This window comes from Nocardia neocaledoniensis (assembly GCF_003182135.1).
GTDB classification, from domain to species: domain Bacteria; phylum Actinomycetota; class Actinomycetes; order Mycobacteriales; family Mycobacteriaceae; genus Nocardia; species Nocardia neocaledoniensis.
The window spans coordinates 283,228-340,898 of the sequence record NZ_QGTL01000002.1 but is presented as its reverse complement, the minus strand read 5'-3'; the positions used below and the strand labels follow the sequence as shown (position 1 = coordinate 340,898).

The 57,671-nt window shown below is 70.3% G+C and carries 48 protein-coding genes (2 of these 48 only partly in view); 25 read left to right on the top strand and 23 right to left on the bottom strand.

The annotated features are described in order from the left end of the window. The 3 genes in view from DFR69_RS05855 to DFR69_RS05845 are tightly spaced (at most 28 nt apart) and all read left to right on the top strand, a layout consistent with a single transcriptional unit that may run on beyond the window. Positions 1-656 carry the 3' portion of a GAP family protein gene (locus tag DFR69_RS05855; RefSeq protein ID WP_110036405.1) on the top strand. It extends 4 nt beyond the left edge of the window, so only the last 656 of its 660 coding nucleotides appear in the window; its start codon lies off the left edge, out of view; its stop codon occupies positions 654-656. Between the two features lie 13 nt (positions 657-669). Further along, entirely contained in the window at positions 670-2,349 is a 1,680-nt protein-coding gene (locus DFR69_RS05850; protein ID WP_110036404.1) for a SulP family inorganic anion transporter, read from the top strand. Between the two features lie 28 nt (positions 2,350-2,377). Beyond that, positions 2,378-3,001, top strand: coding sequence for a DUF4203 domain-containing protein (locus DFR69_RS05845; RefSeq protein WP_110036403.1), 624 nt, complete (start codon positions 2,378-2,380; stop codon positions 2,999-3,001). On the opposite strand, the gene DFR69_RS05840 is transcribed toward DFR69_RS05845, so the two are convergent. Next, positions 3,002-3,616: a TetR/AcrR family transcriptional regulator gene (locus DFR69_RS05840; protein WP_110036402.1), complete on the bottom strand. Its 615-nt coding sequence runs from the start codon at positions 3,614-3,616 to the stop codon at positions 3,002-3,004. Positions 3,617-3,732: 116 nt separating this feature from the next. Here DFR69_RS05840 and DFR69_RS05835 point away from each other — a divergent pair, with 116 nt between their 5' ends. The 6 genes from DFR69_RS05835 (at position 3,733) to DFR69_RS05810 (ending at position 11,146) form a co-directional block, all read left to right on the top strand. Next, the gene (locus DFR69_RS05835) at positions 3,733-5,106 is read left to right on the top strand and encodes a flavin-containing monooxygenase (RefSeq protein ID WP_110036401.1); all 1,374 of its coding nucleotides are present in this window, start codon (positions 3,733-3,735) and stop codon (positions 5,104-5,106) included. After that, positions 5,103-6,245 (top strand): serine hydrolase domain-containing protein, encoded by a 1,143-nt coding sequence (locus DFR69_RS05830; RefSeq protein ID WP_110036400.1) that lies wholly within the window; start codon positions 5,103-5,105, stop codon positions 6,243-6,245. The genes DFR69_RS05835 and DFR69_RS05830 overlap by 4 nt, the downstream gene beginning before the upstream one ends. A 2-nt stretch (positions 6,246-6,247) precedes the next feature. Continuing rightward, on the top strand, positions 6,248-7,288 hold the full coding sequence (locus DFR69_RS05825; protein WP_110036399.1) for an alcohol dehydrogenase catalytic domain-containing protein: 1,041 nt from the start codon (positions 6,248-6,250) through the stop codon (positions 7,286-7,288). Between the two features lie 11 nt (positions 7,289-7,299). Beyond that, positions 7,300-8,943, top strand: coding sequence for a steroid-24-oyl-CoA synthetase (gene casG / locus DFR69_RS05820; protein ID WP_110036841.1), 1,644 nt, complete (start codon positions 7,300-7,302; stop codon positions 8,941-8,943). Between the two features lie 14 nt (positions 8,944-8,957). After that, positions 8,958-10,697, top strand: a complete 1,740-nt coding sequence (locus DFR69_RS05815) for an N-acyl-D-amino-acid deacylase family protein (RefSeq protein ID WP_110036398.1) — start codon at positions 8,958-8,960, stop codon at positions 10,695-10,697. Between the two features lie 107 nt (positions 10,698-10,804). Continuing rightward, on the top strand, positions 10,805-11,146 hold the full coding sequence (locus tag DFR69_RS05810; protein WP_110036397.1) for a hypothetical protein: 342 nt from the start codon (positions 10,805-10,807) through the stop codon (positions 11,144-11,146). Here DFR69_RS05810 and DFR69_RS05805 read toward each other — a convergent pair. From DFR69_RS05805 to DFR69_RS05780, 7 genes are read right to left on the bottom strand one after another with little or no spacing between them, the layout of a single operon-like run. Then, positions 11,143-12,315 (bottom strand): NADH:flavin oxidoreductase, encoded by a 1,173-nt coding sequence (locus tag DFR69_RS05805; RefSeq protein WP_110036396.1) that lies wholly within the window; start codon positions 12,313-12,315, stop codon positions 11,143-11,145. The genes DFR69_RS05810 and DFR69_RS05805 overlap by 4 nt on opposite strands. A 57-nt stretch (positions 12,316-12,372) precedes the next feature. Beyond that, positions 12,373-13,080, bottom strand: coding sequence for a cutinase family protein (locus DFR69_RS05800; RefSeq protein WP_167456165.1), 708 nt, complete (start codon positions 13,078-13,080; stop codon positions 12,373-12,375). Between the two features lie 37 nt (positions 13,081-13,117). Then, positions 13,118-13,873, bottom strand: a complete 756-nt coding sequence (narI, locus tag DFR69_RS05795) for a respiratory nitrate reductase subunit gamma (protein ID WP_110036395.1) — start codon at positions 13,871-13,873, stop codon at positions 13,118-13,120. After that, a complete protein-coding gene (narJ, locus tag DFR69_RS05790; protein WP_110036394.1) occupies positions 13,870-14,550 on the bottom strand; it encodes a nitrate reductase molybdenum cofactor assembly chaperone in 681 nt (226 codons plus the stop codon). The genes narI and narJ overlap by 4 nt, the downstream gene beginning before the upstream one ends. After that, positions 14,547-14,687, bottom strand: coding sequence for a hypothetical protein (locus DFR69_RS34345; protein WP_167456164.1), 141 nt, complete (start codon positions 14,685-14,687; stop codon positions 14,547-14,549). Before DFR69_RS34345 ends, narJ begins: the two co-directional genes overlap by 4 nt. Beyond that, on the bottom strand, positions 14,684-16,342 hold the full coding sequence (narH, locus tag DFR69_RS05785) for a nitrate reductase subunit beta (protein WP_110036393.1): 1,659 nt from the start codon (positions 16,340-16,342) through the stop codon (positions 14,684-14,686). Before narH ends, DFR69_RS34345 begins: the two co-directional genes overlap by 4 nt. Positions 16,343-16,352: 10 nt before the next feature. Continuing rightward, positions 16,353-20,063, bottom strand: coding sequence for a nitrate reductase subunit alpha (locus DFR69_RS05780; protein WP_110036392.1), 3,711 nt, complete (start codon positions 20,061-20,063; stop codon positions 16,353-16,355). Positions 20,064-20,554: 491 nt separating this feature from the next. On the opposite strand from DFR69_RS05780, the gene DFR69_RS05775 reads away from it, so the two are divergent. Then, entirely contained in the window at positions 20,555-21,361 is an 807-nt protein-coding gene (locus tag DFR69_RS05775) for a helix-turn-helix transcriptional regulator (RefSeq protein ID WP_244198107.1), read from the top strand. Here the strand turns inward: DFR69_RS05775 and DFR69_RS05770 are convergent. Then, positions 21,358-22,191: an alpha/beta fold hydrolase gene (locus DFR69_RS05770; RefSeq protein WP_244198106.1), complete on the bottom strand. Its 834-nt coding sequence runs from the start codon at positions 22,189-22,191 to the stop codon at positions 21,358-21,360. The genes DFR69_RS05775 and DFR69_RS05770 overlap by 4 nt on opposite strands. Before the next feature lie 190 nt (positions 22,192-22,381). On the opposite strand from DFR69_RS05770, the gene DFR69_RS05765 reads away from it, so the two are divergent. Then, positions 22,382-23,278 (top strand): hypothetical protein, encoded by an 897-nt coding sequence (locus DFR69_RS05765; protein ID WP_110036391.1) that lies wholly within the window; start codon positions 22,382-22,384, stop codon positions 23,276-23,278. Positions 23,279-23,394: 116 nt separating this feature from the next. Next, positions 23,395-24,939, top strand: coding sequence for an alanine/glycine:cation symporter family protein (locus DFR69_RS05760; RefSeq protein ID WP_110036390.1), 1,545 nt, complete (start codon positions 23,395-23,397; stop codon positions 24,937-24,939). A 69-nt stretch (positions 24,940-25,008) separates the two neighbouring features. Here DFR69_RS05760 and mtnC read toward each other — a convergent pair whose 3' ends face one another. From mtnC to DFR69_RS05740, 4 genes are all read right to left on the bottom strand, one after another. Continuing rightward, positions 25,009-25,695 carry an acireductone synthase gene (mtnC, locus tag DFR69_RS05755; protein ID WP_110036389.1) on the bottom strand — a complete coding sequence of 229 codons (687 nt, stop codon included), beginning with the start codon at positions 25,693-25,695 and terminating at the stop codon, positions 25,009-25,011. Continuing rightward, on the bottom strand, positions 25,692-26,267 hold the full coding sequence (locus tag DFR69_RS05750) for a 1,2-dihydroxy-3-keto-5-methylthiopentene dioxygenase (RefSeq protein ID WP_110036388.1): 576 nt from the start codon (positions 26,265-26,267) through the stop codon (positions 25,692-25,694). The genes mtnC and DFR69_RS05750 overlap by 4 nt, the downstream gene beginning before the upstream one ends. A 3-nt stretch (positions 26,268-26,270) precedes the next feature. Then, a complete protein-coding gene (mtnA, locus tag DFR69_RS05745; RefSeq protein WP_110036387.1) occupies positions 26,271-28,061 on the bottom strand; it encodes an S-methyl-5-thioribose-1-phosphate isomerase in 1,791 nt (596 codons plus the stop codon). Between the two features lie 156 nt (positions 28,062-28,217). Beyond that, on the bottom strand, positions 28,218-30,572 hold the full coding sequence (locus DFR69_RS05740) for an arylsulfatase (RefSeq protein ID WP_110036386.1): 2,355 nt from the start codon (positions 30,570-30,572) through the stop codon (positions 28,218-28,220). 269 nt (positions 30,573-30,841) lie between these two features. Between DFR69_RS05740 and DFR69_RS05735 the strand changes: the two genes are divergently transcribed. The 4 genes from DFR69_RS05735 to DFR69_RS05720 are packed head-to-tail and all read left to right on the top strand — an operon-like array spanning position 30,842 to position 36,175. Further along, a complete protein-coding gene (locus DFR69_RS05735) occupies positions 30,842-32,419 on the top strand; it encodes an ABC transporter substrate-binding protein (protein WP_110036385.1) in 1,578 nt (525 codons plus the stop codon). Beyond that, the gene (locus DFR69_RS05730) at positions 32,416-33,375 is read left to right on the top strand and encodes an ABC transporter permease (protein ID WP_110036384.1); all 960 of its coding nucleotides are present in this window, start codon (positions 32,416-32,418) and stop codon (positions 33,373-33,375) included. Before DFR69_RS05735 ends, DFR69_RS05730 begins: the two co-directional genes overlap by 4 nt. After that, the gene (locus DFR69_RS05725; protein WP_110036383.1) at positions 33,372-34,220 is read left to right on the top strand and encodes an ABC transporter permease; all 849 of its coding nucleotides are present in this window, start codon (positions 33,372-33,374) and stop codon (positions 34,218-34,220) included. The genes DFR69_RS05730 and DFR69_RS05725 overlap by 4 nt, the downstream gene beginning before the upstream one ends. After that, a complete protein-coding gene (locus DFR69_RS05720) occupies positions 34,217-36,175 on the top strand; it encodes a dipeptide ABC transporter ATP-binding protein (RefSeq protein WP_110036382.1) in 1,959 nt (652 codons plus the stop codon). Before DFR69_RS05725 ends, DFR69_RS05720 begins: the two co-directional genes overlap by 4 nt. Before the next feature lie 50 nt (positions 36,176-36,225). Here the strand turns inward: DFR69_RS05720 and DFR69_RS34340 are convergent, their stop codons facing one another. From DFR69_RS34340 to DFR69_RS05695, 6 genes are all read right to left on the bottom strand, one after another. Further along, complete coding sequence (locus DFR69_RS34340; protein WP_167456163.1) at positions 36,226-36,384, bottom strand: hypothetical protein; 159 nt, start codon at positions 36,382-36,384, stop codon at positions 36,226-36,228. A 198-nt stretch (positions 36,385-36,582) separates the two neighbouring features. After that, complete coding sequence (locus DFR69_RS05715) at positions 36,583-37,332, bottom strand: ESX secretion-associated protein EspG (protein ID WP_110036381.1); 750 nt, start codon at positions 37,330-37,332, stop codon at positions 36,583-36,585. After that, positions 37,319-38,653 carry a hypothetical protein gene (locus DFR69_RS05710; protein ID WP_110036380.1) on the bottom strand — a complete coding sequence of 445 codons (1,335 nt, stop codon included), beginning with the start codon at positions 38,651-38,653 and terminating at the stop codon, positions 37,319-37,321. Before DFR69_RS05710 ends, DFR69_RS05715 begins: the two co-directional genes overlap by 14 nt. Further along, positions 38,653-39,033, bottom strand: a complete 381-nt coding sequence (locus DFR69_RS05705; protein ID WP_110036379.1) for a hypothetical protein — start codon at positions 39,031-39,033, stop codon at positions 38,653-38,655. The genes DFR69_RS05710 and DFR69_RS05705 overlap by 1 nt, the downstream gene beginning before the upstream one ends. Further along, positions 39,033-39,563 carry a DUF3558 domain-containing protein gene (locus DFR69_RS05700; RefSeq protein ID WP_244198105.1) on the bottom strand — a complete coding sequence of 177 codons (531 nt, stop codon included), beginning with the start codon at positions 39,561-39,563 and terminating at the stop codon, positions 39,033-39,035. Before DFR69_RS05700 ends, DFR69_RS05705 begins: the two co-directional genes overlap by 1 nt. Before the next feature lie 182 nt (positions 39,564-39,745). Next, a complete protein-coding gene (locus DFR69_RS05695) occupies positions 39,746-41,479 on the bottom strand; it encodes an NTP transferase domain-containing protein (protein WP_110036378.1) in 1,734 nt (577 codons plus the stop codon). 124 nt (positions 41,480-41,603) lie between these two features. Here DFR69_RS05695 and DFR69_RS05690 point away from each other — a divergent pair, with 124 nt between their 5' ends. Further along, entirely contained in the window at positions 41,604-42,410 is an 807-nt protein-coding gene (locus tag DFR69_RS05690; RefSeq protein WP_167456162.1) for a hypothetical protein, read from the top strand. Positions 42,411-42,467: 57 nt separating this feature from the next. Here DFR69_RS05690 and DFR69_RS05685 read toward each other — a convergent pair whose 3' ends face one another. Both DFR69_RS05685 and DFR69_RS05680 read right to left on the bottom strand, forming a co-directional pair. After that, a complete protein-coding gene (locus tag DFR69_RS05685) occupies positions 42,468-42,770 on the bottom strand; it encodes an MGMT family protein (RefSeq protein WP_110036376.1) in 303 nt (100 codons plus the stop codon). A gap of 2 nt (positions 42,771-42,772) precedes the next feature. Further along, complete coding sequence (locus DFR69_RS05680; RefSeq protein ID WP_110036375.1) at positions 42,773-43,564, bottom strand: alpha/beta fold hydrolase; 792 nt, start codon at positions 43,562-43,564, stop codon at positions 42,773-42,775. Between the two features lie 114 nt (positions 43,565-43,678). Here DFR69_RS05680 and DFR69_RS35070 point away from each other — a divergent pair, with 114 nt between their 5' ends. From DFR69_RS35070 to nudC, 4 genes are all read left to right on the top strand, one after another. Then, on the top strand, positions 43,679-47,677 hold the full coding sequence (locus tag DFR69_RS35070; RefSeq protein ID WP_244198156.1) for a PD-(D/E)XK nuclease family protein: 3,999 nt from the start codon (positions 43,679-43,681) through the stop codon (positions 47,675-47,677). Further along, positions 47,674-51,336 (top strand): ATP-dependent helicase, encoded by a 3,663-nt coding sequence (locus tag DFR69_RS05665; protein ID WP_110036374.1) that lies wholly within the window; start codon positions 47,674-47,676, stop codon positions 51,334-51,336. The genes DFR69_RS35070 and DFR69_RS05665 overlap by 4 nt, the downstream gene beginning before the upstream one ends. 83 nt (positions 51,337-51,419) lie before the next feature. Further along, positions 51,420-52,475 (top strand): potassium channel family protein, encoded by a 1,056-nt coding sequence (locus DFR69_RS05660; protein ID WP_110036373.1) that lies wholly within the window; start codon positions 51,420-51,422, stop codon positions 52,473-52,475. Between the two features lie 41 nt (positions 52,476-52,516). Further along, complete coding sequence (gene nudC / locus DFR69_RS05655; RefSeq protein ID WP_110036372.1) at positions 52,517-53,407, top strand: NAD(+) diphosphatase; 891 nt, start codon at positions 52,517-52,519, stop codon at positions 53,405-53,407. 9 nt (positions 53,408-53,416) lie between these two features. Here the strand turns inward: nudC and DFR69_RS05650 are convergent, their stop codons facing one another. Continuing rightward, positions 53,417-53,647 carry a mycoredoxin gene (locus DFR69_RS05650; RefSeq protein ID WP_110036371.1) on the bottom strand — a complete coding sequence of 77 codons (231 nt, stop codon included), beginning with the start codon at positions 53,645-53,647 and terminating at the stop codon, positions 53,417-53,419. 100 nt (positions 53,648-53,747) lie between these two features. Between DFR69_RS05650 and DFR69_RS05645 the strand changes: the two genes are divergently transcribed. The 3 genes from DFR69_RS05645 (at position 53,748) to DFR69_RS05640 (ending at position 56,771) form a co-directional block, all read left to right on the top strand. After that, positions 53,748-55,904, top strand: coding sequence for an ATP-dependent DNA helicase UvrD2 (locus DFR69_RS05645; protein ID WP_110036370.1), 2,157 nt, complete (start codon positions 53,748-53,750; stop codon positions 55,902-55,904). Between the two features lie 109 nt (positions 55,905-56,013). Further along, on the top strand, positions 56,014-56,340 hold the full coding sequence (locus tag DFR69_RS33855; protein WP_146229203.1) for a hypothetical protein: 327 nt from the start codon (positions 56,014-56,016) through the stop codon (positions 56,338-56,340). A gap of 176 nt (positions 56,341-56,516) precedes the next feature. Beyond that, complete coding sequence (locus tag DFR69_RS05640; RefSeq protein WP_186817473.1) at positions 56,517-56,771, top strand: WhiB family transcriptional regulator; 255 nt, start codon at positions 56,517-56,519, stop codon at positions 56,769-56,771. Between the two features lie 34 nt (positions 56,772-56,805). Here DFR69_RS05640 and DFR69_RS05635 read toward each other — a convergent pair whose 3' ends face one another. Then, entirely contained in the window at positions 56,806-57,414 is a 609-nt protein-coding gene (locus DFR69_RS05635) for a helix-turn-helix domain-containing protein (RefSeq protein ID WP_208643914.1), read from the bottom strand. Positions 57,415-57,604: 190 nt separating this feature from the next. Here DFR69_RS05635 and DFR69_RS05630 point away from each other — a divergent pair, with 190 nt between their 5' ends. Next, positions 57,605-57,671 carry the start of an aryl-sulfate sulfotransferase gene (locus tag DFR69_RS05630; protein ID WP_110036368.1) on the top strand. 1,037 nt of this gene lie beyond the right edge of the window, so the window shows 67 of its 1,104 coding nt (coding positions 1-67); the start codon lies at positions 57,605-57,607; its stop codon lies beyond the right edge, outside the window.

Genomic DNA, 57,671 nt, shown 5'->3' with positions numbered 1-57,671 from the left:
GCTCGGTACTCGGGGATCTGCTTCCGCTCGCGGTCGGTATCGCGCTGTCACCGATTCCGATCGTCGCGGCGATTCTGATGATCCTGTCGCGGAACGCGGGCGGGGCGGCGAAGGGCTTCGCGGCGGGGTGGGTCCTCGGCATCCTGGTGGTCGTCGCGGTCGTCACGCTGGTCTCCGGCTCGTTGAGCGACGGGACCGAGCAGGAGCCCGGCGCGGCGGTCTCCTGGATCAAGATCGTGCTCGGCGCGGGTTTGATCGTGCTGGCGGTGCGGCAGTGGCAGGCGCGCGCCGACACCGCGGTGCCCGCCTGGATGCAGGCCATCGATTCGATGACCACGGCGAAGGCGACCGGGCTCGGCGCGCTGCTGTCCGGGGTGAATCCGAAGAATCTGCTGCTCGGCTTGTCGGCGGGCCTCGTGATCGGCGGCGCGGGTCTCGGCACCGGCGCCACGATCACCGCGATCGTGGTCTTCACGGTTCTCGCCTCGTCCACCGTGCTCGCGGTCGTGCTCGGCTACCTCGTCGCCGCGGACCGGCTGCGGCCCACCCTGAACTCGCTGCGGGAATGGCTGCAGGCCAACAACCACGCGGTGATGGCGATCGTGCTGGTCGTGATGGGCGCGGTGGTGCTGGGCAAGGGGATCGGCGGACTGTAGGAGGTGCGAGTCGATGGCGGTCCCGATCTTCGAATCCCTGCGCGGCTACCAGCGCGGGTGGATCCGGCCGGATGTGCTGGCGGGCCTGACGGTCTGGGCGGTACTGGTCCCGGAGGGGCTGGCCTATGCCTCGATCGCCGGGGTGCCGCCGGTGGTCGGCCTCTACGCGGCGGTGCCCTCGCTCGTGCTCTACGCGCTGGCGGGCAGCTCGCGGCATCTCATCGTGGCGCCGATGTCGGCCACCGCGGCGCTGTCGGCAGCCATCATCACGCCCCTGGCCGGGGCCGACAGCGGCCGCTACCTAGCGCTGTCGACCGCGTTGGCCATCGCCACCGGCCTGGTCGGTCTGCTGGCCGGGCTGATCCGGCTCGGCTTCATCGCCGCGTTCATCTCCGAACCGGTGCTGAAGGGCTTCATCGTCGGCCTCGCGCTCACCATCGTCATCGGCCAGGTGCCCAAGCTGCTCGGCGTCGACAAACACGAGGGGAACTTCTTCGAGCAGGCGTGGGGTGTGCTCGGCGAGCTGGGTGAGACACACTGGCGCACACTGCTGATCGGCCTGGCGAGCCTGGCCGTGGTGCTCGGCGTGCGGCGCTGGCTGCCGCTGGTGCCCGGTTCCCTGCTCGCGGTGCTGCTCGGCATCCTGGCCGTGTCGCTCTTCGGCCTCGACGACAAGGGCGTCGCCATCGTCGGCCACATCGACGCCGGGCTGCCCGCCCTCGGCCCGCCGTCGGGCGTCGGCTTCCACGACTACCTCGACCTGCTCGGCCCGGCCTGCGGCGTGCTGCTGATCGGCTTCGCCGAAGGTCTCGGCGCCGCGAAAACCTATGCGGCCAAAGCCGGTTACCCCATCGACGCCAACCGGGAGCTGTTCGGGCTCGGTGCCGCCAATCTGGGGTCGGGGCTGAGTTCGGGGATGGTCGTCAACGGCAGCCTCTCCAAGACCGCGGTCAACGGCGGGGCGGGCGCGAAGACACAGCTCAGCGGACTGGTGGTGGCCGCCCTCACGCTGCTCACCCTGCTGTTCCTGACCGGCCTGTTCGAGAAGCTGCCGGAGGCGACGCTGGCCGCGGTGGTGATCGCGGCGGTGATCGAACTCGTCGACGTCTCGGCCCTGCGCCGCCTGTACCGCGTCTGGACCCAGCTGCTCGGCAGCATCTACGGCCGCGCCGCCCGCGCGGACTTCCTCGGCGCGATGGCGGCGCTGCTCGGTGTGCTGCTGTTCGACACCCTGCCCGGCCTGCTCATCGGCATCGGCGTGGCGATCCTGCTGCTGGTCTACCGCGCCTCCCAACCGCATGTCGCGGCGCTGGCCAAGAGTGGATCGCTGTGGGTCGACCAGGTCCGCCATCCCGACGTGGCCGCACGGCCCGATCTGCTGGTGGTGCGCGTGGAGTCCGGGCTGTTCTTCGCCAACGCCGACTACGTGCGGGAGCGGATCGAGGCGCTGTGCACCGACCAGACCCGGGTCGTCGTCCTCGATGCCGAGACCTCACCGACCCTCGACGTCACCGCCGCCACCGCGCTGCTCGCGCTGCGCAAGGACCTGGCCCAGCGCCGCGTCGACTTCCGGATCGCCCGCACGGTGGCGCAATTCGGGGACGAGCTCGGGTCCGCCGTCCACGGTGACACCCCGATCGGCGTCTACCCGACCGTGGCCGCCGCCACCGCCGATCTGCCCGACCAACCGTGATCGCGTTCGACTCTGGAAAGGAGTGCCCATGAACGGCATCGTCGTCGCGGTGGTCGGCGTCCTGCTCTGCTTCTACGGCATCCGCTCGGTGCACCTGGGGATCATGGCGATCGGCTTCGGCCTCGGCTGGCTGATCGCCGACCTGTTCAACGCCTCGTTCTGGTGGCTGCTGCTGGCCGGCCTGATCGGGGCGCTCTCGGCGTGGGTGGTGACCTCGCTGGTCTTCCGCTTCGCGTCGTATTTCATCGGCGGTCTCACCGGTGCGATGATCGGCACCAAACTGGCGATGGTGCTGCAGCCGGGGGACAAGAACATCGCGCTGAGCATGATCGTGGCGCTCGCCGTGTGCGTGGCGGGCGCGTTCCTGGCGCAGAAGTTTCGGGCCCGCGCCCTGCTGTGGCTCACCTCGATCGGCGGCGCGAGCATGGTGCTCAGCGGACTCGGCCGGATGAGCGATTCGCTGGCCTTCCTGCGCGATCCGGAACCGGGCTGGCAACAGGTGACCTCGACGCTGGCCTGGATCGGCCTGTCGGTGCTCGGCTGGATCACCCAGCGGCACCTGTTCGCCGAGAAGCTCGGCATCGAACGCCTCGTCGTCGACGACGACAAGGTCGACCAGCGCAAACGCAACGGCGGCTGGCCGACCCGCTGATCAGGGGGCCTGCAGCGCGGGAAACCACACGTCGGTCAGGACCGCCGCGGCCTGCTCGGCGGTGACGTCGATCGTGCCCTGCATGGCCCACCGGGTGAAGAACCGCTCGAGCTGGGCGACGAGCAGTTCGATGCGCAGCCTCGCCTCGTCGCGGCGGGCCTCGGGCCAGCGCGCGAGGTAGGCGGGCATGCTGTCGGCCAGGGTCATGATGCCCTCGCGCGCGACCGCGCGGAACTCCGGCTCCACCGCGGTCGCCTCGTCCCAGGCGGGCAGCATGTCCTTGTTGGTGAAGAACCAGTCGATCGCGCGAGACATCCACTCCGCGAACGCTTCCCGGGAACCGGTGGTGAGCACCCGGTCGAGGTCGGCGTAGAACTCCCGCACGCTGATGAGCGTGCCCTCGTTGGCGATCGCCCGCAGCACCTCGCCCTTGCTGGGGAAGTGCAGATAGAAGGTGGCGCGGCTGCAGCCGACGGCGGCGGCGATGTCGTCCACGCGGACATCGGAGTAGCCCTGCGTCTCGAACAGGGTGCGCGCGGTCTCGACGATCCTGGCCTTGGTGAGGCGTTTCTGTTCCTCGCGCAACGATCCGCGGCGGGCGGGTTCGGACGTCATGAGCCCATCCTAGACGATTCGCTCATTCACTAGACATGGTGTCCAGCGAAAGGCTATTCTGTGGGCCACGTCACTCGGCGGGGTCATCGAGGACCCGGGCCGTTCAGGAGTTGTGCATGGAAACACGAGAGCTACCCAAGGTGTGCGTCATCGGCGCGGGACCTTCGGGTATCACCGTCGCCAAAAGGCTTGCCGAGAACGGGATTCCGTTCGACTGTTACGAGGCCTCCGACGAGGTCGGCGGCAACTGGTACTTCAAGAACCCCAACGGGATGTCGGCCTGCTATCAGAGCCTGCACATCGACACCTCGAAGTACCGCCTGCAGTTCGAGGACTACCCGGCGCCCGCGGAGTGGCCGGACTTCCCGCATCACTCCCAGCTGCTGCAGTACTTCAAGGACTACGTCGACCATTTCGGCCTGCGCGACCGGATCCGGTTCAACAGTCTGGTCACGGCGGCCGAACGTGACGACGCCGGGCTGTGGCGGGTGACGACCGCCGCGGGCGACACCGAGACCTACGACGCGCTGATCGTCTGCAACGGCCATCACTGGAACCCCCGATTCCCCGACTACCCGGGCGAATTCGACGGCGTGCTCATGCACAGCCACGCCTACAACGATCCGTTCGACCCGATCGACATGCGCGGCAAGCGCATCGTGGTGGTCGGCATGGGCAACTCCGGGCTCGACATCGCCTCGGAACTCTCGCAGCGGTTCATCGCCGCGAAGCTGTTCGTCTCGGCCCGGCGCGGCGTGTGGGTGCTGCCCAAATACGTCAACGGTCAGGTGGGCGACCGCAGTTCGATGCCGAAGTGGATGCCCGCCAAGCTCGGCCTCAAGCTCAAGCAACGCTTCGTCCGCAAGAACCGCGGCGAGATGCAGAACTACGGCCTGCCCGCGCCCGATCACGAGCCTTTCGAGGCGCATCCCTCGGCCAGCGAGGAATTCCTGCACCGCGCAGGCTGCGGTGACGTGGAGTGCAAGCCCGCGATCACCCGGTTGGGCGGCGACACCGTGCATTTCGCGGACGGCAGCAGCGAGCAGGTCGACGTGATCGTGTGCGCCACCGGCTACCACATCAGCTTCCCGTTCTTCACCGACCCGGACCTGGCGCCGGGCGCCGACAACCGGTTCCCGCTGTTCCAGCTGATGCACAAACCGGGTGTGGACAATCTGTTCTATCTCGGCCTGGCCCAGCCGATGCCGACGCTGGTCAATTTCGCCGAGCAGCAGAGCAAGCTGGTCGCCGCCTACCTGACCGGCCGCTACCATCTGCCGCCGCGCGCCGAGATCGAGCAGGCGCTCGCCGCGCACGAAGCCAAACGCGCGGGGCGCTACTACGATTCGCCCCGGCACACCATCCAGGCCGAATTCGAACCGTACGTGCGGGCCATGACGAAGGAGCTCGCGCGCGGCGCGAAACGCGCGGCCGCCGCGGGCAATGCCCTGCCGGTGCCCGCCCGCGCGACGGCTGGGGTGTCACGATGAGCATCTCCGAGGGTTTCTGCCACGACGATTTCGCGGCCGTGCGCGCCGCGTTCGACGACCACCTCGGCTCCGGTGCCGAACTCGGTGCGGCGCTGTGTGTCACGGTCGACGGCGAACCGGTGCTGGACCTGTGGGGCGGCTACGCCGATCCCGCGCGCGAGACCCCCTGGCGCGCGGACACTCTGGTCAACGTCTTCTCGGTGACCAAGACGATGACGGCGCTGTGCGCGCTGCTGCTGGTCGATCGCGGCGACCTCGACGTCGACCAGCGGGTGGCGCACTACTGGCCCGAATTCGCGGCCAACGGCAAGGACGCCATCGAGGTCAGGCACCTGCTGTCGCACACCTCCGGCGTCTCGGGCTGGGAGAAGCCGATCGAGCTCGCCGACATCTACGACACCGAGGCCGCGGCGGCCCGGCTGGCGACGCAGGCGCCGTGGTGGGAACCGGGCACCGGCTCGGGCTATCACGCCATCAACTACGGCCATCTCATCGGTGAGCTGGTGCGCCGCGTCGACGGCCGCTCCCTCGGCCGCTTCTTCGCCGACGAGCTGGCCGCTCCGCTGGGCGCCGATTTCCACATCGGCACCGGCCCCGAGCACGCCGAGCGCATCGCCACCCTCGTCGCGCCGGAACTCCCCGAATTCGACCTGTCCACACTGGATCAGGACAGCGTGCTGATCAAGACGCTCACCAGTCCCTGGCTGGATGTGGCCGAAACCGCCACGCCCGCTTGGCGCGCGGCGGAGATCGGCGGCACCAACGGGCACGGCAACGCCCGCTCCGTCGCCCGCGTGCAGTCGCTGATCGCCAACGGCGGCACGCTCGACGGCCGGAAGTTCCTCTCGCCGAGCACGATCGAGCTGATCTTCCGCGAGCAGGCCGACGGCATCGACAAGGCCCTGCTCACCCCGCTGCGTTTCGGCATCGGCTACGGGCTGCCCCGGCCGCAGACCTTTCCGCACATCCCCGACGGACACGTCTGCTGGTGGGCAGGCTACGGCGGATCGATGGTGGTCAACGACCTGGATCGCCGAGTCACCTTCGCCTACACCATGAATCGCATGGCGACCGGCCTGATCGGCTCCGATCGCTGCGACAGCTACCTGAAGGCCACCTTCGACGCGGTGCGCCGATGAGCATGCGCGCGATGCAGCTGACCGCACCCGGCACCCTGGAACTGCGGACGGTCCCGATCCCGGAGCTCGGGCCCGACGATCTGCTGCTGCGGGTCGGCGCGGCGGGCATCTGCCACTCCGATTCGTTCGTCCTCGGCCTGCCGTATCCGATGGGGGACCGTCCGCTCACTCTCGGGCACGAGATCGCAGGCACCATCGAGACCGTCGGCACGGCGGTGGCCGACCGGGTGGTCGGCGAGCGCGGCATCGTCTACCTGTGCTGGTCGTGCGGGGTGTGCCGGGAATGCCTCGGCGGCAACGAGAACGTCTGCCTGGCGGCGGGCCGCACCGCCATGCCGCCCTGTCCCGGCCTGGGTCCCGACGGCGGCATGGCCGAATACGTGCGCATTCCCGCCCGCTCGTTCGTGCCCATCGGCGATCTCGACTTCGCCGCGGCCGCGCCGCTGGCCGACGCGGCGCTCACCCCGATGCACGCGATCCGCGGCGCCATGGACCAGCTCCGGCCCGGCGGCACCGCCGTGGCCATCGGCATCGGCGGGCTCGGGCACGTCGCCGTTCAGCTGCTGAAGGCGCTCACCGAGGCCACGGTGCTCGCCGTCGACGTGGACCCGGACAAGCTCGCCCTGGCCACGGCCTGCGGCGCCGACCACACGCTGCTCGCGGGGGAGGGCGCCGCCGCCGCGATCCTGGACCGCACCGACGGTCGCGGCGCCGAGGCCGTCTTCGACTTCGTCGGCTCCGACGCGACCGCGAGACTCGCCGTCGAGACCGTCGCCCCCAACGGCGCCTACCGCATGGTCGGGCTCGCGGGCGGCGTACCCGGCATCGACTCCGGCCCGGCGGGCGGGCCGGGACTGCCGTGGGGCGCCACCGTGCGCAAGTCCTACGGCGGCACCAGAACCGACCTCATCGACGTGGTGGCGCTGGCCGCCACGGGTGCCGTGCGCGCCGAGATCGAACGCTTCGACCTCGCCGACGCCCGCACCGCCTTCGACCGACTCGACTCCGGCACGATCCGTGGCCGCGCCGTCCTCATCCCCTGATGGAGCAGAACATGACCGACCCGCAGGAATTCGTCGCCCAGGTCGCCGCCGGGCTCACCGCGCCCGGCGCGCCGTTCGAACTGACCGTCGAACCCGTTCTCGGCGTGCCGATTCCGGTGCTGGCCCGCAGGCAGCGCAGTCTGCGTGAACTGCTCGAGCACTCGCTGGGCTGGGGCGAGCGCGACTACCTGGTGACCGAGGACCGGCGCATCTCCTTCGCCGAGCACGCCGCGGCCGCGGGCGCGCTGGCCACCGCGCTGGCCGAGCGCTACGGCGTCGGCAAGGGTGACCGCGTCGGCATCTTCGCCGCCAACGGCCCCGACTGGGTGATCACCTTCTGGGCCGCGCAGTGCCTCGGCGCGATCCCGGTGGGCTACAACGCCTGGTGGGCGCCCCCGGAGATCGCCTACGGCCTCGACCACACCACCCCCACCGTCGTCGTGGCCGACGCGAAGCGGGCCGCCGTGCTGGCCGAAGCGGGCACCCAGACCCCGGTGCTGACCATGGACACCGACCTGCCCGCGCTGATCGCCGAACACGGCGGCGGCGCGATTCCGAACACCTCGGTGGCCGAGGACGACCCGGCCGTGATCCTCTACACCAGCGGCACCAGCGGCAGGCCCAAGGGCGTGGTGCACTCCCAGCGGAACATGGTGGCGATCAGCGACTATCACCGCTTCACCGACGCCATGCTGGCCGCGTTCACAGGCCAGGCGCCCAGCGACGCGCCCAGCGATCGCCGGTATCTGGTCACCGCGCCGCTGTTCCACATCGCCAGCCTGCACAACCTCGTCATCCCGCGGCTGCGCACCGGCGCGGCCGCGGTCTTCCCACACGGGGCGTTCGAGGTGGGCCGGGTGCTCGACCTCGTGGAACGCGAGCGGGTCACCAACTGGGCCGCCGTGCCGACCATGGCCACCCGTCTGCTGGAACACGATGTCGCCCAGCACGATCTGTCCTCGCTGTCCGCGCTCTCGCTCAACTCCGCGCCCACCTCGCCGGCCCTGCTGGCCGCGCTGCGCGCGAAGATGCCGTCGGCGCAGCTGTCGCTGACCACCAGCTACGGACTCACCGAGAGCGGCACGGCGGCCACCGTCGCCACTCCGCTCGACCTCGCCGTCGACGACGCGTCGGTGGGCAGGCCGATCTTCGGCGTCGAGGTCCAGATCCGCGACGCCGACGGCAATCCGGTCGCCGACGGCGAGGAAGGCGAGATCTGTATCCGCAGCGCGTACGTGATGCTGGGCTACTGGAACGACGAGACCGCCACCAAGGCCGCCATCGACGACGAACGCTGGTTGCGCTCCGGCGATTTCGGCACCCTGCGCGACGGGCGACTCACGGTGTCGGGCAGGCGCACCGACCTGATCCTGCGCGGCGGCGAGAACGTCTATCCCACCGAGATCGAGAACGTGCTCAGCGAGCATCCCGCCGTCAGCGAGTGTGCCGTGTTCGGCGTCGCCCATCCCGACCTCGGCCAGGAAGTGGCGGCCGTCGTCGTCGCCGAACCCGGCGCGGTCGAGGCCGAGGAACTGCGCGCCTACCTCGCCGAGCGGCTCGCCTACTTCAAGGTGCCCGCCCGCTGGCGGATCACTTCGGACATGCTGCCGCGCAACGCGACAGGTAAAGTCACGCGACGCGAGCTCGCGCTGTAAAAGGGGTCACGACAATGTTCGACAGCATCATCAAAGGCGGCCGGTGGTTCGACGGCACCGGCGCCCCGTCCGCGATTCGCCACCTCGGCATCAAGGATGGCAAGATCGCCGCGATCTCCGAGACCCCACTCGATGAAACCGGTTGCGGCCGTGTGGTCGACGCCGAGGGCAAATGGGTCCTGCCCGGCATGATCGACATCCACACCCACTACGACGTGGAGGTGCTGCTCGACCCCGCCCTGTCGGAATCGGTGCGCCACGGCGTCACCACCGTGTTCGTCGGCTCGTGCTCGCTGTCGACGGTGCACGTCGACGGCGAGACCGCGGGTGACCTGTTCGGCCGCGTCGAGGCCATTCCGCGCGAATACGTGGTGAGCGGGGTCGACACGAAGAAGACCTGGTCCGGCGCCGCCGAATACGCCGACGCGCTCGCGGAACTGCCGCTCGGCCCCAACATCGCCGGCTTCATCGGTCATTCGGATATCAGGGCCGCTGTCATGGGCCTGGACCGCGCCACGCGCAACGAGGTGACTCCCACCGCCGCGGAGCTGGCCGAGATGGAACGCATGCTCACCGAGGCGCTCGACGCGGGCTTCGTCGGGATGTCCTCGCAGCAGCTGATGTTCGACAAGCTCGACGGCGAGGTCTGCCGCTCCCGCACCCTGCCCTCCACCTACGCCAAGCGCAAGGAACGCGGCCGCCTCAACGGCATTCTGCGCGCTCGCGGTCGCGCGCTGCAGGGCGGACCCGACATCGGCAGCCCCACCAGCCTGGTGTCGATGGCGCTGTCGAGCACCGGCGTGTTCCGCAAGCCGCTCAAGGTGAGCCTGCTGTCGGCGGCCGACGTCAAGGCGGTGCCAGGCGCGGCCAAGATGTTCCCGGCGGTCGGCCGGATCATGAACGCCCTGCGCGGCGACTTCCGCTGGCAGCACCTGCCCGTGCCGTTCGAGGTGTACTCCGACGGCATCGCGCTGCCGGTGTTCGAGGAATTCGGTTCCGGCGCAGCGGCTCTGCATCTGTCGAACCAGATCGAGGAGCAGCGGCACCTGCTGCAGGACGAGGAGTACCGGCGCTCCTTCCGCAAGGACTACGACAGCAAGTTCGGTCCGCGCGCCTGGCACCGTGACTTCTTCGACGCCGACATCGTCGCCTGCCCCGACGAATCGGTGCTCGGCAAGACCTTCGGTCAGGTCGGCCTCGACCGCGGCGGCCTGCACCCGGTGGACGCCTTCCTCGACCTGGTGGTCGAGCACGGCGACAAGCTGCGCTGGCGCACGACCATCTCCAATCACCGCCCCGATGTCGCCGATGTCCTCACCGCCGACCCGTCGGTCCAGCTCGGCTTCTCCGACGCGGGTGCGCACCTGCGCAACATGGCCTTCTACAACTTCGGCCTGCGGCTGCTGCGCCGGGTGCACGAGGCCCAGCGCACCGAGCGGCCGTTCATGACGGTCGAACACGCGGTGCACCGGGTCACCGGCGAGCTCGCCGACTGGTACGGGCTCGACGCGGGTCATCTGCGGGTCGGCGACCGCGCCGACGCCGTGGTGATCGACCCGGCCCACCTGGACGACTCGCTCGACGCCTACGCCGAAGCCCCGATCGAGGTGTTCGGCAATCTCTCGCGCATGGTCAACCGCAACGACGACACGGTGACGGCCGTGTTCGTCAACGGCCGCTACGTCTTCGGCGCCGGCCAGGCCGATCCCGCGCTCGGCACCGAACGGGTCGGCACCTTCCTGCGCGCGAGCTAGACCGGGGTCGCCGCTGATCGCCTGGCTGTCATCTGCGACAGTCAGGCGACCGGTCGTGTTCGGCGCAAGCCGACCCGCATGCCCGCACGTCAGCGAGAGGATTCGCCATGTCGGACCCGAAACGGATCACCTGGGGCAAGCCGCGCAGGCCCAGCGACGCCGACCGTGACGCCCTGCGCGCCGACCTGCTCGCCAAGGCCCGCGCGGTGCGCGCCGACGGCTGGGCCGCGCACCGCGAGGCGTGGTCGGAAGGGCAGGTCGCGGTCGTCGCCTACCTGCTCGACGACGTCGACGTGCTCACCGAACTCGGCGAGAACGCGGGCACGGTGTTGAGCCGCTACGCCGCCGACCTGTACGGCTTCGTCGGCGGCCGCAAGGACAACGAGAAGGGCCTGCCCGACACGCAGGCCTGGTTCGCCGGCGTCCGCAAGGAACTCGGCGTGGCCTAGACCGGCGTGGTGGGGCGCAGCACGCACTCGGTGCGGGTGTAGATGGTGGGCATGCATTCGTTGCAGTGCGTACACAGCGAGGGGGTCGCCGCGCCGGGCGCCCAGCGCCGGATCAGGTCGGGCTCGCGCAGCAGCGCGCGGCCCATGGCGACAAAATCGAATCCGTCGTCGATCGCCTGCTGCGCGGTGGTGAGGTCGGTGATGCCGCCGAGCAGGATCAGCGGCAGCGTCAGCTCCTGCCGGAACCGGCGCGCCTTGTCGGCGAGATAGGCGGGGCGGTAAGGGTATTCGCGCAGGAAGCCCTTGCCGACCAGCCGGAATCCCCAGCGCGCGGGCAGAGGCAGCACCTTCGCGAAGTTCTTGCGCGGTGCGTCACCGCGGAAGATCGCCATCGGGTTCAGCAACGAACTGCCCGCGGTGAGTTCGAGCGCGTCGAGCGCGCCGTCGTCCTGCAACCACTGCGCCACCTGCAGCGACTCCTCGATCGAGAAGCCGCCGCGCACACCGTCTTCCATCGTGAGCTTGGCGGTCACCGCCATCGAGTCGCCGACCGCGTCGCGCACGGCCTTGACGACCTCCCTGGCCAGGCGGGCGCGATTCACCAGCGAGCCGCCGTACTCGTCCTTGCGCCGGTTCAGCATCGGGCTCAGGAACGCGCTCGCCAGATAGTTGTGGCCCAGATGCACCTCGACCGCGTCGAATCCGGCGGTCCGCGCCAGCCGGGCCGCGCCCGCGTGCGCCGCGACCACCTCGGCGATGCCGAGCGCGTCGGGCACCTTCGTGAAGCGCATGCCGAGCGGGTTGAACATCCGGCTCGGCGCCAGCGCCGGCGCCTGATTGGACTTCGCGTTGGCGACCGGACCCGCGTGCCCCAACTGCGCGCTGATCGCGGCGCCCTCCCCGTGCACGGCCTCGGTCAGCCGCCGCAGGCCGGGCAGCGCCTCCTCGCGCATCCAGATCTGATGCCGGTCGGTGCGCCCGCCCGGCGCGACCGCGCAGTAGGCGACGGTGGTCATGCCCACCCCGCCCGCCGCGACCTCCCGGTGGAACTCCACCAGATCGTCGGTCACCAGGGCGTCCGGTGTGCGTCCCTCGAAGGTGGCGGCCTTGATCACCCGGTTGCGCAGGGTGAGGGGGCCGAGCCGGGCGGGTGCGAGCACGTCACTCATGCCGGAAAGTGAAACACGTTACAGTTCGTGAAAGCAATGGGTCTTCCCACCGAGCGGTCACATGCGCGCGAGCGCGTAATCCGCCGCCTGCAGCGTCATCCCGTTCGCCGCGTACAGCACGTGCAGCCCGTTCGGCGGGCCCGCCGGGGAGCCGTCGCAGATGGTGTCGCCCGCGACGCACAGCTCCAGGGTCTTGTCGACGTAGGCCGGACCGACGCGGACCGGCGGCGCGCCGACATCGGCCATCCACCGATCCGAGGGGCCACCGAACAGCACGACGGCCGCCACGTGCTCGGCGATCTCGGGCGCCAGCGGGGTCGGCAGGTACTTCGCGTCGGCCTCGGTGACACCGTCCGGGGTGTCGGCGATGGTGGCGAACCCGGCGAGGGCGGCGCCCTGGGAGTAGCCGCCGAGCACGATCTTCGTGTTCGGGCACGCCGCGACGACAGCGGCCAGGCGCCGGTGCGCGTCGCGGATGCCGTCGAGCACGGTGCCGGCGAAGACCCGGGTGTCGGTGAAGTCGCTGCTGGCCGGGTAGTCGACCGGGTGCGCCGCGACACTGCGGCCCCCGGCCTTGGCGCGCAGCGCCTCGGTCAGCGACTGGCCGGTGAAGCCGAGGCCGGGCGGCTCGGCGGTGCCGCGGGCGAAGACGACCTCGATATCGGAACAGGGCGCCGCGGTGGCGGTCTGCTGCGGCAGACCCCACGGGGCGATCGTGGCCACGGCCGCCGCCGCGAGCACGTGGACGAATGTGCGACAGGTCATAGTGCGAAAGCCTATAACGGGAGGTCAGGCGGTCCCGTCACCAGCGGTCGGGGGTGACCGGCGCGTCCCAGGCCTTGGCGAAGCGGGTCTTGTCCTTGATGTCGACCTCCTTGCGCCGGTACACGATGTACGGCCTGGTCAGATAGCCGATCGGCGCGCTGAACATGTGCACCAGGCGGGTGTAGGGCCAGGCCGCCACCAGCGCGAGCACCACCAGGCCGTGCAGCTGGAAGGTCCACGGCACGCCGACCATCAGCCCGGGTTCCGGGTCGATGGTGAACAGGCTGCGGAACCACGGGGAGACCGTCGTGCGGTAGTTGTAGGTGCCCCACAGCAGGTTGGCGCCCCAGGTGTTGAGCAGGCCGGTGACCAGGGCCAGCGTCAGCAACGTATACATCAGCACGTCGTTGCGGCTGGTGGCCTTGCGCACCGCGGGCACCACGAGCCGCCGGTAGCACAGGATGCCCACCCCGGCCACGACCATCAGACCCGCGACCGACCCCGCGCCGACCGCGACCAGGTGATAGGTGTGCTCGGAGATGCCGACCGCGCTGGTCCACGACTCGGGAATCAGCAGGCCCATCACGTGCCCGCCGAACACCCCGAGCATCCCGAAGTGGAACAGCGGACTGCCCAGCTGCAGCAGCTTGGACTCGTAGATCTGCGAGGACCTGGTGGTCCACCCGAACTGGTCGAACCGGTAGCGCCACACGTGGCCGAGCACGAAGGAGGTCGCGGCGATGTAGGGCAGGATCAGCCAGAGGCCCTCGGGGAGGGGGATGGTGGCGTTCATCGTCGACCTTCCGTGGCGTCGAACAGGGCGGGGTCCATGGCGAAGGGCTCGAGCCCGACTTCTTCCTCGGGCGGGCCCTGCGCGGCGAGCTCGGCGATGCGGCGCCGGTCGGCGGTGGTCACCGGCGGCAGCGTGGTCAGCACCGCGGCCAGCACGCCGCTGTAGGGAGAGTCGTTGTCGCCCAGCGACAGTCGCAGCAGTTCCAGGACAGGAACGTGCTCGCCGAGCAGTCGCTCCCCGCCGACCGGGTCGACGGTGGCGGCGAATTCGAGCAGCACCGGCAGGTGGTCGGGCAGTTCCTCGTCGCCCAGTTCCACGCCCGCCTGGCGGTAGGCGTGCTTGAACCGCAGCAGCGCCATCCCGCGCTTGCGGGTGTCACCGTAGGCGTAGAAGGTCAGGTGCAGGCTGGCGCGGCGGCGCATGTCGAAAGTCTCGACATAGCGCTGGGCGACCTCGATCGAGGAGGTGTCGCGCAGGTAGGCGAGCACGGCGTCGAAGTGTGCGCGCACGTCCTCGGGCAGTTGCCGTGCGGCGGCGGTCATCCGGTCGAGCAGCGCCAGCGTGGATTCGCCGGGGTAGTCCAGCAGCAGCGCCGCCAGCCGCCATACGACCCGGCGGTCGTGTTCGGCCATGGCCAGCACGGGTTGGGGACGTTTGCGGATCGAGAGCAGGCTCATCGGTGTTCCCCTCGCGCGCGGACATCCGGTTCCTCGTCGCGGGTGCGCCGGTAGGCCGCGAGGAGCGCGTCGACCGCGCGGCGTTCAGAGCGGTCGTGGTGGCAGGCCGCCGGGCCGATCGGCGGGGTCGCGGTCACGGCGCGATCCCGCTGACGGTGGCGTCGGTGGCGGCGGCGCCGTTGCCGTTGCCGTTGTGGCCGTTGCCGTTTCCGCTCGGCACCAGCCCGTTGGTGGACCGCCCGTCCCAGTTGAGCAGGTTGATCCGGCCCGACTTCTCCTCCGGCGCGGCCTGATTGGTGTCGGCCAGCGAGAACTTCTCCACCACCTGGTCGAAGGCGGTCATGCCGGGGCCGCCGTCGGTGTCGAGCGAGCAACCGGTGGCCAGCGAATCCAGCTCGTGCGCACGGGAAGTCGCGCCGGACGGGATCACGTAGCGATGCTCGTACTTGGCGATGGCGAGCAGCCGGTACATGGCCTCGATCTCCTCGGGCTCGAGCCCGATCGAGGGCGCGATGCCGGGCTCGGGTTCCTCGCCGAGGTTGACCGAGCGCATGAACGCCCGCATCCCGGCCAGGCGCTGCAGCGAGGCGCGCACCGGCCCGATCTCCCCGGCGGTGAACAGCTCAGCCAGGTACTCGATCGGAATGCGCAGCGCGTCGATGGCGCCGAACAGGTTGCCCGCGTCCTCACCGTCGTGGCCGGTCTCGCTGAGCACGTCCACCACCGGCGACAGCGGCGGCACGTACCAGACCATCGGCATGGTGCGGTATTCCGGATGCAGCGGCAGCGCCAGCTGGTAGTCCACGATCAGCTTGTACACCGGCGAATCCTGCGCGGCCTGAATCCATTCCGGTGAGATGCCGGCCTTCTCTGCCTCGGCGATCACCCGCGGGTCGTGCGGGTTCAGGAACACGCCGAGCTGCGAGGGGTAGAGGTCCTTGTCGTCGGTCACCGAGGCCGCCTCGAGCACCGCGTCGGCGTCGTAGAGCATCACGCCGATGTAGCGCAGCCGCCCCACACAGGTCTCCGAGCACACCGTCGGGATGCCGACCTCCACGCGCGGGTAGCAGAAGGTGCACTTCTCCGCCTTGCCCGTCTTGTGGTTGAAGTAGATCTTCTTGTACGGGCAGCCGGTGATGCACTGCCGCCAGCCGCGGCACTTGTCCTGGTCGACCAGGACGATGCCGTCCTCCTCGCGCTTGTAGATCGCGCCCGAGGGGCACGACGCGGCGCACGACGGGTTCAGGCAGTGCTCGCAGATGCGCGGCAGGTAGAACATGAAGGTCTCTTCGAACTCCAGTTTCACCTTGTCCTCGAGCTTGCCGAGCAAGGGGTCCTTGCCGACCGCTTCGGGACCGGAGCCCAGGTCGTCGTCCCAGTTGGCGCCCCAGGTGACCTTGGTGTCCTCGCCGGTGATCAGCGATTTCGGCCGCGCGACCGGGGTGGTGTCGGTGGGCGGGGAGGCCAGCAGGTTGTCGTAGTCGTAGCTCCACGGCTCGTAGTAGTCCTCGACCGTGGGCAGGTCCGGGTTGGCGAAGATGTTCATCAGGCGCTTGAACCGCGAGCCCGACTTCAGCGACAGCTTGCCGCGCTTGTTCAGCGTCCAGCCGCCCTTCCACTTCTCCTGATCCTGGTACTGACGCGGATAACCCTGTCCGGGGCGGGTTTCCACATTGTTGAACCAGACGTACTCGGTGCCGCCGCGGTTGGTCCAGGCCTGCTTGCAGGTCACCGAGCAGGTGTGACAGCCGATGCACTTGTCCAGGTTCATGACCATGGCGAGCTGAGCCATTACGCGCATGTCAGTACTCCACGTTCTGGTTGCGGCGGCGAATCGTCGTGACTTCGTCACGCTGGTTTCCGGTGGGGCCGTGGTAGTTCAGGGCGAAGGACTGCTGGGCGTAGCCGCCGATCAGGTGCGACGGTTTGATCAGCACCCGGGTCAGCGCGTTGTGAATGCCGCCGCGTTTGCCCTTGGATTCCTTGGTCGTGGTCTCGGTGCCCTCGATGCGCGGCACGTCCACGGCGCGGTCCTGCGCGTGGTACATGAAGACGGTGCCCTCGGGCATGCGGTGCGACACGATGGCGCGGGCCACGACGATGCCGTTGCGGTTGACCGCTTCGATCCAATCGTTGTCGGCGACACCGATCTTGGCCGCGTCGCGGTCCGACATCCAGATCGTCTGCCCGCCGCGCGAGAGCGTCAGCATGTGCAGGTTGTCCTGGTAGGCGGAGTGGATCGACCACTTCGAGTGCGGGGTCAGGTACCGCACGGTGACGCCGCTACCGCTGACGTTGCCGATGCTGGGCTCGGCGAACAGCGCGGTCATGTCCAGCGGCGGCCGGAAGATCGGCAGCTGCTCGCCGAGTTCGATCATCCAGTCGTGGTCGAGGTAGAAGTGCTGGCGCCCGGTGAGGGTGTGCCATGGCTTGAGCCGCTCGACATTGATGGTGAACGGCGAGTACCGGCGCCCACCGCTCTCACTGCCCGACCACTCCGGTGAGGTGATCACCGGCACCGGCCTGGCCTGGGTGTCGGCGAAGGAGATCCGTTTGCCCTCGGCCTCTTTGGCGAGATCGGCCAGTTCGGTGCCGGTGCGCCGCTCCAGCGCCTCGAAGCCCTCGACCGCGAGACGGCCGTTGGTGGTGCCCGAGAGCGCGAGGATGGCCTCGGCGGCGTGGGTGTCCTTGGCCAGCGACGGCCGTCCCGCCGCGATCCCGGAGACGATGGTGCCGTTCTGTCCGGCCAGGTATTCGACCTCGGCGTCGGGGTGGGTGGTGATGCCCTTGGTGGTCACGCCGAGCGTGTCGACCAGCGGGCCCAGCGCGGCGAGCTTCTCCGCGATCTTGGTGTAGTCGCGTTCGATCTCGACGATCTTGGGCATGGTCTTGCCCGGGATCGGCTCGCACTCACCGGCTTTCCAATCCAGCACCTTGCCGCCCGCCTGCGCCAGCGCGTCGGGGGAGTCGTGCTGCAACGGCACCGCGACGATGTCCTTGCGGGTGCCGAGGTGCTTCTCGGCCAGCCAGGAGAACCCGCGGGCGATCCGGTGGAACGCCTCGAAGTCGGTCTTGGCCTCCCACGGCGGGGAGATGGCCGGGGAGAAGGCGTGCACGAACGGGTGCATGTCGGTGGAGGACAGGTCGTGCTTCTCGTACCAGGTGGCCGCGGGCAGCACGATGTCGGCGAACAGGGTGGTGCTGGTCATGCGGAAGTCCAGCGCCAGCAGCAGATCCAGCTTGCCCTCGGCGCCCTCCTCGCGCCATTCCAGCTCCTGCGGGCGCACACCGGTCGCGTCGGTGGTCTGCAGGTTGGAGCCGCAGCCGAGCAGGTGCTTCTGGAAGTACTCGTTGCCCTTGCCCGAGGAACCGAGCAGATTCGCCCGCCACACGGTGAGCACGCGCGGGAAGTTCTCCGGCGCGTCGGGGTCCTCGCAGGCGAAGCGCATCTCGCCCGACTTCAGCTGCGAGACCACGTGTTCGGCGGCGGTCACGCCCGCCGCCGCGGCCTCGTCACTGAGGTCGAGCGGGTTGCGGTTGAACGTCGGGTAGCTCGGCATCCAGCCCAGCCTGCTGGCCAAGGCGATGTTGTCGGCGGCGGTACGGCCGGCGAACTTACCCTTGCCCAGCGGGGAGGCGAAGGCGTCGGAGGTGAACGGGTCGTAGCGCCACTGGTCGTTGGTGAGGTACCAGAAGACCGTCCCCTGCATCTGCCGCGGCGGGCGCTGCCAGTCCGACGCCGAGGCCAGCGTGGCCCAGCCGGTGACGGGACGGCACTTCTCCTGGCCGACGTAGTGGGCCCAGCCGCCGCCGTTCTTGCCCTGACAGCCGGTCAGCAGTGTCAAGGTGAAGAAGGCGCGGTAGATCTGGTCGGAGTGGAACCAGTGGTTGGTGCCCGCGCCCATCAGGATCATCGAGCGGCCGCCGGAACGTTCGGCGTTGTCGGCGAATTCGCGGCCGATGCGCGCGGCCTGCACGGCGGGCACGCCGGTGATGGCCTCCTGCCAGGCCGGGGTGTAGGGCGAGTCGGCGTCGTCGTAGCCCGTGGCCCATTCGCCGGGTAGGCCGTCGCGGCCGAGGCCGTACTGGGCGAGCAGCAGGTCGAACACGGTGGTGACGCGATGGCCGGCGACGATCTTGGTCGGCACACCGCGGCGGATCGTCTCGGCGGCGTCGGTGTCGAAGCGCGGCAGCGCGATCTCGGCGGGGGCGTCGTCGGAATGACCGAGCAGGGTGAGCAGCGGGTCGACGCCCTCGAGGTCGAGATTCCACTTGCCCGTGCCGTCCTCGCCGAAGCGGTGGCCCAGGGAACCGTTGGGCACCACCGGGTTACCGGCCTGATCGAGCAGCACCGGCTTGTGCTCGACGCCTTCGCCGGTCCGGCCGAGATCGGCCGCGGTGAGGAACTTGCCGGGCAGGGCGCCGCCCTGATCCGCCGCGTCGTCGAGGCGGATCAGGAACGGCAGGTCGGTGAACTTCTTGATGTAGTCGAGGAACATCGGAGTCTGCTTCTCGAGGAAGAACTCCTTGAGCACCACGTGGCCCATGGCCATCGCGAGCGCCGCGTCGGTGCCGGGGCGCGCGGCCACCCACTCGTCGGCGAACTTGGTGTTGTCGGCGTAGTCGGGGGAGACCACCACGACCTTCTGGCCGCGGTAGCGCGCCTCGGTCATGTAGTGCGCGTCGGGGGTGCGCGTCACCGGGACGTTGGAACCCCACATGATCAGGTACCCGGCGTCGAACCAGTCGGCCGATTCCGGCACGTCGGTCTGATCGCCGAACACCTGCGGCGAGGCCACCGGCAGGTCGGCGTACCAGTCGTAGAACGACAGCATGTAGCCGCCGATCAGCGAGACGAACCGGGCGCCGGTGGCATGGCTGACCATCGACATGGCCGGGATCGGCGAGAAGCCTGCCACGCGGTCCGGCCCGTACTGCTTGATCGTGTACACGTGCGCGGCGGCGGCGATCTCGGCCGCCTCCCACCACTCGGCGCGGACGAAGCCGCCCTTGCCGCGGGCTCGCTTGTACGCCTTGGCCTTGGCCGGGTCCTCGACGATCGACTCCCAGGCCAGCACCGGGTCCTTGAGCTCGGCCTTGGCCTCGCGGTACAGCTCGAGCAGGGTGCCGCGCACGTACGGGTAGCGCACCCGGGCGGGGGAGTAGGTGTACCAGGAGAACGACGCGCCGCGCGGGCAGCCGCGCGGTTCGTACTCCGGCTTGTCCGAGCCCACCGACGGATAGTCGGTCTGCTGCGATTCCCAGGTGATCACGCCGTCCTTGACGTAGATCTTCCAGGAGCACGAACCGGTGCAGTTCACGCCGTGGGTCGAGCGCACCACTTTGTCATGGGACCAGCGGTCCCGGTAAAAGGCGTCCGCGTCGCGGCCACCGACTTTGTAGACCGACCGGTGGTCGGGCGAGACCTCGCCGCGCTGAAAGTACTTTCCGACATTCAGCAGGGTGTCGCCGAAATCGGTGGGCGACGGACCATGAGTGCGCGAATTAACCACGACGCCCCCTTCGAGCTGTGCATTCGGGCTGTTAGCGGCAACTGTAAGGAGGCGCGGGGCCGCGGCAAAACAAACTTTTCACACCCTCGTGGGCACCCCTGTGAGCTGTGAGGTCGGCGAAATCTCGTGGTCACGGGCCCGCGGCGGGCCGGTCCCGGCGAATCGGGGCCGACCAGGGTGAATGCGATCCGAGCAGGCGTGACGGCCCCGCCGCGGAGCGCGTCGAGGCCGCGACGGTGATGCTTACGAAACCGCCGCTTCTCGGGCGGTTTACATTTGTTTACACATCCGGCGGGGCCGCTGAACAGGGAGAATGTGACGGCCCGCACATCCGGGCGGCCTTCCATGCGCCGCGGCCCGTGTGGTTGCCCACCGGTAGCTCTCGCGTGCTTGTCGCGTCAATATAAAGAAACGGCAACTTTCCCGTTCGGCGAATGGTTCGAGGTTTGAGCCTGCACGAGGATGGTGCCGTGCAGACAGGGAGGGTTGCGGTGCTATCGAAGTCAACAGCCGATGGTCCGGAAGGGTCGCCGAAGCCGCCGACATTGGGCGGGTTGCTGCGCCGCCTGCGCGACGATCGCCGGATTTCGCGGGAGAAGCTGGCCTTCGCGGCCGGGGTCAGCTCCAGCTACATCACCCACCTGGAGAGCGGCGATCGGGAACGTCCGACGCAGGTCGTCGTCGAGGCGCTGGTGCGCTATCTCGACCGCATCGAGCCGGTGACCGACATCGAGCGCAGGCACCTGTTCGATCTGGCCGGGCTGGCCCCCGTGGACAATCCCTCGGTCGAGGATCTGCGAGCCGAGATCAACGACGAGATGCGCCGGACGCTGGCCCTGCAGGAGCCCAACCTCGCCGCCTACGTCGACACGCGCTGGAACATCCTGGCGGGCAACGACTCGTACAACCACGCCTTCCCCGGCCTGGTCGAGGACGCCAACATCCTGCGCTGGTTCTTCGGTAATCCCCTCTCGCGCAAGGTCATGGTGGAGTGGGAGAAGGAATCCACACTGACCGTGCACTGGTTGCGCGGCCTGATCGGGCAGCAGGGCGGGGCGGACTGGTCCGCCGAACTGCTCGAGGAACTGGCGCAGTACCCCGACTTCCGGCGGATCTGGGACGACGGCGACACCGTCTATGGTCGCGAACACACCGCCATGCGGCTGTGCGACCTGCACACCGGTGAGCACTACACCGTCGACGTCCAACTGTTCCGCCTCGATTCCGTCGCCTATCCCGGCCGTATCCAGTACTACCTGGGCGTTCGCGGTCCTGCGGGCGACACCACCATCACCTAGATCCCGGCCACCGCGACCGGGGCCGCGAGGTCGGGCGCATCCGCCGCGACGAGTTCGAGCAGAGCTTCGGCCACCTGTTCCGGGTGGGTGAGCGCGCAGCCGTGACCCCCGCCCGCGACCGTGCGCACCGCTGTGGCGCCGGACAGTCCCCGCGCCAGCCGGGCGCACTTCTCGGCGGTGCTGCTGTGATCGTGCTCGCCACGCAGCACGAGCGCCGGGGCGGTGATCTCGCGCAGGCGCGGCAGTACCGAGTCGCGGTCGACGAGGCAGCGCGCGGCCGCGTGGATCGCCGCGCGGTCGTGGGTGAGCCAGCGGGTGATCCACCACTGCCAGATGTCGGGCCGATCGCCGCCGATCAGTTCCGGTGCGAGCGATTCCGCCAGTGGCACCAATTCCCCTGTGCCACACCATCCGTCGAAGAATTCCTCGTACCGGAGCTCGTCGGCGCGGGTACATGCCTCCGCTTCGGTGTTCAGCAGCGCCAGCGCGCGGACGCGTTCCGGTGCCAGCAGCGCCATACGTAGTGCCACGTAGCCGCCCTGGCTCATTCCGCCGACGACGGCGGTCTCGGCGCCGATCGCGTCGAGTACGCGCAATCCGTCCTCGGCCAGGTCCCAATAGTCGAACCGGGGATCGCGGCCGTATCCGGTGCGCCCGTGTCCGCGCGCGTCCCAGGCGACCACATTGACATCGTTGCGCGCCAATATCGTTCGTATCGGATCGAACATCGATTCGTCCATCAGGAAACCGTGCGCGAGCAGGACCGTCGGACCGCGGCCGGTACCGGTGCGGAAATGGATGTTCACCGAATCCGAATACACGAAGGGCATGCACGAAACATATAAGTGGAACAGGGCATTACGTGTATTCGCCGGATCGCCGGTTCGGTGAATTCACTGGGGAGTGTATGTACGTCACGGGGGGCTCACGATTCCGGTCAAAATGTGGACAGGGCTGTTCGCGGCCGATTGGATCGAAACCGGAACGCACGGCTCGATCAGCACATCTCGGGGAGAACCGATGAGGGTGACGGATTACGGGAACGACGCGCACATCTGGCTCGCGGCCGCCGGCGACGGCCTTTCCGACACATTCGCTGTCTGCGGCGCGGAGGGCAGGGCGGTCTGGTACGGCCCCTTTCTCGACGCCGATGTCGACCATCCACACGGCGACGCCGCCCGCGCGGCGATGAGCGCGGCGGGGCGCGCGATCTGGCTGGCGAGCCGGGCCCGCGAGGACGCGGGCGCCGAGAAGGCCACGCTGCACCTGTCGGTCAGCGATGACGGGCTCGACGCGGTCACGCTGGCCTGCACGGCATCGATGGCGGGCCTGGCGCTGGATCTCGTCGTCACCGACGACAACCCAGCCCTGGACTGGTGCCAGGCCTTCGGCCGGCTCGACTGGACGTCGGGCCCGCTCACCGATCTCGTCGACGCCGCCGAGTCCGACGCCCCCGCGCTGCGTTCGATCGCCGGTGGCCGTGACCCGCAGAAAGAACCACAGGAGAGGTCCCCCATGCCCGACATCGCACACGATCCCTGGACGGAACTACGCTCGGCGCTGGAGGGCCTGCTGCTGCACGACGCGGTGGGACTGGACGCGAAGATGCGGCACGCGATCGCCGCCGTCGTCCACCTCACGGTCGACACCCCGCACGGCCCGCCCGAGGACGCCGAGGAGTTCCTCGGCCGCTTCGACGCCTCCTGGCTGGTGGCCTCCTGGCTCGGCCACGACACCGAACTGTCCCTGATCGCCACCCTCGCCGCGGGCGAGATCCCGGCCCTGTCCTGGTGCGAACTCATGTTCACCACCACCCTGGCGCCCTGGTCGACCAGCCCCGTCGCCGCCCACGCCCGGCGCGTCTTCGCCACCGTGCAGCGCGGCAAGCTCGGCGCCGTACGTGCCCAGGTGAGCTGACGCCGCGGGCCGAACGCGCACCTGCTCCGCGAACTTTATGTACGGAGCAATCTGCCGGTTACATGCCTGTGCGACCATAGCCGACGGTAATCACGGCTATGAGGAGCAATCGAACAGTGGCTGAATTCCTGTCCACGATCAACGGGTACATCTGGAGCGACTCGCTGATCTATCTGTGTCTGGCCGCAGGGGTCTACTTCTCGATCCGATCTCGGTTCGTGCAGGTTCGCCAGATCCCGGACATGATCCGGCTGCTGATCCACGGCGAGAAATCCGCCTCCGGGGTGTCGTCGTTCCAGGCACTGGCCATGTCGCTGTCCGGCCGCATCGGCACCGGCAACATCGCCGGCGTCGCGACCGCGATCGCGTTCGGCGGCCCCGGCGCGCTGTTCTGGATGTGGGCGGTGGCGTTCCTCGGGGCGTCGACGTCGTTCGTCGAGTGCACCCTCGGCCAGATCTACAAGACCCGCGACCGGGTCACCGGCGAGTACCGCGGCGGACCCGCCTACTACTTCAGCAAAGCCATGGCGCACACGAAGGCCGCGCCCGCCTTCAAGGTCTACGGCGTGATCTTCGCGGCGGTCACGGTGCTGGCCTGCGGTCTGCTCATGCCGAGCGTGCAGTCCAACTCGATGGCAGCGGCGATGCATCAGGCGTGGGGCGTCTCGGAGTGGGTGGTCGCGCTCGGCACCGTGATCGTGCTCGCCTTCGTGATCATCGGTGGCGTCAAGCGCATCGCCGCGTTCGCGGCCGTGGTCGTGCCGTTCATGGCGGTCGCCTACATCCTGATCGCGATCGTCATCGTCTTCGCCAACGCGAGCGAGCTGCCCTCGGTGCTCGGCCTGATCTTCCGCAGCGCGTTCGGCGCCGAGGCGGCGTTCGGCGCGATCGTCGGCGCCGCGGTGATGTGGGGCGTCAAGCGGGGCGTGTACTCCAACGAGGCGGGCCAGGGCACCGGCCCGCACTCGGCCGCCGCCGCCGAGGTCTCGCACCCGGCCAAGCAGGGCCTGGTACAGGCGTTCGCGGTCTACATCGACACGCTGTTCGTGTGCACCGCGACCGGCTTCCTGATCCTGTCGACCGGCGCCTACCGCGTCTTCGACGGCGAATCGGCCGACGGCAAGGTCCTCGCCGACGGCGGCGTGCTGCCCTCCGACGTCGCGGTCGGCCCGGCCTACGCGCAGCACGGCGTCGACACCCTGTGGGGCGGTTTCGGTTCGACCTTCGTGGCCATCTCGCTGGCGTTCTTCTGCCTGACGACGATCATCGCCTACTACTACATGGCCGACACGAACCTGCGGTTCCTGGTCGGCAAGTACGCGGCCACCCCGGTGCCGTTCCTGCGCGGCACCGTCGCCAGCAACACCACCCTGGTGCTGCAGGCGGTCATCCTGGTCTCGTGCGCGGTCGGCGCGGTGGTCACCGCGACCGACGCGTGGACCCTCGGCGACATCGGCGTCGGCCTGATGGCCTGGCTCAACATCCTCGGCATCCTCGTGCTCCAGCAGCCCGCCTACAAGGCGCTGCGGGACTACGAGCGTCAGCGGCGCGAGGGCAAGGACCCGGTCTTCGACCCGATCGCCCTCGACATCAAGAACGCCACCTTCTGGGAAACCTACGAGCCGCAGGACGAACGCGACAAGGTCACCGTCGCGTCCTGATCCACCACGCTGTCGACCCCGGCTTATCCGTCAGCCGGGGTCGAGTCGTTCGAGCGCCCGCACGGCCGGTCAGGACGGCAGATCCACCTTGTCGAAGGTGGCGACCCAGAGGTGGGGTGGGCGTGGCGGATTGGGCTCGCCGGCACGGTGGACCCCGATGACCTGCCAGCCCGCCGCGACGGCGGCGTCGAGTTCGCCGGGATGGTCGGAGAGGAACAGGATGTCGGCGGCGTCGACGCCGATCCGGTCCGCGATGGTCCGGTAGGAGGCGGATTCGCGTTTGGGGCCCGCGGTGACCAGGTCGAAGTGGTCGGTGATCAGGTCGGACAGGTCGCCTGCCTCGGCGAAGGCGAACCAATCGCGTTGGTTGCGTTCGGAACCCGAGGAATACACGTAGAGCGGGAGTCCGGCTTCGTGCCAGGCGCGCAGCGCGGGGACAACATCGTCGAAGAACCGTCCGTGCAGTGCGCCCGCGCGGAAACCCTGGGCGCAGATCGCGCCCTGGGCTGCCTTGAGCGGCTCGGCTTTGACATCGGAATGCAGCCAGCCGACGAGGATTTCGGCGACCCGGTCGGTGTCGGCGGCGGGCTCGCCGGCGAGCTCACGGGTCTGCGCGATCACGGATTCGGCAGCGCCCGAGTCGTTCTCGGCCAGCCAGGCGGGCAGTCGCTGCTCGGTGTACCCGTAGAGGTCGGTGCGCACCGAGTCGGTGGGACTGGTGGTCCCTTCGATGTCGAGGACGATCGCGCGGATCACGGCGCGGTGAGCAGTTCGTCGAGGGTGGGGAAGCCCGCGCTGATCTTGTCACCGGTGAAGTCGCCGATCCAGCCGTCGGCCTCCTCGAAGAAGCGGATGGCGATGAAATCGGGACGGGTGCCCATGTCGAACCAGTGCAGGGTGCCCGCCGGCACGGACAGCAGGTCGCCCCCCTCGCACACGGTGGCCAGCACGGCGTCGCCGAGGTGCAGGTAGAAGCAGCCGCGCCCGGCGGCGAAGAAGCGAACCTCGTCCTCGGCGTGCCGGTGCTCGTCGAGGAACTTGGCGCGGGCCCCGGCGGCGGTGGCGGGCCACTCCGGGTTGTCGTCGTCGGGATGGATGCGCGCGATGTCGATGTGCCGGTAGCGGCCGTCGGCGTTCAGCTCGGCGATGCGCGGGCCGTAGTGGGCGAGCAGCGTGTCGGAGTCGGTGGCGGCGGCGTCGTCGAGAACGTCCCAGCGGGAGAACGCGATACCGTGTTCGGCCAGCTCGGCGCCGATCTCGGCGGTGTCGGTGGTGCGCACACGGACATCGGCGGCGTTGTCGGCGGCCATCACTTGCAGCAGGGTCATGAGCTATCCGATCTCGAGTGGCGTGGCGGCGGTGCGTCCGGTGCGGGTGATCAACTCGCACAGGGCTTCCAGGCATTCGGCGCGGTCGCGCGCCTGGGCAAGAGTGTCACCCCAGGTGGTGATCCCGTGCCCGGCAATGAACAGAATCGGTGGGGCGGCGGGGTTCTCGCGCAGGTAGCGCTCGATGTCGGTGCCGATGCGCGGCACCTGCGGCCAGTTGGGGAACACCGGGATCGTCACCGCGGACGGATCGGCCAGGCCGAAACCCTTGAGCAGTTCGTAGCCGCTGATCCGCAGGGGCGTCACCTCGTCACCCGGTTCGGCGGCGGTGGTCGCCAGCGCCGTGGCGAACGGGGAGTGGACGTGCACCACCGCTCCGGCCTGGCGCGTGCGATACACGGCGGTGTGAATGCTGGTCTCCGCGGAGGGTTTCCGATGCTGCCCCGGCAACGGAGTCGTGTCGGCCACGGTGACGCGCACCGTGTCGTCCTCGCGTAGTTCGCCTTTGGACAGGCCACTGGCGGTGATGAGTGCGTCGTCCCCGACGCGCACGGAGATGTTGCCCGCGGTGCCGGGCATCCAGCCGCGCTCGTAGAGCTGCCGGGCGACCGCCGCGATCGCCCGGCCCTGCTCGGCCCGGGTGTCCGCGCGGGGCGCCGCCGACTGCGCGTCGTCAGTGGAACACGGGATGTCGGCGCTGAGCATTCGTCCGTGCTCGCCGAACTCCACCGAATTCCGATAGACCACACCGTTTTCCGTCACCACCGCAGTGACGAGCTCGGCCGGTGTCACATCGAAAGCCGGATTGAACACGGCGGTTCCCGCCGGCGCGGTGGCGACTCCGCCGAACCCGGTCACCTCGGCGGCGGCGCGCTCCTCGACGACGATCTGCGCGCCGGTGGCCATGCCGGTGTCCCGGGTGGACTCCGGGGCGACGACGACGAACGGGATGCCGTGATGACGGGCGGCCAGCGCCAGTGCGAAGGTGCCGATCTTGTTGGCGACGTCGCCGTTGGCGGTGATCCGGTCGGCCCCGACGAGCACCGCGTCGACCTGCCCGGTCGCCATCGCCCACGCCGCGGCCGAGTCGATGGTCAGCCGGTGCGGGATCCCGGCCTCGGCCAGCTCCCACGCGGTGAGCCGGGCGCCCTGCAGCAGCGGTCGCGTCTCGTCGACGAGCACGTCTTCGACGGCGCCGCGCTCGTGCAGCACCCGCAGCGCGCCGATCGCCGTGCCGACCGCGCTGGTTGCCAGGCGCCCGGTGTTGCAGTGGGTGAGCAGCCGCAGCGGCCGGTCACCACACAGCCGCTGCACCAGGTCGGCGGCGTGCGTGGCCGCGGCAAGATTGACCCGCCCGTCTTCGGCGAGCATGTCGAGTGTCTCGGCCAGGACCGCGTCGGCGCCCTCGGCGATCCGCGTCCGCACCCGCTCGACGGCCCAGGCCAGGTTCACGGCCGTCGGCCGGGCCGCCGCGATCCGATCTGCCTCGGCCTGCACCGCGGCGACATCGATCACGCCCGCTGCCGCGGCGGCGCCGCCTTCCTGCGCGGCGGTGGCACCGGGCCGGCCGCCCTGCGGCGCGTCCACGCCGGTGGTGTGCGCCCTGGTGGCGATGACCACGCCGAACGCCCCCGCGATGCCGATCGCCGGTGCTCCCCGGATCGCCAGGGTCGTGATCGCCTCGATGATCTCGTCGACGGTGCCCAGGCGCAGCTCGCGTACCTCGTGCGGCAGCCCGCGCTGGTCGATGGTGACGAGCGCACCGTCATCCCAGGTGAGCGAACTGTCGTCCATCGGTGTCCTCACTGCCTGTCCGTCATCGTGCCGATAAACGGTATCCGACCTGGTCGGGCCTGGTCGCCCCGGTCCCTCCTCCGTCCGGGACGAGGGGACCCGTGTTCCCGCGTACCGCCCGTCCCTCGCGGGGTCGGCCGAGCGGCGGGTGGCGTGCTATTCGGCGACGTACTCGGCCTCCCGCTCGACCGCGTCGATGGTCGTCGTCGGCACCTGGATGGGCCCCGGCGTGTAGGTGACCGCGCGCAGCGCGCCGGTGTAGCGGAACGGTCCGCGGCGTTCGCGCAGGTCCCACGACACCGGGCCGCGCGCGTCGACACCCACCGAGATGCCGGTCCACGGCGCCATGCCGACGAGCTGGACCTGGTCGGTGAGTTCGGCGAGCGGGGTGCCGTCGACCTCGACGACGAAGTCCCAGCGCAGTCGCGGCCGGACCGTGGCGCGCACGGTGATCTCGCGCGTCCCGGCCGGAAGTGGCACCCCGATCGAGTCGTACCGGCCGTAGCTGTTCAGCCCGAACACCACCTCACCGTCCTCGATGTAGAGCAGATAGCCGCCGAGCGGATCACCGTGCGCGACCAGAACACCTTCGTCACCGGGCAGATAGCCGGCGTGCGCGGGCGCGAGGTCGCCGAGTCCGGCCGGGCGGGATCGGGACAGGTCGGCGGTGATGGTGAAGTCGCGGTACGCGATGAGCCGTTGCGAGCGGTAGCGCTCGAGTGTCGGGGTGCCGGGGAGCAGCCGCACCGGCGCGGCGAACCGCGCCTCCTCCGGTCGCCGCCGGAACAGATCGGCGCGGGTCAGCAGCGGGAAAACGGTGTTGGCCCAGGCGGATTCGTCCCAGGCGGCGGCGAGTTCGGCGGCCTTGTCCGGGTAGCGATCGGACAGGTCGTGCAGTTCGGTGGGATCGGCGCGCACGTCGAACAGCTGCCAGTTCGGTGCGTCGATGTCGGCGTCGCGTTCGTGCAGGGACAGCAGTTTCCAGCCGTCGCGGTAGTAGCCGCGATGCCCGGTCATCTCCGAGTACTGCTCCGTGTGCGCGGTCGGCGCGGCCGGATCACGCAGCAGTGCGGCGGCCGATACTCCGTCGAAGTCCTTGGCGGGCAACCCGTTGCGGACCGATGGCCGATCCAGTCCGGCAAGGTCGAGCAGGGTCGGCGCGAGATCGGTGACATAGGCGTACTCGTGCCGGATCCCCCCGTCGCCCTCGCCGCGTGGCAGGCCCTTGGGCCACGACACCACCAGCGGCACCCGCACCCCGCCGGCGAAGGTCTGCCCCTTGTAGAAGCGGAAGGGCGTATTCGACGCCTGGCCCCAGCCGCGCGGATAGTGCACGCCCAGCTTCGCGGTGCCGATCAGGTCCTCGTCGTGCGGCACGTCGCCGATCCAGTCGGGATCGTCGATGTGGGCGAACTCGGCGAAGTAGGAGCGGGTGCCCTCGGGGCCGCCCTCGGCGGTGCCGCCGTTGTCGGAGGTGAACACGATGATCGTGTCGTCGAGTTCGCCGAGCTCGTCGAGCAGGTCGACGATGCGGCCGAGGCTCTGGTCGATGCTGTCGACCATGCCCGCGTACACCTCCATGTACTTGGCGTAGCGCCGCTGCTCGTCGGCCGACAGCGAATCCCATTCGGCCGCTTCGTAACCGGGTTCGGTATTGCGCGGCTTCTGCTCGGTCCCCGGCGGGAAGAGGCCCTGCGCCAATTGTTCGGCGAAGCGCCGCCTGCGCAGTTCGTCCCACCCCTCGGCGTACTTGCCGCGATACTTCGCCTGGTCGGCCGCCTTGGCCTGGAGCGGGCCGTGCATGGCCACGTGCGCGAAATACAGGAAGAACGGCTTCGTCGCGTCGTGCGCGCGCAGATCCTTGATGTAGGACAGCGCCTTGTCGGTGAGATCGTCGGTCAGGTAGTAGCCCTCGGGATATTCCTCGACGTCGACCACCGAACTGTCGGAGACCAGTTGATTCGGGTAGTAGAAGGAATTCAGTCCCTCCAGCGACCCGTAGTAGCGGTCGAAACCGCGTTGCGTCGGCCAGGAATCCCGATGCGCGGCCGGGTTCATGGTGGCATCGCGGACGAGATGCCATTTGCCGACCGCGTAGGTGGCATATCCGTTGGCGCGCAAGATCTCCGGCAAGGTGAGGACATCGTCGGCCAGTTCCAGCCGCAATCCGGGATAGCCGGGGTCGGTATTGGCGACGAACCCGAAACCCGCGCGGTGGGAATTGATTCCGGTGAGCAGCGCCGCCCGTGACGGCGAGCACAGCGGGGTGGTGTGATAGTTCGACAGCCGCACCCCGTTCGCCGCGAGCCGGTCCAGCGTCGGCGTCTCGATCTCGGAACCGAACGGGCCGATGTCGCTGTAACCCATGTCGTCGACGAGGACGACGACGATATTGGGCGCGCCCCGGGGCGCGGTCGGCGGTGCGGTCCACTCCGGCGTGGAATCGGCGGCGGTGCGGCCGACCGAGCCGCCGAAGGATTCGTAACCGCGAGCGTGCGAGGGAACTGGCATGACCGGCAGTAAAGGCGAGATATCCGCTGGTCACCAGGATTATGTGCAGGGTGCGTGGAATCGGTGACCCTCGCTTCGCTACTTGTTAGCGTCACTGCCGTGCCCACGACCCAGCCCACCAGCTGCTGTTCGTGTCGCGTCCAGCGCGGCTGACGTCCGTCCGCTGACGGACGCGGCCGAACGGCCGATGTCTCCCTTTCCCCGGCGCCGCCGAGTGCCGCGCCGACCGGCCCGCCTCGCGGGCCGACGTGTCTTCGAGGAATCCCACGATGAGCTTCACCTCCGGTGGTCTGGACCGCCGTAACTTCCTGCGCGCCGGCGGAATCGCCGCGGCCGCCATCTTCGGCGGCGCTGCGCTGGCCGCGTGCACGTCCGCGGTGGGGGAACAGAAAGCGGGCGGCCGCGACGCCACCCCGGTGCGCGGCGGCACCTTGAAGGTGGGCATCCGCGAAGACCTCGTGCCAGCCAACATCCTCACCAACACCGCGGCGACGCCGGTCGTCATCGGCCTGGTCTACGAGTCGCTGATCCGCTACCCCAACGACAAGCTCGAACCCCGACCGCTGCTGGCGAAGGCGTGGCAGCTCGCCGCCGACGGCCGCTCGATCACGCTGGACCTGCGCGACGACGTGAAGTTCCACTCCGGCAGGCAGTTCACCGCCAAGGACGTGGAATTCTCGATCCGCACCTACGCCGACGCGAAATGGTCGGCGCAGCTGCGCAGTACGGCCGCCGCGGTCACCGGCTTCGACATCGTCTCGCCCACCCGCATCGTGCTCCAGCTGGCGCACCCGCTGAGCAACATCTACGACCTGCTCGACACCGTGCCGATCCTGGACAGCGAGTCCATCGACCGGCTCGGCACCGGCGACGTCTACATCGGCACCGGACCGTTCAAGTACGTGCAGCGGATCCCGAACTCGCAGTTGATCTTCGAGCGCAATCCCGACTACCGGATTCCCGAGCGGCCCTATCTCGACCGCGTCGAGGTGTCGATCATCCCCGATCCGACGGCGCTGCTGAGCGCGCTGAAATCGGGACAGATCGCCGTCGCCAGGGAACTGGCCTTCCGTGACGCCGAGAACCTGGGCAAGTCGGGCGGCTTCCAGGTGGACAATCTCGAAGGCGCCGAGCTGCAGATCTACGTCGGTGTCAATGTCACCGAACCGGCGCTCGCCGATCTCCGGGTGCGCCAAGCCATCGCGTACGGGCTCGACCGCGAGCGGGTGATCGCCGAGGTGTTCCGCGGTGCGGGCTACCCGCTCAACGCGCCGTGGCCGAAGACCTCACCCGCCTACGACGAATCACGCAACACCAGATTCGGTCGCGACATCGGCAAGGCCAAGGAACTGCTCGCCCAGGCGGGCAAGCCGCCGCGGTTGCCGCTGACGTTCGCGCCGGGATACGACGAGGTGGCCCAGATCGTGCAGGCCAACCTCGCCGAGATCGGCATCGAGGTAGTCCTCGACCCGGTCGACGCCGCGACCTTCGTCAAACAGCTCACCGGCCAGCAGTTCCGGGGCCTGTGGGTCACCGACCACTCGTGGGCCCAGTTCGTGCCGTCCACCCTGACGGTGAGCGCCTACCCGTTCAACGCCCGCCGCAACGCCTCGCGCTACGACTCGCCCGCCTACACCGGCGCCGCCGACGCCGCCTGGAAGTTGCCGCAGGCCACCGGCCCCGACGCGGTGCGCGCCTACCAGGCCATCAGCGACCAGCTGCTGGAAGGACTGTTCCTGATCGAGATCGGCGTGCGCTTCCAGCAGTACTCGTCGGCGAACAAGGTGCACGGTTTCGGCTGGACCAAACGCCGCGAACCCGTCCTCACCGACACCTTCCTGTCATGACCCGCTATCTGCTGCACCGGCTGCCGTCGGCGGTGCTCGTGCTGTTCGCGGCCTCGGTACTGATCTTCCTGCTGCTGCGGCTGGTGCCCGGCGATCCGGCCACCATCCTGGCGGGCAACGACGCCACCCCGGAGTCGATCGCGGCGATCCGGCATCAGCTCGGACTCGACCGTTCCGTTCCGGTGCAGTACCTGAGCTGGCTGGCCGACCTGTTCACCCTGGATCTCGGCCGTTCCTACATCATCGGCGGGCAGATCACCGACCTGGTCGGGCGGGGGCTCACCAACACGCTGGTCCTCACCGTGTCCGCGCTGCTGCTGGCCGTGCTGGTGAGCCTGGCCGTGTCGGTCGCCTCGGTGCTGTGGCCGACTCGTTGGCTGAACAGCATTGTCGCCGCGGCCAATACGGTCGCCGTCGCGCTGCCGACCTTCGTCGTCGGGCCGCTGCTGGTGCTGGTGTTCGCGGTGGCGATCCCGGTCCTGCCCGCCGGTGGTGTGCCGCCGGACGGGTTCATCGCGCGGCCCGACATCGCGGTGCAGTACCTGCTGCTGCCCGCGATCTGCCTGGCGCTGCCGGTGGCCGCGGCGCTGACCAGGTTCCTCACCGAGTCGCTGCGCACCGAACTGGCGAAACCCTATGTGCTGACGGCCCGTTCGCTGGGTGTCGCGCATCGCGAGATCGTCACCCGCGGCGCGCTGCGCAACGCGCTGCCGACCATGCTCACCGTGCTCGGCATCCAGACCGGGCAGCTGCTCGGCGGCGCGGTCCTGGTGGAGGCGGCGTTCGTGTGGCCCGGCATCGGGCAGCTCATCGAACAGGGCATCAGCAGGCGCGACTATCCGCTCGTGCAGGTGCTGTTGCTGCTGTCGGTGGTGGTGTTCGTGGTGATCCAGCTGGTCACCGACATCGCCCACGCCTGGCTGGATCCGCGGATCCGGATCGGGGGACGGTCATGACGGTCACGCAGGTGGCGCCGCCGACGACATCGAGCCACCCGCTCACGGCCCTGCGTCGGGGGCAGGGTCTGGCCGGGGTCGTGCTCGTCGGCGTGATCGCCCTGGCCGGCGTGCTCGCCGGAGTGCTCAGCGCCTACGACCCGCTCGCCCAGATTCCCGGCGCCAACCTGGTGGGCCCGAGCGCCGAGCACTGGCTCGGCACCGACCATCTCAATCGCGACGTGTGGTCCAGGGTGCTGGCCGGTATCCGGGTCGATCTGGTGATCGTGCTGCTCGCGGTGCCCGTCGGCGCGGCGATCGGCTCGCTGGTCGGGCTCGCGGCGACCGTGCACCCGCTGGCGGACGTCACCGCGCAGCGCGTGTTCGACCTGATCCTGGCGTTCCCCTCGCTGATCTTCGCCATCGCGCTGACCGCGATCACGGGGCCGGGCGCGCACGCGGTGGTCATCGTGATCATCGCCGCCGAGATCCCGATCTTCGGGCGCCAGATCCGCACGGCCGTGCTCGCGGTGCGCGAGCAGCCCTTCGTCGAGGCGTCGGAGGTCATCGGCGCCGACACCTGGTGGACGCTGCGCCGCCACGTGCTGCCGCACGTGCTCGAGCCGCTGGGCGTGCAGTTCGCGCTGTCGCTGTCGGTGGCGGTGTTCATCGAGGGCGCGATGAGCTTCATCGGCATCGGGGTGCTGCCGCCACAGCCCTCGCTCGGGTCGCTGATCGGCGAGTCCATCGGCAATCTCGACGCCAACCCGTGGATGGCGGTGGGACCGCTGGTCGTCGTCGCCGGCCTCACCCTCGGATTTCTGTTGATCGCCCAGGCACTGGGCCGGGCAAGGAGAGTGACATGAGCGGCGAGGTCGTGCTCGACATCGACGAGCTGACCATCCGATTCGGCGAGCGGACCGTGGTGGACGGCGTCCGCCTGCGGGTGCGGCGCGGTGAGATCGTCGCGCTGGTGGGCGAATCCGGCTCGGGCAAGTCGCTCACCGCGCGTTCCGTGCTCGGCCTGCTGCCCGCCACCGCCACCGCCGCGGGCACCGTCCGGCTGGCCGACACCGACATCGTCGGTGCGACCGAAGCGCAACTGCGCGCGGTGCGGGGCACCACGGCGGCCATGGTGTTCCAGGAACCGCAGACCGCGCTGAATCCGGTGCAGAAGATCGGTACCCAGTTGGTGCAGGCCCTGCGGGCGCACGGTGTCCGCGACACGAAAACGGCCCGGGCACGCGCGGTGGAACTGCTTGCCGCCGTGGACATCCCGGAGCCCGAGCAGCGGCTCGGCTGGTATCCGCACCAGCTGTCCGGTGGGCAGAAGCAGCGCGTGGTCATCGCCCTGGCACTGTCCGGCGATCCGGACCTGCTCATCGCCGACGAACCGACCACCGCCCTCGACGTGACGGTGCAGGCCGAAATCCTCGACCTGCTCCGGTCGCTGCAGCGGGAGCGGGGCACGGCCGTCCTGTTCATCACCCACAACCTGGGCGTGGTCGCCGAGATCGCCGATCGCGTCGTGGTGTTGCGGGCGGGCCGGGTGGTGGAGGAGCAGTCGGTGTTCGGGTTGTTCGCCGAGCCGGGGGAGGAGTACACGCGTACGTTGCTCGCCTCGGTACCGCGGTTGCCCGGGGCCGAAGCGTCCGCCGTCGGCAGTGGCGACGAAGCCGGCCGCAGCGCAACGGATCTCGCAGGGCGCGACGACCGGTCTGTTGTCGCCGGAGACGGCGCGGCGGGTCGCGCCGACGGCGTCGGCGCCGAATCCGGTTCCCGTGGAAGCGAAACCGGCCGCGGTGCCGCCGATCCAGTCGTCGCGCGGGGCGCCTCTGCCCGCGAGGGCGGCAGGGACGATTCCGTCGCCGGTTCGGACCACGATGCGGCAGGTGACCGTATTCGGCCACGTGGCGTCCTGCGGCGGGTCATCACGCGCGGGCCCGCCGTCGTGGCCGAGAAGGGCGGCGGCACCGCGGAAGCCGAGTATCGCGAGGTGCTGCGCGTCGAAGACCTGTCCGTGGTGTACCCCGGGCGGCACGGCGCCCCGTCCTTCCCCGCGCTGCACGACATCTCCCTCACCCTCGGGCCACGGGAAGTGCTCGGTGTGGTGGGCGAATCGGGGTCGGGCAAGAGCACGTTGGGGCGCACCGCCCTCGGGCTCGTTCCCGCTACCTCGGGAACCGTGACCCTGCAAGGAGTTTCGCTCGCCGGGTTGTCTCCACGGGAAGTGCGCGCGCTGCGCAGGAATGTCGCACTCGTGCACCAGGATGTGAGCGCGTCGCTGGACCCGCGCCGCAGCGTCGCCGACGCCATCGGCGAGCCGCTCGCGGTGCATCGCGTCGCGTCGGGTTCGCTGCTGCGGTCCAAGGTGGGTGATCTGCTCGAATCGGTGCGACTACCCAGGGATTACGCGGACCGCAGGCCGGGTGAACTGTCCGGCGGGCAACGTCAGCGGGTCGCGCTGGCCCGCGCGCTCGCCCTGGCGCCGCGCCTGCTGGTGGCCGACGAACCGACCAGCGCCCTCGATGTCTCGGTCCAGGCGCAGGTGCTGGACCTGTTCGCCGACCTGCGCGCCGAATACGGCTTCGCCAGCCTGTTCATCAGCCACGATCTGGCCGTCGTTCATCAGGTCGCCGATCGGGTGGTGGTGCTGCGGCAGGGCCGGATCGTCGAATCCGGCGCGGTCGGCACCGTCTTCGCGGCACCGGCCCAGGAGTACACCCGCCGCCTGCTCGACGCGGTCCCCACCCCCGATCCAACGGCCCGCCGCGTCCAGGCCGAATCCGTGGCCCCCGCGCTGCTCGGCGTCGGCTCCTGACGTGGACGAGCCGCCGGAAGGGGGACCGGCGGCTCGTCGACACACGAGGATCAGTGCTGGCTGGGGCGGCGCGGTTCACGCCGATCTTCCTGGCCGGCTCGCGTCATGCCTTGCGATTCGTCGCCCATCTGCTCCTGTCGCTGTTGCTGCTGCTGCCGCGACATCTGCTTGGGCATTTTCTTAGGCGCTTTCTTGGACTTGTCAGCCATCTCCACACGGTCCTTTCCGAGGGATAGTGTTTCGCCTAACGCGCCTACGATAGCCAGCGGAAATGCGGCGCGATAGAGGTGTTCGGAAAATAGTGCGCGGAGCGGCGCGAATGCGGCGTGTCCATTGTTCGACAATTCGATTCCTCGACAATATTTGCCTGAACATGAATTGTCGGGAAATCGCCTGTTGCGCGGGGACTATTCGCCGCGATGGTGTCGCTGCGCGCGACGCAGCATCTGCCGGATACCGGCCACCATGCGGGCGCCGTCCAGTGGTTCGGCGATGATCGGGTCGCCGGTCCGGGCGTAGTAGCGACCGTCCGGGTAGTCCATCCACCAGAACGTGCGCACCGCGGGCGTCGGGCGCGAATCCACCGCGCCGCCGGAATACGCCGCGATCTCGCCGTAGCCGGAGCGTGGCCGGCGGAACAGGCGATCGACCTGCTCGGCCGCCGACATCGCGCCCCTGCGGTACTCGAAGTGCTCGTCCTCCTCGGCGATGCGGGCTCGCGGAATCTCCAGTGGCGCCCGTGTGCCCGGACCGCATTCGGGCAGGGCCGCGACCGCCGCCGCGGCGACCTCGTCGGCCGCGCCCCAGGTGAGCACCACCTCGCCACCGGTGTCCTCGGCGGTGCCGGGTTCCTGGGTGAGCGCGGCGCCCTCCTCGCCGCGAATCGCGCCGTGGAATCGGATGATTCGCGGATCGCCTTTTCCGGCAAATCCTTTCGATTCGAGCCGGGCATCCGGATTCAGCAGTGTGCCCAGCGCGCGTTCTGCACCCGGATCGTATTTGTCGAGCAAATTCGCCACCGCGCGTTCGCGATCGCGGCGCAACGCGTCGAATTCCTCGATATCGGTACGGAATCGCAGCGGATAGGGCAAACGGTCACGACCGTAGGCCGACCACAGGATGTCGAATTCCTGCCCGGTGAATCTACTGCTGGGCACCGTCGTCCCCGCCGATCACCGGTGGCACCGTTCTGATGTCGCCGATCCCGGTGAGTATCTCGCCGTTCTCCTGATTGATCAGATAGTCCGGGACGCCACGGTGTTCGTCGTCGTTCTGGCCACGAGCGCCGGCGCCGCCCATGCCGGGCATGCCCATCATGCCCGCGCGGCCCGTGCCGGCCGCCGCTGCCCGGCCCGCCGCGGCCGCCGCGGGCTGGCCCGTGCCGCTCGGCGCGCCCGTCACCGAACGGCCGGCCCCGGGAGCGCCGGACGAGGTGCCGCCCCGGCCGCCGCCGCCACCGGAACCGCCGCCACCGCGCCCGGCGCCCGGAGTGGTTCCCAGGGGTGTCGCCGTGGCTGGATTCTGCGCGGACGGGCTTGCCGTCGTGGGTGTACCCGCCTGCGCGGCATTGGGATTCGTCGTGGTGGGTGTGGCCGTGGACGCTGCGGTGGTGTCGCCGTCGTCGGTCGACGAGGGATCGGTGTCCGGTGACGACGAATCGCCGTCCGTCGCCGTCGGATTCCCGGTCTCCTGCGGTGTCTGGTCCCCGCCGGTGTCCTCGGGCGTCTGCTGCCCGCCGCCCGTCCCCGAGGTGTCGGTGTTGCCGCCCGTCGGTCCCGAGGTACCGCCGCCCAGGGCGGACGGATCCCCGCCCCCGTCCTCGGCGACGATCTTCGGTGCGGTCGGCATGAAGGGGACGCCGGTGTCGGATTGGACGGCGACCTGGCCGTAGACGGTGCGCAGGATGCGCCGGGCTTCTTCCTCGGCCTCGTCGCCCTGGTAGTCACCGAGCTTGGTGTCGCCGTCGGTCGGAAGAGTCTTGTCGGTGAGCGTCGGCCGCTCGGTGAGCCCGGGCATCAGGGTCTGGGTCTGTTCCAGCCCGGTCTTCATCTCCGCGAGCTTGAGACTGACGGCCAAAGCCGCCGCCGGCAGCGACGCGGACTGCTGCACATAGTTCCCCACCGCGGTGACCGCCGCGCTCGCGGCTTGGCCGTCCCAGCCATCCGGTCCCGTGCTGACGGCTTCGAAGGCTTTGTTGAAGGCCTGCAGGGTGGTCGACAGGTCGGTGCTGATCTTCGACCACGCCTCCGACGCGCCCTGCACAGCACTCGGCTTCATCGCCGCGACGGCGCTCTGCATCTGGGCCAAGGTCATGTGGTCGTAGCTGTCGTCGTTTCCGTTGAGATGATTCGGTTGCGTCTCACCGGCAAAGATTGTCGATAGTTGGGCGAGATGCTGGGTGAGGTAGATCCCGCTGCGCTCTTGGTTCCAGAGCTCCTGTGCGGCAATGACTCTGGCTTTGTAGTCTTCGTAGGTCATCAGTTCCCCCCGAGACCGGTGAATTGCCCGGCGTTGTAGGTGTCCTGGGCTTCGAAGTTCGCGATTGCTTGGAGAACGGCGGCTTTGGCAGCGGTGACAGCCTCGACGTGCTTTCGCAGTGTCTCGTCCAATGAGCGGTCCCCGCCGACGGCGGTGAGCGAGAACTTCTTCTCGAGGATCGCGCTGGAGTTGAAGGTTCCGAAACCTGTGACCTTCTCGATATAGCTGACGTCAGCGAGGAGCTTTTCGAGGTTGTCGAGGTGGGTGTCGCAGACCTGAGCGAGCGACCTGCCGACGTCGGGGTTGATCGTCAAAGAGCCTGCGGCCGCCTGGGATTCCAGCCGCTTCCACTCCGAGGGATCGATCTGTGGAACCGGCATCAGCGGCTCGGAACGTCAACGATCAGCAGGTCGGCCAGACGCCGTACCTCGGCGCACGGCTCTGCCGCGACGTCGCGTGCACTGTGCCGGACCAGGACATCGAAGTCCACCATGCCGCCGCCGGGCTGCTGCACCGCGATGCTGCACGAGAAGTCGTGCCGCGAGCCGGTCGACCGATACTGAAGAGCCTTCTTGCCGCCGACCTCGGCATCGACGAAGTCCCCGTAATCCGACCGCTGTCGCACCTCGTCCAAGGTGTGGCTGGTCGTGAAGACACCGAAGGTGTACGTCTTCTTCGAATCTGTCCAGCTGCACACCTTCCAGTCTTCGAACTTCACCCCCGCGACGTCCTTCTCCTCGGTCGCTGGATTCAGACCGACGGCGGTCAGTGTGGCGTCGGGCAGCGTGCACGGATCCCACAGCCCCGCATCGGGATCAGCCGAACTTGTCGGCGCCGTCACCACCGTGGTCCCCGGCTGTGCCGTTTCGCTCGGTTCGTTGCCCCCGCAACCACCGACCAGCACACCCACCACAGCAATCGCTGGAAGAACCTTCCACCTAGCGTGCATCAGCGTCCCCTCCGTGTACTCCGGCTTCCCCGCCACCGTGACCGATCGGCCCCGCGACAACTCTGGCCGATCACTCTACCGGATCCCGCCAAGCCGCATCTTCGCTGGTAGAGGCGGTGCGGATTTCCTCGTACGCGGGCGGTTCAGGCCGGGAGGGGGAGGAATTCGACGGTGGTGCCGTCGGGGGCGTTCGGGGGGACGATGACGAGGCCGTCGCGGTCGATGAGGCCGGCGAGGTGGGCGGTGCGGACGTTGGGGTCGCCGAGCCAGCCGCCTTCGGGGGCGTGGCGGGCGGGGGTGATGCGCTGGACGGGGCCCGCGATGGCGGCGGCGTTGTGCAGGGGACCGCGGACGGCGCGGGGTGCGGGGGCACCGGTGCGGGAGGCGACGAGGGTGGGGGTGAGGGCCAGCAGGACGGCGATGGCGGCGAAAGGGTTGCCGGGGAGGCCGAGAACGGTGGGGCCGGTGGGGAGTTCGGCGACGACCGTCGACCCGCCGGGGCGCATGGCCAGGCGGGGGACGACGACGCGGGCCTGCGCGCGGGTGAGGGCGGTGCGCAGTTGGTCGGCGGCGCCGCCGCCGGTCGCGCCGACCACCAGGAGGAGGTCGAAACCGGAGGTGGCGGTGAGCATGTCGTCGAAGCCGTGGGCCGTGTCGCGCAGGTGGACGCGGTCGACCACCTGGACGCCGAGGCCGGTCAGCAGGTCGGGCAGGACGGGGCCGATCGAGTCGCGGGTCTGCCCGGCCTGCAGCGGGCCGGTGCTGCGGATCTCGTCGCCGGTCATCACGATGCGGGCCCGCACCGGGCCGCGGACCAGCGCGGTGGTGACCTCGACCGACGCGGCCGCCGAGCGCAGGGCGGTGCTCACCCGCGTGCCTGCCGGGGCGAGGAGATCGCCGACCATCTGGTCCTCGCCGCGGCGGCGGATGTCGCCGCGGATCGGGGTGTCGGGGCGGCGAGTGAGAGTGTCGCCGGTGACGGCGGCGAACTCGTCGCGCAGGACAGACGTGGTGCCGTCGGGCACGTGCGCGCCGGTCGCGATCCGCACCGCCTCGCCGGGCAGGAGGCCGACCGGCCGTGCGCCACCGGCGAATCCGATGTCACGACGCAATTGCCACGGACCGTCACCGCAGACCGCGTAGCCGTCCATCGCCGAGACGTCGAAGCGGGGCAGCGCGCCCGCGGCGACGAGCGGGGCGGCGAGCGCGGCGCCGGGGACCTCGCCCAGATCGGCCTCGTAGGGGACGAGCGCGGTGAGGCCGGCGCCGAGGCGTGCCCTGGCCTCGGTGAGGGTGAGCGGGGTCGCGGCGACGGATTCGCGGGCGCGGCGCACGGCTTCCTCGGTGTCGCAGTCGGTGGTGCCGGGCAGTTCGACCAGGGTCGTCTCGGTGGGCACGATCGCCTTCATCGGCTGGTTCACCAGGGCGTCCAGCCCGGCGAGGGCGGACGTGAGCGCCTCCCGCTGCCAGACCCCGACGAGATACTGTGGCCGACCGGAACTGTCGATGGCGAAGACGGCGTCGGTGGTGGATTCGTTTGCCCGGAGCAGCAATTGGCGCACCGTGTCGGCGGTGAGGAACGGCATGTCGGCGGCCAGGACCACGATCCACGGCGCCGTGCCCGCGCCGAGCGCGGTGAGTCCGGTACCGATCGCGGCCACCGGGCCCGAACCCGGCGGCACCTCGCGAACCTGCGTGATCCGGGCATCGAGCTCGGGACGATGCGGGCCGACGACGACGATCTCGCCGCACTCGCGCACCGCGTCCAGCGCCGCGTCGAGCATGGACCGGCCCCCGATCACGATCGCGGGTTTGTCGACCCCGCCCATCCGGCTGGCGCGGCCACCCGCGAGCACGATCGCGTCGGCGGCGGTCATCGGATTCGGCGTAGGGTTGTCGGCACGAATGTCATGCTAGCGGGGTGTGACAGCGCCGTTCGAGCGTCGGGGAACGGCGGCGTCGGCTCGGCGTGTGGTCTTCGGTGTTCGGCAAGGGGTGTGCATGTCCGGGGCAGGTCGAGGTCGTGGATCGGGGCAGCCGACGATGGTCGGTGACGTGTTCCGGGGGATCCTCGTCGTTGTCGTCACGATCGGCGGATTGTGGGGCGCGCTCGGCGTCGTGGTCGGGCTCGTCGAGCGCGACATGGCGATTCTGGGCGTGTACATCGTGTGGTCGCTGGTCTTCGCGATCCTCGGGGTCCTCGTCTTCTGGTGGATCAAGGTCTCCCGGACGCCCGGGCGGCGCGGCGTGAATCATGGTGCCCGGTCCTCTTTTTCGCCTGGGCGGCCTCCCGGCGCCGTGGACACGCAGCCGAAGAACTGGAGCGGCCCGATCGCTCCGCCGTCCGCGCGTGGGCCGGTACCCGGCGGTCCGATCCGAGGGGCGGCAGTCGGCAATCCGTCGTCCACGCCCGCGCGTCCCCTGCCGTACGTGGCGCCGCTGGGGTCTGGTCGACCCGGCCAAGGCCAAGGCCAGGGCCAGGGCCAGGGCCAGGGCCAGGGCAGGGGCCAAGGCCTGGGGAAAGGCCAGAGCCTGGGCCGGACGGGGGGCACCCCGCGACCCGTCGATCGCGGTACGGCCACGACCCGCGCCTCCGCCCCCACGCCGCCCGCACGCCCGAGCGCACCGCCCGTGCACTCACCATCGGCACAGACCCAGGCCGACGGCCCGACCCGGCGCCCGGTGACCCCGCCCGCACGCCCCGTCGCCCCCTCCGACCCCACGCTGGCGACCACCACCCCGCCCGTCGCCCCCTCCGACCCCACCATCCGCCGCCCCTTCCCCGGCGAACCTCCCCTGGACAGCTGATCACCACGCTCTGGTGGCGGCAACGCCCGAGAGCGTTCCGCCACCAGAGCGTGGTGATCAGCCGTCCAGCTGGAGGCGGGCGGTGCGGAGGTCGACGCGGCCGTCGGTGATGGGTACGCCCTCTTCGGCGAGGAGGCGCAACTGGCGGGTGGCCAGGTGGGCGGCGGGGCGGCCCGAGGCGCCGAGCACGCGATGCCAGGGGAGGTCGGCGGAATCCGTGCGCATGATCCAGCCGACCGTCCGCGCCGAGGACAGACCCGCGGCGTGCGCGATGTCGCCGTAGGTCGCGACCCGGCCGGGCGGGATCGCGGCGACGAACGCGCGTACCCGCTCGACCTGTTCCTCGGTGGTCGCCGCCATGACTACAGGAACGCGGCGATCAGCGCGGCCGACTCGGCGGGGCGGGCCTGGGCGACCATGTGATCGCAGTCCCACACCTCGACGGTGAGCCGGTCGCCGAGATGGTCCGACAGCGCGCTCAGGAACTCGGCGGTCACGTACGGCGGATCCACCTTGCCGGCGCGCACGAGGACCGTCGGCAGGTCGGCGGGCGGCAGCGCGAACGGGCGCGCCAATTGGCCCCAATAGGAGGTGATCGCGGGCTGGAAGATCCGCCAACCGACGCGGCCGCCCTCGGTCGGGACCAAATGCTCGGCGAGTTCGCGCTCGAGCGCCGCCGGGTCGACCTCGTCGGGGCTCCACGCGCTGTGCTGCTTGTCGGAGCGGGCCTCGGCGACATCGGTGTAGTCGGGCGAAGCGAGGTTGGCGAGGGCGACCTCTTCGATGAGTTTCGGGTCGATGCCGATCGCCGGATCGAGCAGGACCAGCGTCCGCACGAGGTCCGGATGCCGACGGGCCAGGTGGATGCCGACCGCGCCGCCGAAGGAGTGCCCGGCCACGACGACCGGACCGCCGGTCTCCGCGCGCACCAGGTCGGCGACATCGGCCACGATCGTCTCGAAGTCCCAGGGCGGCAGGGAGGTGGATCGACCGTGTCCACGCAGGTCGGGAGCGATCACCCGGGCCTGCGGGAGATGCTCGGTGGCCAGGGTTTCCCAACGGTTGCCGTGGCCGGTGAGCCCGTGCAGCGCCAGGACGACGGGGCCGTCGGCGGGGCCGAAACGATGTACGTGAAGCGGAGACACGAGTGCCATTCTGGCCGGTCGCGCTCCGTCGCGCAGCGTGTACTCCCGACGGGGTGTCCTGGCGTGTCGTACTGGTCTGTTGCAATAGCCGATGTGGTGCGATCGGATAGCTCGGTGCGACTCGTGCGCCGGACGACGCGGGCGCCCCGGCCGCGGGCCTGGGGCGCCGCTGTTCGCGCGCTGTTCGCCGAGCAGGCCGCGCCCGCGCCGCCGCGGCCGGGCTGGCGGCCCTGGCAGGTGCTCGGCGGGCCGGGCACCGGCAAGACCGCGCTGCTCGTCGACCTGGTGACCGCGCGGATCACCGACGGCGCCGACCCGGCCTCGATCCTGGTCCTCACCCACACCAAGCAGGCCGCCGCCGCCCTGCGCGACGCCATCACCGTCCAGCTCGGCGCGCACGCGGGCGGCATCCCCGGCGCGAGTACCGAGCCGATGGTGCGGACCCTGCACTCCTACGCGTTCTCCGTGCTGCGCAGACACGCCGACCTGCACGGCAACCCGCCGCCGCGGCTGCTCACCGGCGCCGAACAGGACGCGGTGCTGCGCGAGATGCTGCGCGGCGACCTCGCCGACATCGAGGCGGGCGCGCGCGGTCTGTGGCCGCCCCGCCTCCAGCCCGCGCTGGCGCTGGGCGGCTTCGCCGAACAACTGCGCGACCTGATGCTGCGGACCACCGAGCGCGGACTCGGACCCGAGGACCTCATGGCGCTGGGCCGCGAACACGACAACGACGCGTGGGTGGCGGCGGGCCGGTTCTTCCAGCGGTACGAAGAGGCCTCGATGTTGCGCTGGTCGGTCGGCGTCGCCGCGCCCGAGGCCACCGCGCCCGCGCTCGACGCCGCCGAGCTCGTCGGCGCCGCGCTGGACGCGCTCGCCGGTGACCGCAATCTCCTCGCCGCCGAGCGCGACCGCACCCGGTTCCTGCTCGTCGACGACGCCCAGCACCTCGACCCGCAGGCGGCGACCCTGGTGCGCGCCATCGGCAGCGGCAGCGCGAGCACGGTGATCACCGGCGACCCGGACCAGGCCGTGTTCACCTTCCGCGGCGCCGACGCGGCGTTTCTCACCGACCTCGACACCCTGCCGCAGCGCCGGATCACGTTGCGGCACAACTACCGCAGCGGCGCGCCGATCCGCCTGGCCACCGCGCGCATCGCCGCCCGGCTGCCGGGGTCCGCGCGTCATCGGGTCCTGCCGGGCAAGGAGAACGAGCCGCCACCGATCGTGGAAGCGCCCCCAGAACCCGACCTCGACCTGTTCGCGCACCCCGACGAGGGTCCGGCGAGCGAAACACGCACCGCCACCGAGACCGATCCGCGCCCCACCTCGCGCGGCGGTCCGGCTGCGAATCACGCGACGTCCGACGGCGATCCCGGCGCGGATGCGTCGTTCCGTGCCGCGCACGCGAGCGATCCGGCCGCGAACCATCCCGCCGATCCGGCCGTGCCGCACGGTCTCGACGTGGATCCGGCTGCGGGCCGCCGCGCTGATCCGACCGTGCCGCGCCGTGCTGACGTTGGTCCGGCGGAGGGCCGCCCCGCCGATCCGGCCATGCCGCGCCGTGCCGATGTGGATCCGGTCGTGGGACACCTTGCTGATCCGGCCGTGCCGCACGGCGTCGATGTGGAGGAAGGCAACAGTGACGCGCCCGAGGCGAGTGTGCGGGTGCGGGTGCTCGCCACCGCGGCCAAGGAGGCGGCGCTGATCGCCGATCACCTGCGCCGGGCGCATCTGACCGACGGGGTCCCGTGGTCGGAGATGGCGGTGATCGTGCGGTCGGTGCCGTTGTCGCTGGCGCCGCTGCGGCGGGCCCTGCTGGCGGCGGGGGTGCCGGTGCGCAGGCCCGCCGTGGCCGAGCCGCTGGCCCGGCGACGCGGCGCGGCGTGGATGGTGCTCGCCCTGCGGGTGCTGCTGGCGGGCGACCCGTCGCGGCCGGGCTCGCGCCGGGCCATCGATGCCATGTTCTCGCCCGAGGACGCCATGGACCTGCTCTCGGGTCCGCTCGGCGGCGCCGACCAGATCGCCCTGCGCCGCCTGCGCCGCGGTATCCGGCGCAGCGTGCTCGACCTGGAACGCACCGCCGTTCGCGCCGAATCGGCCGGTGACGCCGACCAGTTCCTGCTGTGGGACGAAGCACCCCCGCTGCCGGAAATGCCGGAGCCGGAACCGGATCCGATCGACGACGAATGGCTGCCACCGCCGCCCGCCCCCGAGGATCCGCTGCGCCCCGATCCCGAACCCGACTGGGACGTCGCCGAACGTCTTCCCGACGACATCGACATCCTCGACGCCGAGCCCATGCCCGCCGCGGCGCAGGCTCCCCCCGGGCCACCGCGCCCCGAGCCCGAGCCGCCCGCGATCCCGCTGATCGACCAGTCCTCGGCCGAGGTGCTGCGCGACCTCATCGTCGGCGTCGGCGAGAACCGTCTGCTCGACGGACTCACCGAGGTCGAAGCCGCGCCGCTGCAGCGGGTTCTGCGTGCCGTGGGCAAGGCGAAGGAGACCCAGGCGCGCGGGCAGGGTCTCGAAGACGTGCTGTGGACGCTGTGGACCAGCTCCCGGCTGGAGCGCCGCTGGTTCCGCCAGTCGCGGCGCGGCGGCGCCGCGGGCATGCAGGCCGACCGCGACCTCGACGCCGCCGTCGAACTGTTCGACGCAGCGGCCGCCTACGTCGACCGGCTGCCGCGCGCCAGTATCGACGGATTCGTCGAATACCTTCTGCACCAGCAGATTCCGCAGCAGGGCAGGCCGCTGGCCGCCGAGGGCGATGCGGTGTCGCTGCTCAGCGCGCACGCCGCCGCCGGCCGCGAGTGGGAGGTGGTCGCGGTCGCGGCCGTGCAGGAGGGGATCTGGCCCAACCCGCGGGCGCGCGGCACCTTGCTGCACACCGAGGACCTCGTCGACCTGGTCGCCGGTGTCGATCCCGGCGCGACGACGAGCCGGGCCGCGCCGATCCTCGCCGAGGAACGCAGGCTGCTGCTCGTGGCGTGCAGCCGGGCGCGCACCTCGCTGCTGGTCACCGCGGTCGAATCCGCCTCGGGCGACCAGGATCTGGTGCCCTCGCGCTTCCTCACCGAACTGCTCGGCGAGGACGACGACGGCGAACCCGGCGCGCTCCCCGTCGCCGATCCCGGTCGCGCGCTGGTGATGCACGCCCTTGTCGCCGAATTGCGCGGCGTGGTCTGCGATCTCACCACCGCACCCGAGCGGCGCGAGCGCGCCGCACGGCAATTGGCCCGCCTCGCCGACGCGGGTGTTCCCGGCACCGATCCCGCCGACTGGTACGGCACCGCCGAGCTCAGCTCGGACCGGGAACTGTGGGAGGACGACGACACGCCGATCGGGCTGTCCCCGTCGACGGTCGAACTGCTGCGCAGCTGCCCGCTGCGCTGGGCGCTGGAACGCCACGGCGGCACCGACGGTGACAACCCGCACGCCGTCAAGGGCAATCTGGTGCACACGCTCGTGCAGGCACTGGCGGGCGACGTGCCGGAGGCGCAGGTCCGCGCCGCCCTCGAACAGGCGTGGAAGACCGTCGATCCGGCGACCGGCTGGCACTCGCGCCAGGAACTGCGCCGCACCGAGGCCATGCTGGAGACCTTCCTGGCCTGGATCCGCAACACCCGCGGCGAGCTCACCCAGGCCGGGGTCGAGGTGCCGGTGGACTGCGTGCTGCCCGCGCGCGCCGAGGGGGAGCGCGCGGTGCGGATCCGCGGGCGGATCGACCGGCTGGAACGCGACGCGCAGGGCCGCTTCGTGATCGTCGACGTGAAGACCGGCAAGAACCCGGTGTCGGCGAAGTCGGTCGCCGATCACGCGCAGCTCGCGACCTACCAGGTCGCGGCCGCGCACGGGGCGCTCGACGAGGACGACACCGCCGAACCGGGCGGCGCGCGGCTGGTCTACGTCGCCAAGCCGAGTACCAAGACCGGCGCCACCGAGCGCGCCCAGACCGCGCTGGACGCCGAGGGCCTCGAGACCTGGCGCGACACCATCCACGACGCCGCCGAAGCCACCCGCGGACCGGGATATCTGGCCGTGCGCAACGACGGGTGCAGGCACTGTCCCGTCGTGGGCAGTTGCCCCGTGCAGGACACCGGACGGCAGGTGACCGACGAGTGAGCGGCGTGCGCGTCACCCCGCAACGGCTGGCCGACGCGCTCGGCCTCCCGCCGCCGACCGACGAGCAGGCGGCCGTGATCGCCGCGCCGCCGGGCCCGACGCTGGTGGTGGCGGGTGCGGGCGCGGGCAAGACGGAGACGATGGCCGCGCGCGTGGTGTGGATGGTGGCCAACCGGCTGGTCGCGCCCGACGAGGTGCTCGGCCTCACCTTCACACGGAAAGCCGCGCAGCAGTTGACCTCCCGCATCCGCACCCGCCTGGCCCGGCTGGCCGGCGCGCCGCTGGTGCGCGAGATCGACCCGACCGGCGCGCTGCGCACGCTGATCTCCGGCGCCGAACCCGAGATCAGCACCTACCACTCCTACGCGGGCAGACTGCTCACCGCGCACGGCCTGCTGCTGCCCGTCGAACCGTCGGCGGCGCTGCTCACCCAGACCCAGCTCTGGCAGCTCGCGCACGAGGTGGTGCGTTCGTGGGACGGTGATCTCGACACCGAGCGCACCCCGGTCTCGGTGACCGAGGCGGTGCTCGCGCTCGCGGGCCAGCTCGCCGAGCACCTGGTGGAACCCGAACAGCTCGCCGAGGCGCACGCGGAACTGGAGAAGCTCGTCTACACCCTGCCCGCCGGTCCACGGCAGCGCGGCGGGCCGAGCAAGGCGCTGACCGGCGTGGTCGACGCGCAACGCGAGCGGGTGGCGCTGCTGCCGCTGGTCGGCCAGCTCGCCGAGGCGCTGAACCGGCGCGGCGCACTGGATTTCGGCTCCCAGATGTCGCTGGCCGCGCAGCTGGCGGTGGACCATCCCGAGGTCGCCGAGGCCGAACGCGCCCGGTTCAAACTTGTCCTGCTCGACGAATACCAGGACACCGGGCACGCTCAGCGGGTCCTGCTGTCGGCGCTGTTCGGCAACGCCGACGCCGTGCGGCAGACGCGACCGCGACCGGTGCGAGTGCGCGCGACGGCGCCGCCCCCTGCGGCGGACGAGGAGATGCTGTGGTCGCCCGCGCCGTCTGTGCCCGGTGCCGGGACCGCGAACTCAGGGCCGCCCTCGTCGTCGAGGGCAGCACGGGCCGGGAACAGCGATCGGCCCGGCCGGGCGCACGCCGAGCACACAGCGGCGGCCGACCTCGCCGCGCGGGAAACTGGTGCCGTGGAAGAGGATTCGCATGTCGCGACGTCCGGGCCGCGTGGCGGGGTAGCCGACTCCGGCGCGCTCGCGGTGACCGCGGTCGGTGATCCCATGCAGTCGATCTACGGCTGGCGCGGCGCGTCCGCGGCCAACCTGCCCCGCTTCGCCACCGATTTCCCGGCGGCGCCGGGGGTTCCCGCGCCCATCCTGCCGCTGCTGACGAGCTGGCGGAATCCGCCGGAAGCCCTGGCGCTGGCGAACCTGGTGGCCGATCCGCTCCGCGTGCGGGCCGAGGCTGCCGGTGGCGCGACGGTGGACGCGCTGCGCGCCAAACCACAGGCCGAGCAGGGCACCGTCGAGTTGGCGCTCACCGAGACCGTGGCGCAGGAACGGGACTGGATCGCCGAACGGATCGCGGCCGAATGGGCGGCGGCACGCGAGGCCGAGCGGCCACCGCCGACCTCGGCCGTGCTGATCCGCCGCAACGCCGACGCGGCGCCCCTGGCCGAGGCGCTGCGCGAACAGGGGCTGCCGGTCGAAATCGTAGGTCTCGGCGGGCTGCTGGCGACGCCGGAGGTCGCCGACATCGTGGCCACCCTGCGCCTGATCGCCGAGCCCGGCACCGGCAGCGCGGCGATCCGCATTCTCACCGGCGCCCGGTGGCGCATCGGCGTGGCCGACCTGGCCGCGCTCGCGCGACGGGCGCGGATGCTCTCGATCGGCAGTCTCTCCGGGGACGCCGCCACCACCATCACCGACGCCGCGGGCCTGGCGAGCGCGTTGCGCGAGGTCGCGCCGGAGCCCACCGAGCAGGCGGGCCTGGCCGACGCCATCGCCGATCCCGGTGCGCCGGACCAGTATTCGGAGTCCGGCTACACCCGGATCGTCGCGCTCGGCGAGGAACTGGCCGCGCTGCGCGAACGCAGCGGCCAGCCCCTGGTCGAACTCGTCGCCGATGTCGAACGCACCATCGGCGTCGGGGTGGAGACCCAGACGCGGCGCGCCATCGCGGGCGGCGGCGCGGGCCGCGAACACCTCGACGCCTTCGCCGAGGTGGTGGCCGGTTACGCGGCCGACTCGCGCGCCTCGCTGAGCGGGCTGCTGGCCTTCTTCACCGCCGCCGAATCCGTCGAGAACGGTTTGGAGCCGGGCGAAGTGGAGGTCGCGCGTGACCGCGTGCAGGTGCTCACCGTGCACGCGGCCAAGGGCCTGGAATGGGAGGTCGTCGCGGTGCCGCACGTGAGCGCCACGGTGTTCCCGTCGACCACGGCGCTGAGCACCTGGCTCGGTGCGCTCACCGAGCTGCCCACCTCGCTGCGCGGTGACCGGGCCCAGCCCGACGCCTCGGAGGGCGTGCCGGTCCTGGACCTGAGCGGCGTCGGCGATCGCGCCGAACTCGAACGCGCCATCGCCGAGCACAAGGACGCGCTCAAGAGCCGCCGCCTCGACGAGGAACGCCGCCTCTTCTACGTCGCGCTCACCAGAACCGAACGGGTCCTGCTGGTCTCGGCCTACTACTGGCCCGAGACCGGCACCTCGCAGAAGGGGCCCTCGGAGTTCCTGCTCGACCTGAAGCAGGCGAACGAGGACCCCGACAGCCCCGCCTTCGGCGTCGCCACCATCGCGCGCTGGGACGATCCGCCGCCGCCCGAGGCCGTCAACCCCTTCGCCGACAACCCGCCGACCGCCCAGTGGCCGCGCGATCCGCTCGGCGGGCGCCGCGACCCGATCGAACAGGGCGCCGCGCTCGTGCGCGCGGCCCTCGACGAGCTGCGGGCGCGCCCCGCCGCACCCGACGACGACGCGGACGACCCCGAGGGCTGGGCCACCGACGTCGACGCGCTGCTCGCCGAGTTCACCGCCGCCGAACTCGCCGACCAGCGGGTGGAGCTGCCCGGCCAGCTGCCCGCCACCGCGCTGGTCGAACTGCGCGCCGACCCCACCCGGCTGGCCGCCCGGCTGCGCCGCCCGCTGCCGTATCCGCCGAACCCGATGGCCCGGCGCGGCACGGCCTTTCACGCCTGGGTGCAGTCCTGGTTCGGCACCGAACAACTGCTCGGCCTCGACGAACTGCCCGGCGCCGCCGACAGCACGGCCGAACTCGGCCGCGCCGACCGGGAACTCGCCGCCATGCAGGCCGCGTTCCGTCGCTCACCCTGGGCGCAGCGCAGTCCGATCGATGTGGAAGTGCCGTTCGAGACCAGCATCGCGGGCACGGTCATCCGCGGCCGGATGGACGCGGTCTTCGCCGAACCGGGCGGCCGCTGGATCGTCGTCGACTGGAAGACGGGCGCCGAACCCGGCCCCGCCGACGAACCCGCCGTGGCCGTGCAGCTGGCCGTCTACCGGCTGGCGTGGGCGCGGCTGATGGCCGCGCGCACCGGCGCCACCGAGGACCAGATGCTCCAACGGGTCGGCGCGGCATTCCATTACGTGCGCTCCGGCCGCACCATCGCGCCCACCGACCTGGCGGGGCCGCGAGAGCTGGAACAACTGATCCGCGACGCCGCCCCCGCCCCGGATGTCGAGTGAGCCGGACGGGCTCACACGCAGTAGGCTCCCCGGTTGTGCCGGAGCCCGACGAGTCGGCGCCGGGTCGAGCGAGAGGAGGGGCGATGTTCGGGGGTAGACGCACTCCGATCGGGCTCAGCAGCAGCCCGGACTACGCGCTGGTCGGACTGTTGCGGATCCCGGCGGTACAGACCAGCCCGTGGATCTCGCTGACCCGGCGCGTGCTGGTCGCGATCGCGCTGCTGCTCACCGCCGCGACCGTCGTCTATCTCGGACGCGCCGGCTACCACGACAACACCGGCAACGAACTGTCGTTCCTCGACGCGCTGTACTACGCCACGGTGTCGCTGTCGACCACCGGCTACGGCGACATCACCCCGGCCAGCCCGTCGGCCCGGCTCATCAACACGATCGTCATCACCCCCCTGCGCATCCTGTTCCTGATCGTGCTCGTCGGCACCACCCTCAGCGTGCTCACCGAACGGTCGCGGCAGGCGTTCAAGATTCAGCGATGGAGGCACACCGTGCGCAATCACACCGTCGTCGTCGGTTACGGCACCAAGGGACGCACCGCCATCGACGCCATGCTCGGTGACGGGGTGGCGCAGTCCGACATCGTGGTCGTCGACACCGACGCGGTCGCGCTCGAGGCGGCGGCCAGTGCGGGACTGGTCACCGTGCACGGCTCGGCGACGAAGTCCGATGTGCTCCGGCTGACCGGCGTGCAGCGCGCGGCCTCGGTGATCGTGGCCACCAACCGCGACGACACCGCCACCCTGGTGACGCTCACCGCCCGCGAACTGAACAAGACCGCCAAGATCGTCGTCGCCATCCGTGAGGCCGAGAACACCCACCTCGTGCGCCAGTCCGGCGCCGACTCGGTGGTGGTGTCGTCGGAGACCGCGGGCCGCCTGCTCGGCATCGCCACCACCACCCCGACCGTCGTGGAGATGATGGAGGACCTGCTCACCCCCGAGCAGGGCTTCGCGGTCGCGGAGCGCGATGTCGAACCGGGCGAGGTGGGCGGCTCGCCGCGGCATCTGAGCGAGATCGTGCTCGGCGTCGTCCGCGACGGCGACCTCATCCGCGTCGGCGAACCCGAGGTCGACGCGCTCGAAGCGGGCGACAAACTGCTCTACATCCGGCGCAGCGCCAAGTAGCGCCGCGACGCGACACGCGCGACAGGGCTAGGCTCGGCGGTGTGTCCTTCCGCCTGAAAGACGTTCCGCTGCTGTCGCGTTCCACCATCGATCGAGCCGAGCACGTGCGCCTCGATCCCGAGGCCCTGCGTACCGGCTGGGCGAAAGCGAAGGTCCTGCGCGTCGACCCGCGCGGGCGGGTCCGGGTCGAGGACACCGCCGTCGTGCTCGACGCGGCGCTGTCGGTCGCCGAGGCGCCCGGTCCCGGCGCGGTGTTCCTCGGCGTTGTCGAGGACGCGCACGTCTGGGCCGTGCGCACGCCCGAACTCGACGGGGTACTGAAGGATCTGCGCACGCTCGGCGCCGTCGACGACTTCACCGCCGACCTGCTCGCGACCGCCTACGCGCTGCTGAACTGGCACGATCGCGCCGGCTTCCACGGCGGCGACGGCACCGCGACCACCGTGTCCAGGGGTGGGTGGTCCCGGCTCACCGCCGCGGGCGACGAGGAGTTCCCGCGCATCGATCCGGCCATCATCTGCCTGGTCCACGACGGGGCCGATCGGGTGCTGCTCGCGCGTCAGCACGCCTGGCCCGCGACGATGTTCTCGCTGCTGGCCGGTTTCGTCGAGGTCGGTGAATCGCTCGAGCACTGCGTCGAACGCGAGATCCGCGAGGAGGTGGGCGTCGACGTCAGCGACATCCACTACCTCGGCAGCCAGCCGTGGCCGTTCCCGCGCTCGCTCATGGTCGGCTTCGCCGCCGTCGGCGACCCGGCGCAGGAGCTGGTGTTCTCCGACGGCGAGATCGCCGAGGCGCACTGGTTCACCCGCGACGAGGTCCGTGCGGCTCTGCACGCGGGGGACTGGTCGGCGCGCGAGTCCGGCGCCCGCCTCCTGGTCCCCGGCTCCATCTCGATCGCGCGCACGATCATCGAGAGCTGGGCGCAGTAGCGACCCGGCTCAGGCCTGGGCGGCCAGCGCCTGCTTGACCTGGGCCAGCGACGGGTTGGTCGCCGTCGAGCCGTCGCGGTACTTGATCGTCGGGACGACGTGGTTGCCGTTGTTGACGCTGCCGACGAACTCGGCCGAAGCGGGGTCGTCCTCGATGTCGATCACCGTGTAGGTGATGCCCGCCTCGTCGAGCTGGGTCTTGAGGCGACGGCAGTAGCCGCACCAGGTGGTCGAGTACATCGTCAGATCAGTGGTTGCTTCAGTCACGCGATGTGCAACGTCGGGGACGCGTTTCCTGTTCCGGGGCGGGCGTCGGGCCCGGTTGTCGGCGGGCGCTGTCATGATGGTGCCCGTGCCAGCACTCGATCTCACCGCCCTCGACCCGGAACAGGCCGCCGCGGTGCGGGCGCCACGAGGACCGGTCTGTGTGCTCGCCGGAGCGGGGACCGGTAAGACCAGGACCATCACGCACCGGATCGCGCACCTGATCGCGGGCGGACACGTCAAGGCCGACCAGGTCCTCGCCGTCACCTTCACCGCGCGGGCGGCGGGGGAGATGCGCGGCCGGCTGCGGTCGATGGGGCTCGGCGGCGAGGCCGGACAGGTCCAGGCCCGCACCTTCCACGCCGCCGCGCTGCGGCAGCTGCGCTACTTCTGGCCGCAGGTGGTCGGTGACGTGCCGTGGCGGCTGCTCGACAGCAAGTTCCCGGTGGTCTCCCAGGCCGCGCACCGCGCCGGGCTGGGCACCTCCACCGAGCTCATCCGCGACCTGCTCAGCGAGATCGAGTGGGCCAAGGCGTCGCTGATCGCGCCGGAGGACTATCCGGCCACGGCCGCCAGGCATCATCGGGACGCGCCCGTCGAGGTCAGCCGGGTTGCTCAGGTGTACTCGGCCTACGAATCCATGAAGACCTCCGCCGAGGGCCTGCTGCTCGACTTCGACGACCTGCTGCTGCACACCGCCGCCGCGCTCGAGGACTATCCGGCCGTGGCCGACGAGTTCCGCGGCCGCTACCGCAGCTTCGTCGTCGACGAGTACCAGGACGTCACCCCGTTGCAGCAGCGGGTGCTCGACGCCTGGCTGGGCGAGCGCGACGACCTCACCGTCGTCGGTGACGCCAACCAGACCATCTACTCCTTCACCGGCGCCACCCCGAACTACCTGCTCGACTTCTCCCGCCGCTTCCCCGACGCCACCGTCGTCCGGCTCGAACGCGACTACCGCTCGACTCCGCAGGTGGTGTCGCTGGCCAACCGGGTGATCGGCGCCGCGCGCGGTCGCATCGCGGGGACCAGGCTCGCGCTGATCGGCCAGCGGCCCGACGGTCCCGAACCGGAGTTCGCCGAGTATCCCGACGTGCCCGCCGAGGCCGCCGACGTGGCGAACAAGATCAAGAAGCTGATCGCCGCGGGCACCCCCGCCGCCGAGATCGCGGTCCTGTACCGCATCAACGCCCAGTCCGAGCCGTTCGAACAGGCACTCGGCGCGCGCGACATCCCGTTCCAGGTGCGCGGCGGCGAGGGCTTCTTCCAACGGCAGGAGGTGCGCCAGGCGGTCCAGGCGCTGCGTCAGGTCGAGGCCCGCGACGACCTGCCCGACGAGGCGCGCAGCGGCGCCGAACTGATCACCCTGGTCCGCGCCGCGCTGGCCCCGGTCGGGCTCACCGCCGAGGAACCCGCGGGCGCGCAGGCCAAGGAACGCTGGTCCTCGCTGCTCGCGCTGGTGCAGCTCACCGAGGAACTGGTGGGCCACGACGACGAGATCGACCTCACCGGCCTGCTTCGTGAACTCGCCACCCGCGCCGAGGCCAAGCATCCGCCGACCGTCGACGGCGTCACCCTGGCCTCGCTGCACGCGGCCAAGGGCCTCGAGTGGGACGCGGTCTTCCTCGTCGGCGTCAGCGACGGCACCCTGCCCATCCAGCACGTCCTCGGCGACGACGGCAGCCCGTCCGACCAGGCGGGGCTGGAGGAGGAGCGCAGGCTGCTCTACGTCGGGGTGACCCGCGCGCGCGAACACCTCGCCGTGTCGTGGGCGCTGGCCCGCGCCGAGGGCGGACGGCGCTCGCGCAGGCGCTCCCGGTTCCTCAACGGCCTGGTCCCCGACGACTCGCCTGCCTCGCGAATCGCCGCCGCCGCGACCGGTCCGAAGGACGCCGACGGCAAGCGGCCGCTGTGCCGGGTCTGCGCCAAACCGCTGATCGGTACCTACGCCACGATGCTCGGGCGGTGCCGCCGCTGCCCCGGCGAGGTGGACCCCCAGCTACTCGAGGCACTCCAGGAGTGGCGGGCCGAGAAGGCCGAGGTCCTGCGCGTACGCGACTTCGTGGTGTTCACCGACACCACGCTCACCGCTATCGCCGAACAACTGCCCGCCGACGACGCCGCGCTGGGCGCCATCGCGGGGATCGGCCAGAAGAAGATCGAACAGTACGGCGCCGACGTGCTCGCCATCGTCGCGTCCCGGATGCGGGCTACGACACAAAACCGCAGGTAGAAAATAGGTTGTTCGGTTCTCGATCATTGCCTATGGTGGAGAACACGCACCGAGAGTGATCTCGGCGCGGGTAACTATCAGCACACGAGTTCAGGAGGGAGGCAGTCAGATGAACAGCATCACCGCTTACAACGCGATCGACAATCGCGTTCTGGTGAACGTGTCCGTGGTGTCGGCCTCCCGGGGGGTCCTCGCTCTGCAGGGGACCGGTCTGTCCGGCGTCGATACCACCGCTGTGCCGATGACTGTCGTCCATCAGCACACCCCGATTCGTCTCCAGGACAAGCCCAGCGTGGGTTGGCAGCCGACCGCCGCCGCGGCACCGGCAGCTCCGGCCGATGAATTCGGGTTCGCACCCGCATTCGACGGCGCAATCCGCCTCCGTGTCCACCCAGCGACCGTGATCAGGTCTCGACAGAAATGTCGAACTAGGTAGGGAACTCCTCCCAGACCTCCTGGCCACGGATCGCGAGAAGCGAAATCCGTGGCCATTTTCATTCGGCTCTTCAGCCGTTGGCACCGGGTTCGCACACCGAACGTAAAACCGCTGCAAACGAGCTGAAGGAGAACGACGTGTTCACCGCCCAGGACTGGCCGTCGGCCACTACTGACGTGACATGCCGAACCGTGGCGTCCATCCCGTGCCGGGCCGGGAACCCTGATCTGTGGTTCGCCGAGAGCCCGAACGACCTCGAGCAGGCCAAGCAGCTGTGCGCCGCCTGCCCGATCCGCAAGGGCTGCCTGACCGCCGCCATCGACCGCGCCGAGCCGTGGGGCGTCTGGGGCGGTGAGATCTTCGACCAGGGTGTCGTGATCGCCCGCAAGCGCCCGCGTGGTCGCCCGCGCAAGGTCGCGATCCCGGCATGAGCGCCGGAAAAGGTATGTACCGCAAGCGAACCGCTCACCGTGCGTCGGTGAGCGGTTCGTTTTGCTTTGTCCGGTGAGTGTGTTTCACGGTGCGTCCGTCGGCGACGGCGACGACCAGGGTGGTGGTGTCCGGGGAGTGCGCCCACCACCGGTGGCGTTCACCGGCCCGGCAGTAATACGTATCACCCTGTCCCAGTTCGTATTCGGTGCCGTCGGCGACGAGCGACACGCGTCCGCGCACCACATGGATGATCTCGTCACCCGCGTGGGCGAAATCCCGGTCGCCGCGGCTGGTTCCGCCGGTGAACTCCAGGGCGCGCAGGTCGCGGTCGCCGTGGGCGAGGACGCGCACGGTGCCGTCGCCCGGTTCGTCCTGTGGCAGCGCGGCGTTCTCGTCCGCGCGGACGATCGGCGCGGGTGCGGCGTCGTCGGCGGCGGCGAGCAGGGCGGTCGCGGTGGTGGACAGGGCATCGGCGATCTGCTGCAGGGAACGCAGGCTGGAATTGGTCCGCCCGTTCTCCAGCTGACTCAGGAACGACGCGGACAGGCCGGTCTCGGCCGCGAGAACGGCCAGCGTCTGTCCAGCGGCGCGCCGGTGCGCGCGGATGACGGAGCCGAGTTGTCGATTGCCGGCGTTGTCCACCTGCGGCCTTTCGTGTGTTCGGTCGTGCTGCGACTGTACTGAATCCGCCCGCGGCACGGCCGCCGCGTCGTCGCCCCGGATCGCGGTCTCACCAGGGTCTCCGGGGGTTTCGCGCATCCTGATCGGAACGGTTCCGGATCACCTCTGCGTACTGAATATTCAGTGGCGTCGAATATTCAGGAGAGGCGGCATGGAACAGAACACCCTCAAGCGCCGGGGCGTCGGGCTCATCGGCAGCGACCCGGACCTGGCCTCGC

What these genes read in the sequence shown, in the direction of transcription:
- DFR69_RS05730 (WP_110036384.1), top strand. Translation starts at nt 32,416, where the DNA reads ATGACCCGCTATCTGCTGCACCGGCTGCCGTCGGCGGTGCTCGTGCTG.
- DFR69_RS05650 (WP_110036371.1), bottom strand. Translation starts at nt 53,647, where the DNA reads ATGTACTCGACCACCTGGTGCGGCTACTGCCGTCGCCTCAAGACCCAG.
- DFR69_RS05740 (WP_110036386.1), bottom strand. Translation starts at nt 30,572, where the DNA reads ATGCCAGTTCCCTCGCACGCTCGCGGTTACGAATCCTTCGGCGGCTCG.
- DFR69_RS34340 (WP_167456163.1), bottom strand. Translation starts at nt 36,384, where the DNA reads ATGGCTGACAAGTCCAAGAAAGCGCCTAAGAAAATGCCCAAGCAGATG.
- DFR69_RS05850 (WP_110036404.1), top strand. Translation starts at nt 670, where the DNA reads ATGGCGGTCCCGATCTTCGAATCCCTGCGCGGCTACCAGCGCGGGTGG.
- DFR69_RS05770 (WP_244198106.1), bottom strand. Translation starts at nt 22,191, where the DNA reads ATGCCCTTCGTGTATTCGGATTCGGTGAACATCCATTTCCGCACCGGT.
- DFR69_RS05800 (WP_167456165.1), bottom strand. Translation starts at nt 13,080, where the DNA reads ATGACCTGTCGCACATTCGTCCACGTGCTCGCGGCGGCGGCCGTGGCC.
- DFR69_RS05840 (WP_110036402.1), bottom strand. Translation starts at nt 3,616, where the DNA reads ATGACGTCCGAACCCGCCCGCCGCGGATCGTTGCGCGAGGAACAGAAA.
- narH (WP_110036393.1), bottom strand. Translation starts at nt 16,342, where the DNA reads ATGGCTCAGCTCGCCATGGTCATGAACCTGGACAAGTGCATCGGCTGT.
- DFR69_RS05835 (WP_110036401.1), top strand. Translation starts at nt 3,733, where the DNA reads ATGGAAACACGAGAGCTACCCAAGGTGTGCGTCATCGGCGCGGGACCT.
- narJ (WP_110036394.1), bottom strand. Translation starts at nt 14,550, where the DNA reads ATGAGCCTGCTCTCGATCCGCAAACGTCCCCAACCCGTGCTGGCCATG.
- DFR69_RS05805 (WP_110036396.1), bottom strand. Translation starts at nt 12,315, where the DNA reads ATGAGTGACGTGCTCGCACCCGCCCGGCTCGGCCCCCTCACCCTGCGC.
- DFR69_RS05685 (WP_110036376.1), bottom strand. Translation starts at nt 42,770, where the DNA reads ATGGCGGCGACCACCGAGGAACAGGTCGAGCGGGTACGCGCGTTCGTC.
- casG (WP_110036841.1), top strand. Translation starts at nt 7,300, where the DNA reads ATGACCGACCCGCAGGAATTCGTCGCCCAGGTCGCCGCCGGGCTCACC.
- DFR69_RS05695 (WP_110036378.1), bottom strand. Translation starts at nt 41,479, where the DNA reads ATGACCGCCGCCGACGCGATCGTGCTCGCGGGTGGCCGCGCCAGCCGG.
- DFR69_RS05830 (WP_110036400.1), top strand. Translation starts at nt 5,103, where the DNA reads ATGAGCATCTCCGAGGGTTTCTGCCACGACGATTTCGCGGCCGTGCGC.
- DFR69_RS33855 (WP_146229203.1), top strand. Translation starts at nt 56,014, where the DNA reads ATGAACAGCATCACCGCTTACAACGCGATCGACAATCGCGTTCTGGTG.
- narI (WP_110036395.1), bottom strand. Translation starts at nt 13,873, where the DNA reads ATGAACGCCACCATCCCCCTCCCCGAGGGCCTCTGGCTGATCCTGCCC.
- DFR69_RS05680 (WP_110036375.1), bottom strand. Translation starts at nt 43,564, where the DNA reads ATGGCACTCGTGTCTCCGCTTCACGTACATCGTTTCGGCCCCGCCGAC.
- DFR69_RS05825 (WP_110036399.1), top strand. Translation starts at nt 6,248, where the DNA reads ATGCGCGCGATGCAGCTGACCGCACCCGGCACCCTGGAACTGCGGACG.
- DFR69_RS05705 (WP_110036379.1), bottom strand. Translation starts at nt 39,033, where the DNA reads ATGCCGGTTCCACAGATCGATCCCTCGGAGTGGAAGCGGCTGGAATCC.
- DFR69_RS05845 (WP_110036403.1), top strand. Translation starts at nt 2,378, where the DNA reads ATGAACGGCATCGTCGTCGCGGTGGTCGGCGTCCTGCTCTGCTTCTAC.
- DFR69_RS05660 (WP_110036373.1), top strand. Translation starts at nt 51,420, where the DNA reads ATGTTCGGGGGTAGACGCACTCCGATCGGGCTCAGCAGCAGCCCGGAC.
- DFR69_RS05810 (WP_110036397.1), top strand. Translation starts at nt 10,805, where the DNA reads ATGTCGGACCCGAAACGGATCACCTGGGGCAAGCCGCGCAGGCCCAGC.
- DFR69_RS05765 (WP_110036391.1), top strand. Translation starts at nt 22,382, where the DNA reads ATGAGGGTGACGGATTACGGGAACGACGCGCACATCTGGCTCGCGGCC.
- DFR69_RS05750 (WP_110036388.1), bottom strand. Translation starts at nt 26,267, where the DNA reads ATGACCCTGCTGCAAGTGATGGCCGCCGACAACGCCGCCGATGTCCGT.
- DFR69_RS05725 (WP_110036383.1), top strand. Translation starts at nt 33,372, where the DNA reads ATGACGGTCACGCAGGTGGCGCCGCCGACGACATCGAGCCACCCGCTC.
- mtnA (WP_110036387.1), bottom strand. Translation starts at nt 28,061, where the DNA reads ATGGACGACAGTTCGCTCACCTGGGATGACGGTGCGCTCGTCACCATC.
- DFR69_RS05720 (WP_110036382.1), top strand. Translation starts at nt 34,217, where the DNA reads ATGAGCGGCGAGGTCGTGCTCGACATCGACGAGCTGACCATCCGATTC.
- DFR69_RS05690 (WP_167456162.1), top strand. Translation starts at nt 41,604, where the DNA reads ATGTCCGGGGCAGGTCGAGGTCGTGGATCGGGGCAGCCGACGATGGTC.
- DFR69_RS05735 (WP_110036385.1), top strand. Translation starts at nt 30,842, where the DNA reads ATGAGCTTCACCTCCGGTGGTCTGGACCGCCGTAACTTCCTGCGCGCC.
- DFR69_RS05710 (WP_110036380.1), bottom strand. Translation starts at nt 38,653, where the DNA reads ATGACCTACGAAGACTACAAAGCCAGAGTCATTGCCGCACAGGAGCTC.
- DFR69_RS05645 (WP_110036370.1), top strand. Translation starts at nt 53,748, where the DNA reads ATGATGGTGCCCGTGCCAGCACTCGATCTCACCGCCCTCGACCCGGAA.
- DFR69_RS05815 (WP_110036398.1), top strand. Translation starts at nt 8,958, where the DNA reads ATGTTCGACAGCATCATCAAAGGCGGCCGGTGGTTCGACGGCACCGGC.